Here is a 57,157-nt window from a genome sequence, read left to right on the forward strand (position 1 = left end):
ATTAAGGTTAAGTAGTCGTCAATATACCAAGGGATTGATAGAACACTAGGAGTACATGATGCTGCCAATGGTGAATTATCCTCGATTAAAACCACTGCATTATTGGCCACTGCTGGAATTGTTCCTATTAATGGATCCGATTTAAGCGCTTCTAATAAGTTCCCATCACCATATGTAAATATTAGATCAAGATCATAAAGGATATCTACATTTTCTGAACTTAACTCTATTGCGAAACTACTTATATCTAGTTTTTCAGAGATACTTTCAGGGAAATGTAGTCCTAAATCCTTAAGATATGCTGCCCGTGCATCAACAGGTGTATAAATATAGAATTTACCAAGGTCTGATGGGTTAAAGTAGAAGAATGCCGCACTTTTATCTTTTATTTCAGGATATTTCTTTGTTCTACTTTCTATAAGTTTTTCTACTCTACTAATTAACTCTATTCCCTCTAGTTCTAATCCCATTGCTTTAGAATTCAGTCTCGTTTTTTCTCTCCATAATGTCTGCCATGGGTTCTTTGGGTATGCAATTACCGGTGCAATTTCACTAAGTAAATTGTACTCTTCTTTGGTAATTCCTGAATATGCAGCTAATATTACATCTGGATTTGAGTCACTAATTGCCTCATAGTCTAGACCAGCTATATCGTCATATATCGTAGTGTCTTCTGAGTTCATACTATCTAGAACTTCTTTCGTCCAAGGATGTAATTTCTCTCCTTCTGTCACACCATAATTAGCTGCTGAAATCCCTACTGGAGTTATACCTAAGGCTAGTGGTACATCATGATTACCCCATGAGATGGTTGCAACCCTAACTGGGGTCTTCGAAATTATAGATTCTCCATAGGCATGCTCTATTACAATTTTATCCTCCCTATTAGGCTGAATATCCTCAACTGACTCTGATTGATTTCTCCCAAACATAGATACTGAGATATAAACAGTAAATATCAGTATAACTATCCCTCTTTTTCTAGTTAACATATTTCTATCTCCTTTAAGTTCTGACTGTTAAACTTTATTAGGTATACCTAATTTTAGGGATTATGACAATATATATAGTATACTTTTTTATATTTTATAAATAAGTCCATAGATAATTAAAACCGTGGGATAAAGAAGTTATGAATCCAGAAGGCCTAATGGGAATAAATAGAGGAGTTAAACATCGAGGTTTAAAAAAAATTTACTACCTTCTATCATTTTTTTTAAATAGTATAAATTCCAAAGGTTAGGCCAATATTAGGTATTAAAAAAGCTTAATAACTAATATTTTTAAAATATCATCTCCTACATTTTCCCAGCCGTGGGGAATATCCTTAGGACTTTCCATGTAGGAGCCTTCTTCACATTCTGAGGTCTCACTACCTACTGTTAATTTACCTTTCCCTTTTATTACATAAAAAAGAACATCTACTGGAGTGGTATGTATTGGCAGTACAGCCCCCTTATCAAAGGTTAGTTGAACTGAATTAGTAGTAAAACTGTGGGGTACTTTTTGTATTGTTATCCCCTGTTTCCCCTGGGATTTCTTTAATTCATCTAATATCCATTTTTCCATTTAAAATCTCCTTTATTAAATTAATTATAGGTTGTTAGAACAGTAATAGCTGTATCATTTGATACCGGTTAGAAGTTTTTTTAGCTTTGGCCTATACTATGTAGTATAAAATTTGTTTTAGGAGGTTAAAATGACATTTTATGATTCTAAAGAGGGTGTAAAACAGTATATTAATATGGCTAAAGATTATGATGGTAGAGAGCTTATTAATAATTTTATCCCATACTTAGATAAGGATTCTACAGTTTTAGAGATTGGTATAGGCCCTGGAAAGGAATTAGATATCCTAGCTGAAAGCTTTAAAGTAACAGGTTCTGATAAATCTAAACTATTTTTAGATCTATATATAGAAAAGAACAGTGACGCAGATTTATTAGAACTAGATGCTGTAACCTTGGATACTAACAGGGTATTTGACTCAATCTACTCTAATAAGGTTTTGCACCATATAAAAAAAAGAGAGATGGTTGAATCTATCTATAATCAAGCTCGAATATTAACAGATGGTGGGATAATTTTCATACGTTTTGGGCCGGTGAGGGTAGCGAAGAGTATGAAGGTTTGATATCGAACTACTATGTTGAAGAGGAGTTAGAATCCCTTTTTAAGGATAAATTTGAGATCTTAGAGATTAAAAGATATAAAGAGGAGGAGGAAGATGACTCTATATATATTGTAGGGAGAAAAATATAATAGTTTTTTATACCTTATATAAAACGGGAGCTTAACTAGAGTTTCCTCCTAAGCTTACCGAGTTATAAATTAAAGAAGTTAAAAACATTTTGGATTTGAGTATTGTTTGGTATACTACTTACATGATTAAGGATAGTAAGGGTATTGCCGAGAGGTATGCTGTAATATTAAATGAGCTAAGTAATAAAGAGAAAGTTAATATACACGATCTAGAAGATCTAACAGGATATGGAATTAGAAATTTACAGTTAGATTTAAACCAGAGATTAAAAACACCTTTTAGAATAGAGACAGATAAACGTGGTAACTACTGGATGGATAAAAAGTATAGAGGTCTGTTCTCTGTACAGGATATAGAGAAGTTATCTAAAATAATTGGTATCGAAGAGATATTCCCAGAGTTAGATAGTAGTTTTATTACAGATATTATAGATAGTAAGTCATCAAAACCTTTTATTTTTAAATCACCTTATAAAGAGTCTCTTAAGGGTAATACTCAGTTTGATCTAATTGCTAAGGCTATCTCAAAGAGTGTTAAATTAAAGTTTACCTATTTTAAGGGGGATAAGTGGAAAAGACACCTAGTAGAGCCCTACCGTTTAGTAAATAATTATGGTACATGGTACCTCTTTGCTGTTGAAAAAGATATTTTGAAATCCTTCAAGTTATCAAAAATTGATGGGGCATCCCAGGGGTTTGATAGTTTTTCTATGGATGAAGATATAATTAGAAGTATTGAAGAGAGTGATACTGTATGGATATCAAAAGGGGAGTCTATAGAAGTTAAACTTAGAGTCGTTGCATCATTTACTTCTTATTTTATTGATAACATATCCCTGCCTGGGCAAAAGAGTTGTACTACAGAGGATGATGGTTCACTAATTGTAACAGTTAAGGTTTTTTACTTAGAGGAGATTAAAAATATTATTAAATATTGGATTCCTAGAATTATTGTAATTGCACCTAGTGAACTAAGGGATGAGATTAAAAAAGAGTTAACAACCTATATGAATTTATAACTTTTTTAACTTTCTTAATGTCCAAGCTAGAGTTATAAGTGCAGATGACCAGTTAATAAATATTAACCCTATCCAGACACCTCTCTCTTCCAAAGATAGAGCAAAACAGAGAATATAAAAAATAATAGCTGGGGCTAGAATTTGTCTATATAGACCCATCCACATTATTAATCTTGGTTTTTTAATCCCCTGGAGTAGGGCATTACTTTGAAAAAGTATTATGTAGCTATAAAACGTTATTCCCTGGAGTAGTAGATAGTCATATCCCATTCTAATAACATCTTTATTATTAGTAAAAAGTCCAATAATTTGCTGTCCAAATATAAGAACCGGTGGGAGTATTATTATCATAACTATAAAACCTCCAAGTAGGGAGAGTTTATATGAGATTATTACCCTATCTATCTTTTTTGCACCATTATTTTGACCTACCATTGCCCCTAGTGCAACATTTAAACCTGCAGCAGGTACTAAAGCAATCTGTTCCACCCTAATTGCTGCACCATAGGCTGCAACGGCATTACTTCCAAAGGCTGCAATAAACCAAGTAATTACAAAAGTCCCTAAACTCATCGTTACATAGTTTGCTGTAGCGGGAACTGCTTGTTCTACAATCTCCTTTATATACTCTTTTTCAGGAATATAATCCTCTTTTTTAAGTTCTTTTAATCCATCAATCTTAATAACTTTATATAAAAGATAGAGTAGACTAATAAATTGTATAAGTACTGTAGCCAGTGCAACACCAGCCTCATTCAAAGATAAGGCATACATAAAAAGTGGGTCTAAACCTATATTAAGTAGAAATCCAATAATTAATATATTCCTATAACTTTTTGTATCCCCCCTAGATGAGAGGGCTGAGGACAATACTGGGACTAAATTTATAATTGGCATACCTAAAATAATTACTCTACCGTAGTCTATTGCCCCCTTTAAAACAGGACCTTCGGCTTTTAATAGAATGAATATAGGCTCAAGTATTATTAAAAAAAGAACTGCTATAAAAAGAGAAAATAAAGTTGAACTTATAATTGATTGGCTAAGATATTTTCTAGATTTTAAAACTTCTCTCGCCCCAATAGCATTGGCTATAAGTGCACCAGAAGCAGCTGAAAACCCTACTCCTAGGGAGATAACAAGTAGGTAAAGTGGGAAATTAAGGGCTAGGGATGCTAGGGAGTCTGTTGATAATTTCCCAGCCCAGAAACTATCTACAACATTATACATTGTATTAAATAGTAGACCTATACTAGTAGGGATGGCTAATCTCTTTAAGTGGGAAAGTTTATGATTAAACTCATCGTGGGTATGGGCGTATTCATAAAATGGTTTAAGTAGATAACCATTAAGGGTTTCTAAGTTATAATTATTATCTAAAAAGAAACAAACCTTCTTAAAATCATCTAATAGTTTATATCTACTAAATTTAATATTCATAATTTACTCCATCTATTTTAATAATACCTCCTAGAAAAAGTGAGGAAACAACTTTTGAGAAGAGGTATGGCTTAAGGCTGGATCAGAATTTCTATGTACATATAAGGTTTCCAGATAACAGCTTTTATAATGGATTAAAAGAGGTAGCTATTCCATTAGAAGAGATAAATAAGACTAACATTCATTTTAAAAACATTTATATAGTTGAAAATAGGATGAATTATCTAACTCTACTATTAAATAGTGGTGATATTGTCATCTGGGGAATGGGTAAAGGACTCTCCCTGTTTCGTGATATTAATTTTTTACAAGATGTCAACATATATTATTGGGGGGATATATAGACCCCCAGGGTTTTGAAATATTAAATAATCTTAGAAGTTATTATCCAAATGTTGCATCAATATTAATGGATAATAAAACTTTTGATGACTATAATGAGTATGCTCATGGGATAAGTTTGGTAAAGCAGCTAGATCTTCCCTATCTTACTAAGGAGGAGAGAGAACTTTACAAGAGGCTATTTAATAATAATGAATGTTTACGACTAGAACAGGAGAGGATTAGGTTTAGTATTGGGAGTAATTAGCTCCATTTTCATTTTACATAAGTTTCCTATTATTTTAGTATGATTTTATTCATAAAACACTAACTTTTACCTAATGTTCTTCTAATTTAATTATCTAAAAATATTTCATATCGGAGGATAATAAAAATGAATAACATTAAAAAAATTTTAATGCTTGTTATGGTATCATTATCAGTAGCAGCATTCGCAAACGGAAACAAGGAGAGTAAGGATATTGCTCAAGTAACAGCTGAAGCAAAAAAGGCCAAATATGTATTCCTTTTCATTGGAGATGGAATGGCTATGCCTCAATTAAGTGCTGCTGAAGCTTACCTAAGCGCACTAGAAGGAGAAGAGGCAAGTTTTAAAAAACTTGCAATGAGTAATTTCCCTGCCCAGGGCCTTACCACAACCCAAGCTTCAAACGCATTAATAACAGATTCTGCAGCTGCAGGAACAGCCATTGCAACAGGTTACAAAACAGAGTCTGGTGTAATTTCAATGGATCCATCAAAAACAAAAACATTAAAAACCATTGCGGAGTTAGCTAAAGAATCAGGGAAAAAAGTTGGTATTGTTTCAAGTGTTAACCTTGACCATGCAACACCTGCAACTTTTTATGCACATAATGTAAGTAGAAATAACTATTATGACATAAATATTCAAATGGCTAACAGTAATTTTGACTACTTTGGTGGTGGAATGGTTAGAATAGATAAAACTCCAGAGGGGGAAAAAACTGCTCATGATATTATGACTGAGAAAGGTTGGAATATTGCATCCTCTAGAGATGATTTTGCTAATCTAAAAGCTAATGGGCAGAACTATGCTTACAATACAGGTTTTGCTGGAAATGCCCTTGCTTATTCAATGGATATGAAAAAAGATGATATTACATTAGCTGAGTTTACAAAAAAAGGTATTGAACTTCTTGATAATGATAAGGGATTCTTCATGATGGTTGAAGGTGGAAAAGTAGACTGGGCTTGTCATGCAAATGATGCTGCTGCATCTATCAATAACACTATTGCATTTGATAATTCTTTAAAAGAAGCTATAAAATTCTATAATACTCACCCTAATGAAACACTAATTGTTGTAACTGGAGACCATGAAACAGGAGGACTTACCTTAGGTTTTGCTGGAACAAAATACGGTTCAGATTTTACTCAACTAGCTAAACAAAAACTAAGTACTGAAGGGTTTGAAAATTTTGTATACAAGCCATTTTTAGATGAGAAGGGTTCTGATGCCACATTCTTAGATATATTACCACTAATAGAAGAGAATTATGGTCTTACAAAACTCTCAGAGTATGAGTTAAGTCAACTTGAAAGAGCATTTGCTCAATCACTACTTCCAAAGGAGCAAAGAGATACCACAGATGAGTCATACCTTCTTTATGGAGGCTACGATCCTTTAACTATAACTGTTACCCACTTATTGAATCAGAGAGCCGGTGTTTCATGGACTTCTTATTCCCATACAGGAGTACCTGTACCAACGTTTGCCATGGGTATCCAACAAAATAGTTTTAATGGTTATTATGATAATACAGAAATATTCACAAAACTCTATACTGCAATGGGGATATAGATGATATTTTCTGATACAAAAAAAAGGAGAGATATTCTCTTCTTTTTCCTAGTATTAGTATGCTCGGTGGTTATTTTCATAATCCCCGGGCCTAAAATGGGATCACAGGCAACTAATACTTTACGAGTAAAAGCTAAAGTTATTTCTGTTGATAATAGTGAAGTAAACCAGTTTGGTATTGTAAAAACAGGAGACCAGACTGTAGTGGCCGAGATACTAAATAGTAGATTTAAAGGTAAACATATTAATGCTGTAAATATTCTTATGGGTAAAATGGAGTTTGATAAAATATTTACTGAAGGCGATACTGTTCTTGCAACTTTAAATATAGATGAAAATACAGATGAAGTATTATTTGGAAATATTGTTGACCATTACAGAATAAACCTGGAGTTGGTACTTTTTCTACTATTTGTTGGTTTATTAGTTTTTTATTCAGGATGGACAGGTGTAAGGGCTATAGTTAGTTTTATCTTTACTGGTTTAATGATTTGGAAGGTTTTAATTCCTGGTTTTCTTGCAGGACTTTCTCCAATAATTCTATCTAATAGTGTTGTTGCAATATTTACAGGAGTTATTATATTTCTGATTGCTGGGTTTAATAGAACTGGGGTTAATGCATTTGCATCTGCAATTTCAGGAGTAATAGTTACAACAGTTTTAGCTCTACTATTTGGTGCACTATTTAAAATACACGGGGCTACAAAACCTTTTACAGAGATGCTCTTATATGCTGGATATGCCCATTTAAATATTACAGATATCTTCTTATCTGGTATCTTTTTAGCTTCATCTGGAGCTGTAATGGATATTGCAATGGATGTCTCTGCATCTATGACAGAGGTATTAAATAAAAAACCAGATATTACTAGGAAAGAACTTTTTCTCTCAGGTATTAAAGTAGGTAGAGCGGTTATCGGTACTATGACAACCACACTTTTACTTGCCTACTCTGGGGGGTATACTGGGCTTTTAATGGTTTTTGTTGCCCAAGGTACACCTGGGATTAATATTTTAAATCTAAACTATGTAGCTGCAGAGGTTTTACATACTCTAGTTGGGAGTTTTGGGCTAGTTATTGTTGCCCCTTTAACAGCCTTTTTGGGTAGTTTTATACTTCTGTATGATAGAAAAGAATAATTTGTGCTTTATGGTAATTAGAAGTCTAGAATTATATCCATGGTTCCAATACTTTTGTATATCTCTGTAAAGGATCTACCTATAATTTCTATAACACTATCTAATGTATCTGCCTTTACTATAATAGGCAGATACTTAGTCTTTTGTGATATTTTAATAAAATTAGGGCTTTTTTGTTTTGAAACCAGCACTTCTACATCACCTATCAATCTAATTATAGACCTCATTTTGTCCTCTTTAGAGTGATCCATATCTTTGGAGGAGTTTACAATCTGTTTAACGAACTTAAACTCTTGGTTGTTATATAGCTCGTAAATATTAAAAAAACTAGTATCACCTAGGTGTGTATTAGCTATACTTCTATTATCATTAGTTCCTATGCAAATTTTAAAACTCTCCAAATCTTTACTCCTTATTTAAACTTTTAGAACGAATTGTATTCTCTAATACCTTCATTATTGGTGTTACTGTTGGTCCCGCTGTTAATAGTGGTTGGGTTCCTATCTGATATGAGTATAACTCATAAATGGTTAATCTTGATTGTATAGCTACGGCTAAAACATTTATCATTTCACCTACTGACTGGCCACCGGTAATCTCAGCTCCAACAATAGCACCTGTTTTCCTCATTGATGTTAAATGTATGGTGATCTTTGTTGTCCCTGGCAGTGTTCTTGGGTGTTTATCATAGCCTGTAAATTTTCCTATAGTAACATCCATATTTTCTTCAGTAGCTTCTTTTTCTGTAAGTCCAGCTACTGCGAAAACTTGGCCATTTAACATCGTGGAAAATACCCTAATAGTTCCAATACTATTTTTTGTGCTACAAACTTCAAAAAAGTTCTCTGCAACAAATCTAGATTCAGCACCTGCTACCGACGCTAGCATAGCGTTTGAATCTTTTCTTGTAAAAAAGTCTCTTTTTTTAGCACAGTCTCCAATCGCTAAAATATCTTTATCATCGGTTCTCATAAAATTATCTACATTAATTGCACCAAATTTATTTAGTGTTAATCCTGCTTCCTTGGCAAACTGAGTATTTGGTCTATAACCAAGGGCGAAAATGACAGCATCGACACAAAGAGATTCACCATCAGAAAAATTAAGTTGAATATCATTTATATTTTGTTTCACTTCTAATAATTTAGTATTTGTTAAAATATTAATTGCATTTTTCTCTAAAGACTCTTCTGCCTTTTCACTAAAAAACTTAGAGAATGCTAGGGATAGTACATTTTCCTCCATTTCGATCAATGATATTTCTTTATTCTTATCATGGGCAAGTTCATCAGCTACTTCTAAACCAATAAAACCGCCACCTATAATAGCTATTCTTTTTGATATTTTTAAAATAGGAGAAATGTCTTTCATATAGTTATAACTTTTTTTTATGTAATAGATATTGGGGTTATCGTATCCTTTAATGAATTTAGGTATTAAAGGGTCTGAACCAGTAGCAAGTAGAAGTTTGTCATATTCTATCACCCCACTATTTTTAGTGTTTATCTCTTTTTTCTCCCTAACAAGGGATGTTACGGTATCAATTAACAAAATTCCCCCAGCATCAATAAATGGCTTATGAGGTTTTACATCGGCATCGACATTGTAATTTAATTTTCCAAAGATATATGGCATACCACATGGAACTAAACCAATTTCTTCCTGTTTGATTAATATTAAACTCTTATTTCTGTATTTGGTTTTAAGAGCCATAGCTGCTGATAATCCAGCAGGCCCTCCGCCTACTACTACTATGTCATATTTCATAAGAACTCCTATATATAATAATTTGTGTATATGCACAATATATGATTTAGAAGGTTTTAAGTCAATAGCGTGCATATGCTCTTTATAGGGGATGTTCCTAGGAAAATTCTTACTAGAAAGCTGTTACATGTCTTTGTTCAATATTAAAGGATTGCTTAAGAGCTCTATTATTTAATAGATCTTAAATATTTAGAAACCAGTAAAAAGTAAGTCAATTGCTTCAGTACAATCTTGTCGCAGATAGTTCGCATTTAAAACTTTATCACCAATTATATTTGTTGGAATAGAAGCTAATTCTGACGTGAATATTGTATAATCAATATTATTAATAGTAATTGGAATATGCAACTTAGTTAGAATTTGCTCAGAATATTTTGAAGTTTTCCTAAGTGGTGCTACAACTGTTGTAGCTAAAATATTCATAGGGTCAGATTGTAGGTTTATAAGATAGGGAACATCATTTTTACTACTTTTATTTTTGTTATATAGAATATCAAATTGCTCCATTAAAAACTCCGAATATCATCACTAAAAACTCCTGAGTGTATGACTCTCTCATTGTAGTTTTTTAAGTTTGTACTATTCTCTTTTAACCATAAATCTTTTTCTATTTTTTTTATCTCTTGTTTAATTGCTTCCTCTAAAAGAGCCGAAATAACTATATTATAGGTTCTTGCAGAATCTAGTAGATTTTTATCTATACTTACATTTGTTCTCGTTTTCATGTGTGTATTTTAACACACGTATGGTGTGTAGTCAAATTGAATAATCAGATGATATCCTGTAGATAGTTTTTTAAGGCTTAAACTTAAAGACAGGTTGTATAAAAGATTGCTACCCAAAATCCAGTATTTTCTAAAAGACCAAAAAATGTATACTTGAGAATCTCATAAATTACTCCTCTTAGGAGACCATTTGTATTAATACTATAATGAAAAAGTTTTGCACTTATTATAGAGTCTTTAATTCCTATTAAATAAGAAATAATAATATTAAAAGCGATTACAATGAGTATTATAACAAACAATCTATCCGATTCAAACTTAAAATTAAAAATAGATTTTCTAAATTTTTTATTTAATATTATTGGGAGTATAACAGCTAGACAGCCTAATAATACATATAATGAAACTTCTACTATATGACTTCTCAAGTTTGATAAAATATTTAAGTCATTCCAAAAAAAACAATATAGAATATCCACAGATATACCTCTAGAAAAGGCTAATTCCCTATTTGTCAAATAAACTATTGAAATTGAAAGTAAGATCTTAAATCTAAACTTTTTTTGTTTAGTTATACTATTTCCGTTTAAACAATATATGCTTCCAGAAAATAAAATAATTATACATATATAAGAAATGAATCCAGTATTAAATAGTAATTCCATATTTTTATAGGTATCTATTTACCTCTTAATTTTATGTGATTTTTGTCTTGAATCTACGGCTTCTAATATAGATATCATAGAATTATACTAACCAATATAAAAAGCCGTATCAAGAATTTTTTAATATAAAATAACTTTGAAATGTAAGCTTAGTTAATAGTTTTTTAATGGTTACAGTATATATATTAAAAAATTATATCCTGTAACAAATGTTACTGGTCTTTCCCATATGTGCAATTTACAGTTTTAAAAACTATATAATTCTTTGTTATATAAGTAATTATATGGGTTTGTATAATTAAATTATAATTCAAAACTGCTCCAAAATCAAGCTTAAGTGTTTACAGTATTGTTTACACCTACAGTTATATAAAAATAACTATGAATTAAAAGAGCTTTGTTTGAAAGAGTTAATTATGTTATAGTTCTAATATGATTGCAGACATTGATCTAATAAAAAAAGATATCACAGAAAGACTAAAGGTTTTAAATCCTGAAAAAATTATCTTGTTTGGAAGTTATGCCTACGGTAATCCATCAGAAGATAGTGATCTGGATATTTGTGTTGTTGAAGATAAGGTAGAATCAAAAATTGCAGAAAAAACTAAAATTAGGGCTCTACTAAAAGATATACGAGTTTCTAAAGATATTATTGTTTCATATAAAGAAGAGTATGATTTTTACAAAACTCAGATAAATTCAGTGTTCTATGATATTGAGACTAAAGGTGACTTATTGTGGCAGAGAAATTCTTAAAACAATATGAGCTTTTAATAAATAAAGCAAAAGTAGATTTAAAAGTAGCCAAAAACATCTTAAGAGATTTTAACAATGGTGACGATGAATTGGATCTTGAAGTTGTTATGTTCCACTTACAACAATCAACAGAAAAGATTTTAAAATCAATCTTAGATTTAAACAGTATAAAATTCCCTAGAACCCATGATATTGAAGAGCTAATTAACCTCCTGAAAGAGAGTAAAATAGACCTAAACTATAACACTATAGATAAACTTATTGTCCTCTCTGATTATGCAGTAGAAGGCCGGTATGGTTTGATACATGATGATATGCATGATATTGATCTATTTATTGGTATTATTTCGAACTTATTAGATAATATAGGTTATTAAACAACTCTCTCATATTTTATTGGAATCATTTTTGGTTATTATAATAAGCGATAATCTCAGCTCTTGTTTTACCATGTAGTTTTAACATTGGATTAATACCTTCCAGTCTTAAACTCTCTTTATAGTTATTTAGTCTATTTTTTCTTATAAATTCTACTTTCTCTTCAAAGGATTTTTTAATCATATACTAATTTTATATTCTTAATTTTGGCAGGTCAATGATACTGGCATTTACTGTCAATAGTAGACAGTCTTGCTTTAAGCTGCCTCCTTCTTTTTTATTCTTTTCCCTGCCCAAACAGCAGGAGCAACATTTCCTAAAGAGGAATGTCGCCTAATTCTATTATAAAAAACTTCTATCCACTCCTGAATAGCTGCTTTTGCTTCTAGTCTAGTTTTAAACCTTCTGTGATATACAAACTCCTGTTTTAAAGCACCCCAAAAGCTTTCAGTAGGAGCATTATCAAAACAATTGCCCCGTCGAGACATTGAAACTTTAAAGCCAGCTTTTTTTACTGAGTCTATATATTTTTTAGAGCTATACTCGACTAAGGAAGAGAGATTACTCTCTCCCCCTCGTCTAAGAACCGTACGTGAGAGTTTCCCGCTCATACGGCTCAAGCATTTAACAAAGCAAAAGAAGGTACACTCAATGCAAGTAATACTGTTCATAGTGCTAATCGTTCAGCGAGAGAAAAACTAAGTCTTGTTATAGAATCCAAGTCCTTATCGTAAGAAGATGAAGGTCGTTGGCTTCGTGAAAAAGGATTGCACTCAGAGCATATAACTTTATACGAACAGGAACTGAGAGACATGGTGGAAAATAAAAAAGATTCAGAAAAAGAGATTAACAAGAAGTTGAAAATAGAGAATAAAAGATTGGGGAGAGAGCTTAAAAGAAGCCAGGCTGCACTTGCGGAAATGGCTGCGCTTTATACGCTTAAAAAAAAAGCGGAGGAACTTTGGGGGGCAAAGAGGAAGATTGATCTCTACGGATCTAAGGAGGTCTGCTGTGGAATTAATAACAGTAGCTACTGAAACTGGTGCTCGTTTACGTGAAGCTTGTAAGGCGATGGAAATATCTACAAGTTCCTTCGAACGTTGGCGAGCTGGTAATCTTATTGATTCTAGAAAAGGATCTGTTAAAAACATACCCCAAAAGTTAACTTACGAAGAAGAACAAGAACTAATTAACCTCTGTTGTAATAAGCAGTACAAAGATTTAAATCCTTACAAGATTCATGCTTCTTTGCTAGATAAAGGTGTCTATATAGCCAGTATAAGCTCGTTTTATCGAGTTTTAAGGAAAAATAGTCTAATTACACACCGCGGTAATTCACGCCCATCAAAGAAACGTAATCCTCCACTCGAAAGAAAAGCGACAGGACCTAATCAAGTTTGGACTTGGGATATTACCTTTTTAAAAACAGATATAAGTGGTCTCTTTTATTATGCATATGTAATTATTGATATTTGGAATAGGAGTATCGTGAAATGGGCTATTCATGATAGAGAACATGATACACTTGCTCAAGAACTATTTCAGTGTGCTCTACTTGAGAATCAGCATCCTGATGTTTTTGTACATTCAGACAATGGTAATCCTATGAAAGGAGTTTCTTTTATTAAAGACTGCTCAATATTAGCAATTTCTTCAGGACTTATATCCCTAATAAGTTTATCAAACTTTTTCTTAATTGTTTTTATATCTGAACCTTCGTTGAGATTTTTTACAATCTCCCGTAACTTAGCTTCTTTTTCTCTGTTATTCCCAATTCCTTCACCCATATGTAAACTCCTTTGGATAATTGTTTTCTATTATAAACTAATATCGAATAGCAGAATCACCCGTAACAAATGATACGGAATTATGAATATATTGCTAAATAAAGATTTTATCCAGTTTATCCTCGTTGATAATCCTGATTTCATTATTTTTGTGTGAAATAACACCCTCTGATACTAAGTCGGAAATAGATCTGGATAGAGCCTCTCTGGAGCATCCTAAACTAGATGCCAGATCGGATATAACAACTTCTTTAATTGTTAAATTATTATTTTTAGTTATAAGAAATATCAATTTTTGTTTTAGGGTTTTAAAGGATAATAATTCAATTTTATCTGTAAGACCTAACATTTTATTTGATATTCCATAGAGAAATGATTCAAGATTTTCTCTCATCTTTAGATATTCAAATATTTTAACTTCTGAAATTTCTTTTACAACGGTCTCTTCTTTTGCGATAATCCAGCCGGGATAATTGATATTTAGAAAAACTATAAGTTCAGCATACGTTTCCCCAGCAGTTATTTCTTTTAATACAATCTCTTTTCCCGAAGGGAGAACTCTGCATATTTTTACAGAACCTGATTCAACCCTACCCATGGAATAGCATATATCTTCAGAGGTGTGAATTACATCACATTTTGAATACTTTTTCTCTATCCCATTTTCAAATATAGAGTCATTCCATGTTCGTTTATTCATTATTATTTACCCCTTGTTAGTACTATACACCCTGCTAAAGTTTTTTCACCATCAATAATAGCATTTCTAAAAGCATCACAACTACTAAATCCACAACCTCCACAATTCAGGTTTGGAAGTTCTATCCTCTCTTCTTCTTTATCCTCTTCTTTTATATCACTTCGCTTTACTAGTTTTTCTGTTAGTAAACCAATACCTAAAACAGCAGGAATTGTAAGGAAGAATCTTGTAAGAGAGAACTGTAATCCAAGAAACTGGATTTCAACCATTAGCATAGGTATCTTTATTACAGCCCAGGAACTTAGGATTATAACCATATTTGAAATAGAAGCCCCTTTCTTAAAGAGAACCAGAGCTGCAGGAAATGCTGCATATATAGGACCGGCTGAAACAGACCCTATTAAAATAGAGAGAAAACGACCTTTTATACCTGCTTTCTCACCCAATCCTTTCTGAATAGTTTTAGATGGAACCCATACTGTTATTAATGCCGAGAGAATCATAACAGGAGGAAGAACCTGAATCATCTCTGCAAGGAAACCTTTTGTAATTCCAATAGCATTAAAAAATATTTCTCTGTTAAAAATAAAAAATACTATATATAACAACCCTGCTAATATTAAAAATTTAAACTGTTTAATTTTTCTTATCATAATAATAACCCCATGAAAAACGCAATTATAAGAGCCATGGCAAAGCTTATACTGTTTCGTACAATGGCAAACTTCTTCCCGAAGTGTCTTACTTCGATAGGAAATGTTGCAAAACCAACCATAGTTAATGTTGTTAGAAATGCTGCAAGGGATACAAGATGAGCTCCACTCACATAGAGGGATTTAGTTAGCGGGAATGCAATAAAAGCCGGCATTATTGTTAAGGTTCCAATTAAAGCACCGTAAATTGTGCTTAGTATTGTACTCCCTCCACCTAATATATCCTTAATAATTTCAGGTGGAAGAAGTGCAAGAACCAGACCTACAATTGCCATAACTCCGGCAACCTCTACAATTGTTCCAAGAAACATTTTTTTAGCAATTTGTACTGCCTGCTTACTTCTACTTCTACTTTTAATAATAGAAACAACCAGCAGTATTACCGCCAATACAATCATAATAACTGTTGTCATATAAACTCCTTTTAGTTCTCTATATGCAGTTATTATGACTGCTTAATATTCTTGTGAATGTGATCCTTGTCACGTTTTAGGAGTTTTTACAACAAGAACTCTAAGAATTTCTGTATTGCTGAAATTTTCTATAGCATGGGGTATATCCTTTGGACTCTCAATAAGTGAATCTGATTCTACTGCAATACGTTCATCTCCAACTTCTATCCATGCTTTTCCTTCCAGTACATAGAAAAATACATCAACCGGAGTTGTGTGTGTATCAAGTCTAGCTCCTGGGGTAAGAGTAATATGGTTAGCAATTGTCTCATTATAATCGTAAATTCTTTGACCTTTTACTCCGTTCTTCTGTACAACAACTTCAGCTTTGTTTACTGGTGTTATTTTCATAATTTAAATCTCCTTTATTTTGTAATATTACAAACCTTAACTGGACATGCTTCAATGCACTGGTAGCACATAAGGCACTCCTGCTTAAGATTAAATCGCTTTTTATTTTCCTTTGTTGATATAGATTCAGATGGACAGACTTTTTGGCATTTACCACAACTTATGCAGTTGTTTTCATCTATATTCATTGATATTGTGGACTTTCGTGATGTTAATGATAGAATGGTTCCAAATGGACATACCGCTTTGTGCCAGAAAGACTCTTCTATAAAAAGTGTTATAAAAACTGATAGAATAACAACATAGAGTAGTATATTTATTTTTATATGAATCACTCTTACAGCTACCATTGATACAACAAATAAAATCAGAAAAAGATACCTTAACCAGGTTTTAGATAGTATAACGGGAGGCTTCAACCGTTTTATTTTAAATTTTCTGTAAATAAAATCTATAGGCCTGAATAGAGTATTCATTGGGCAGATCCAACCACAATAATATCTACCTATAATAGTCGAAAGTATTGTCCCAATAAGAAAGATTCCAAACCATAACTGAAGTTTGTTATTTATAGTTAGACCTATAAAAAAAACTAGAAAAAATACTTCAATTACTGTTCGTAATTGATTAATGGCTTTTAATTTCATAGCAATCCTCCAATATAACAATTATATGCGCTATTGAAAGATTACTGTGTGATATATATCACGGTAGGCTAATTAATTTTATCACCCCAATCATCATCAACATTGGTTGTGTAACTAATATTGAACTTATCTACAAGGAAATTAACAATATCATCATTGAAGAATTGTGCCTGCTTAGGACCAATTTTGATATTTTGAATTCCCAGACTAAATAATCCTAATAATATTATAACAGCTTTCTGCTCCATCCACATTAGTTGTATGTTGATTGGTAACTCATTTACAGGAGTTTTAAGTGCATCACTTAAAGCAAGAGCAATCTCAACAGCCCCATAGCTGTCATTACACTGTCCTAAATCAAGGTAACGTGGAATTTCTGTTCCAGGGACATTTCCAAAATCAATATCATTAAACCGGAACTTACCACAACTTGAAGTTAACAATACTGTCGTTTCTGGTAGTCTTGATGCAAGTTCTCTAAAGTATTCTCCATCTTTACCTGGAGCATCACAACCAGCAATAACAAAGAAATTTTTGATCTGGCCTTTGTCTACAGCATCGAGAATTTGAAGAGCCAGAGATAAAATAGTTTTAAAGCTATGGCCTGTCATAACCGTTTCGTCAGAATCAAATCCTTCTGCATCTGGTAGTTCTAAAGTTTGAGCTATAATTTCAGAGAAATCATCATTATTTATATATTTGATACCTTCAATTTAAGAAAGTCACTGACGATGTTTTTCAAATCTTCTGCAATTTCTTTCGTATTTGCAGTAATTATGAAGTCATCAGCATATCTAATAAGATTGACTTTCATCTTTGCTTTAAAGTGGTTCCCTATATTACCTTTTGAGTTTCTGTGATATTTATCCTGAATAATCTTTTCAAGACCATCTAATGCAATATTAGCATATAGGCTTGATATCGATCCACCTTGTGGACCCAGAGATGTATGCTTTTACATGCTGGACATTCTGGAGGTTTTATCCATTTAAATTTTTTTCCTTCTTCTTTAAGAAGTTTTAAATTTACCCGATAATAAAGTATCAAATGGTCATTCATTTGTTTGGAATTTTAAAAGAGCTTCGGTCTTCAAACTTGGAAGCTCTTTTTTATCTAAAGTGGGGAATTCTGGTTTCCATCACCTGAGGAATTTAGATTACCATTTCCAACTTTCTATCATAGCATCGTTAAATGTACTTTTTCAGTATATATCATTAAAACTCTAATTGTTTCTTATGCAAAGTAAAGAAAAATGAACAAAACTTAAACTAACAAATTGCCTAATCAGAATATAAAGATGTATAATAGAATAAGAATGAATAATAAAGAATAAATAGGAGTATTTATATGGCTAAAACAGTAACCATGAGAATTGATGATAACACATATAATTTAATTAAAAATGCAGCAACTGGGGAAAGAAGGTCAATTTCAAACTTTATTGAATACGCAACCATGGCTTATTTAGCAGAAGAAAGCTTTATTTCTGATAAAGAAATGGATGAAATCCTTAACGATAAGGATTTACTTGTAAACCTTAAAAATGGAAATGAAGAAATTGAATCTGGGAAGTATAGAATAATTGAATGATTTTAAAATTGCTGAAACAAATAGTTTCGTTAAAAAAATAAAAAAATCAGAATATAAAAGGTTATACAAAAAGATAGAGACTTATGTTTATCCGATACTTAAACGTAATCCCTATTTTGGTCCCAATATCAAAAGACTAAAGGGAGAATTTTCAGAATTCTATAGATATAGAATTGGGGATTATAGATTGTTCTATAAAATAGAAGAAGATAAAATTCTGATATTTGTTGTCGATATAAAGCATAGAAAAGATGCTTATAATTAATTATTGAATTATAAAATATAAATGGCATAAATAATTATTCTGGATATATTGTAGTCGGATTATTAATAAATGATTTTCCTAATACTAGTAAAACAGAAATAAAGGATTCTAGAAAATATTGAATATGAAAATTATGTAACAGAATTTTATGATGATTTTGATAAAACCTTAAGAATAGATATTATGGTTCCTGACGAATCATGGAGTAATATTGTATAAAGATAGAGGTATAATAAAAACATGGAATTGACAAAATCTTTGTCAGTGTGCCACGAAGGCATACTTTATATATAAGTAGCTATGCTACAAAACAGATGAGGGTAGATCCATCGGAATCGGCTTACAGGAGTAGGTTTCAAACCACCAAAAAATGCTGTGGTAAAGAGCCATGGTGGCGAGCGTTTTGGAAAAGGTTATAGCATGACTATAATCAGGTATGATTTGAAGAGACGAATGATTGAACCATCATAGAGGTGACTATTAAGAATACTAATATTGTAGTTTAGGCGTATGTCTAGGTTCTAATTGTATCCTTTTAATAAAAACAAAAGATAAAGCGAAGCTTTACACATTAGGTTAGTGATTGGTAGGGTTGCTTGCAAAACCCATACCTTGGGTTCGAAGCGATAGCGTAGCCCGTGAATGAACGACCCAGTTTACTGGGTAACCCCCAAATATTTTTAAATAAACTATATAACCTGTATCATTTGTTACTGATACTAATTACTAAATATCCTATACTGTAGGTATGAATAGCGAAATTGAAATTAAACTAACAGATACACTCTTTACAATTACCCAGAGGTATCCTGAAACAATAGATCTTTTTGTTGCAAATGGTTTTCCTCAAATGGAGACAGCTTCAAAAAGAGAAACTATGGGTAGTGTCATAACCTTGGATATGGCAATGAAATCCAAAAATAAAAACTCAAAACTATTTTTACAACTTTTAAAAGAGGTTATAAATCAAAAAAAAGATATGGCAGATGAGGGAGAAGGGATTAATGACTTCTCTAACTCCTGCGATATAGCTGGAGTACTCCCTTGCCCTGTAAAAATACCCCTACTTGATGGCTTTAAAACATTTTCTAAAGAGTACTATAAACAGCATGGAAACGGAATTAATTATAGATTAAAGTCCGCTTCAGGGGGATCTCTTGGCTTGAAGATGAGGTACGGGATGCTAAAGATGAAACAGAAATCCCCGACCTATTTATATCTGCAGGATTTGAACTCTTTTTTGATAAAAAGTTAATTGGAAAGTATAGGGATCAGGGTTTATTCCACGACATGTCATCTCTAGATAGCTTTAATAGCTGTTATAGTGGATTAGACCTAAAGGATCCTAAGGGAAACTACTCCATATTAGCCAGCGTTCCTGCAATCTTTTTAGTTAATACCGAGGAGTTAAATGGTAGAAAAAGACCCGAAACATGGGATCAGTTACTATCAGATGACTTTATTAATTCAATAGCACTACCAGTAGAGGATTTAGACCTATTTAATGCTGTACTTCTAACACTGTATAAAGAGAAGGGGTCAGAAGCAATTAAGTCTTTAGGAAGAAATATGCTTAGCTCAATGCACCCGGCACAGATGGTTAAAAATAGCGGGAAGTCAGAGGATAAGCCAGCTGTTACTGTCCTTCCTTGGTTCTTTACTAAAATGGTATTCCCTGGGACATCCCTAGAAGTTGTCTGGCCAACAGATGGTGCTATTTTAAGTCCAGTATTTATAGCAGCAAAAAAAGATAAAAAAAATGAATTAGAAGATATTGTTCACTACTTTGAGTCTGAGAGTGTGGGGGAAATTCTACGGGATAAGGGATACTTCCCATCAGTTAATCCAAATATAGATAACCGAATACCAAAAGATAATAAATTTAGGTTTTTAGGTTGGGATTTTATATATAACAACGATATTACAGAGATTATAAATATCTGTATGGATCTATTTAACAAGGCGGTTATATGAAATTAGTAACATTTTCAGGTCCTCCATCATCAGGGAAGACCTCGGTTATATTAAAAACAATAGACTCCCTAAGAAAGAGGGATATAACACCGGCAGTAGTAAAATTTGACTGTCTTTATACAGATGATGATGTTCTATATAGAAAAGCTGGAGTTCCTGTAAAAAAAGGGTTATCAGGGAGTCTCTGTCCAGACCACTACTTTGTATCAAATATAGAAGCAGTTGTTGACTGGGGGCTAGAGAATAATTTTGACCTTTTAGTATCAGAATCTGCAGGTCTATGTAATAGATGTTCCCCATATATTAGGGATATAAAAGCGATCTGTGTAATAGATAATCTCTCTGGTATAAATACACCTAAAAAGATCGGCCCAATGTTAAAAACCGCAGATATTGTAGTTATAACAAAGGGAGATATTGTAAGCCAGGCAGAGAGGGAAGTATTTGCTTCTAGAGTTCAGGCAGTAAATCCTAAGGCTATTATATTAAATGTAAATGGTTTAACAGGTCAGGGCTGTTTTGAACTAAGTACACTTCTAACAGAGAGTATGGAGGATGTTGTATCATTAAAAGGGAAAAAACTAAGGTTTAGTATGCCATCAGCTCTATGTTCCTACTGTTTAGGTGAAACCAGGATTGGTGAGAGTTACCAAATGGGTAATGTTAGAAAAATAGACCTAAAAAAGGATGATAACAAAGGGGGAGAACATTGAGTCCAAGTAATAACACAATTAAACAACTGTTAGAGAAATACCCCTTTTTAGTCAGTTTTTTAGAGGATAATAATATTAATTTTCTAGGAAATGAGGATAAAACTTTAAGGGAGATAATTAACCTATTAGATAAGGATGAGCAGGAAGAGCTTGCAATAAATATTGGTCAACTAGAGGAAAATTTAGAAGAGTTTATTGACCAGATGTCTGCATTTTTATCAGATGACGATGAAGAAGTTCACTCTATAACAATTTTTCCAGGGACAGATAAATCTGGAGCTCCAGAAAATTATAAAAGCCTTGAATTAAAAAAAGGGGAGATAGTCTGTATTGTTGGACCAACTGGTTCCGGGAAGAGTAGACTTTTAGGAGATATAGAGTGGGTTGCCCAGTGTGATACCCCGACTAATAGAAGGGTTTTAGTTAATAATGAACAACCAGATAGTAAGTGGAGGTTCTCAATCTCCGACAAGTTAGTAGCCCAGTTAAGTCAGAATATGAATTTTGTAATGGACCTAAGTGTAGAGGAGTTTGTAACTCTTCATGCTGAGAGTAGGATGATAGAAGATATTGAAGAGACTGTTAAAGTAATTATTGAGAATGCCAATGATCTAGCAGGGGAGAGATTCTCTAAGGATACTCCAATAACAAGTTTAAGTGGTGGACAGTCAAGAGCTCTTATGATTGCAGATACTGCCCACTTAAGTAGATCCCCGGTTATTCTAATAGATGAGATTGAGAATGCAGGGATCGATAGAAAGAGGGCGTTAGATCTACTGTTAGCAGAGGATAAAATTGTACTTTTAGCAACCCATGATCCAACTCTAGCACTTTTAGGGAACAGAAGAGTTGTAATAAAAAATGGTGGAATTGATAAAATAATAGAAACATCAGAAAAGGAGAGGGAAATCCTATCCGAACTTGAGGTTTTAGATAAAAGACAAGCCGAGTTACGAAATGCCCTAAGGCATGGAGAAAAACTAAGATAGAGGAGTTTTAATAGATGCACGAAGGATGTTCAGGTTCATTTGCAAATGGACAACAGGTAGTAGATAAGGTAAGAATGATGGGGTTTTCAGGGGAGTCTATGCCAACACCTCTTATTATAGAGTGTAAAGAGTGTGGAGAAGCCTTTGTTATGAAAACATTTGAGTCAAAGTGTGATTGTGGAGTAGTTTACGCTGTAACCCCATGCCATGCATCCTCTGCTGATAATGTATTAGCTGCAGGTAAGGGTTATTGAGTTAGTTAAGTATAAAAGGGGTTAAATCATTTTTAGCCCTTTTTATAGTAGAAATATAAAAAATGAATTAGTATTTAAATGTAATTTAAGGAGATTGTTATGAAAAAAGTATTTACAATAATTATTATGTTAATAGTTACTGCTAACATCTATTCCCAGGACTTTGTAAAACAACAATTAAAAAAAATGGGTGCTGTAAGTGGTGAAGTAGTTACTAAACCAAATAAATCGGTAAAAAGTTTATATAGGTTTAAAAAAGATGGACAAAGTGGCGCTGTTATAGTTTCTTATATTAAAGAGTTAAAAACAGATGTTTGTATAACAGTTATTAAAGTTGGTAAGAGCTATCTAATCGATTCTATATATCTCTTAGATGAGAAATCTTACAATAATAAGAGATTACCAGAGATCCTAAATGCCTTTGGACAATGGGATAAAGCAACTGAAAAAAATATTCCAGATGTAATATCCTCTGCAACAAGACACTCTCAGGGACTGTTTAAGGATATTGATAAAGTTATTAAAAGTGTAATAAAGGATATCTAATAAATATTAAAGGTAGTTATTAAGCATGAACAATACCTGTTTTTTAACTTCCTTCTTTAACTCGTCAATATTTTTTGGATTATCTAATATTATATAAAAATGTAGAGCGGAGTGAAATATTGATGTAAAAATATCCATTAGGGTTACAATATCTTCACTCTCTTTATCCACAAACTCATCACTAGACTTTATTTTATCTAAAATTATCTCGTAAGCAGGATGAATAAAGTGATTATTGTTTTGATCTTCAAAGTAGGTATAATCTATACTTGTGGATAAAAATGGGTAGTATATATTGGTATTTGTTGCATTGAATTCAACCATTAGATCGGAAAAATTACAGCAGATATCCTTTAAGTTATCCCCTTTAAGGTTTTTTGTAATATAATCTGCACACTCATTTGCCATCTCAACCATTGATATACATACTAGCTCATTGAAGTTTTGGAAATAGTTATAGATTGTAGCGTAGGAGTAACCCGCTTTATCTCCAATTTTTTTAGTTGTTAGGTTTTCTAGACCCTCTTCTTTTATTATATCAATAGCTGCATCTAGAAAGTACTTTTTAACTCTGCCTCTCTGAATCTGTTTTTTATCGCTTATCTTACCCATACCACTAGGATAACAAAAGAATTACTATTGGTAAATCTATAAAACTCTAAATATTACTTGACATATTTACAAAGAGGGTGGAATATTAAGTAAATTAATTATATTAATGGCATTAATAATTAAGAAAGGATGTGTTTTTATGAGTGAGAAGTTACCAAAAAGCGGGATTTTTATCTATTCAATAGGTCAACTAGGGTGGTCAATTCTAGTTAATATTGTAAGTCTTCAGTTAGTATATTTTTATATACCACCAATTAGTTCCGGGATTCCACTAAGAATTACCCAGGCAGTATTTCTTGTAGTACTAAATGCACTAACCTTAATTGCAGCAAGTGGTAGAATTTTTGATGCAGTAACTGACCCTATAATTGCTAACTTAAGTGATAAGTGGAAGGGGAAGAGAGGGCGAAGAGTACCATTTATGACATTTGGTGCGATCCCGGCAGCAATTTTTTGTACTCTAATGTTTATTCCTATTGTAAGTGGTGTCAGTAGCCTGAATATTGTCTGGTTATTTTTTATGCAGGTTCTATTCTATCTATTTCTAACTTGTTATGTTACTCCGTTTTTTGCTCTACTACCAGAACTAGGCCACACCACTAATGAAAAACTAAACCTATCAACATGGATATCTGTTACTTATGCAATTGGTATTGTTATAGCATCCTTAGTACAGCCAATTGCAAAGATTTTACCTTTTGACAATCCAATTACAGCAGTTCAGGTATCTATTGGAATGATAGCTTTTGTTGCAATGATATTTATGTTGGTTCCAGCACTATTTTTAAATGAGAGAAAGTATGTCTCTGGGACAGTCTCCAGTGAACCGCTATTTGAGTCATTAAAAAGAACATTTAAAAATAAAAGCTTTAAATACTATGTTGTAGCTGACTTCTCCTACTTTATGGGGCTGACTATTATTATGACTGGTCTCTTATACTATATTACAGTATTATTAGGACTCTCCGATGGGATTATGGGATTTTTAATGCCATTAATGATTGTTGTATCTTTTGTATTCTACCCTTTAGTAAACATCTTGGCTAAAAAGTTTGGTAAAAAAACCCTTATTATTGGATCCTTTTTCTTTATGGGTCTTATTTTCTTCTTTATATATTTTATGGGTAAGGTTGCAATACCAGAGAAGTTACAGGCCTACCTTGTAGTTGTTTTATACTCTATACCCCTATCTTTTTTAGGTGTTTTACCAAATGCTGTATTAGCAGATATAGCTGAACATGACGCTTTAAAAAATGGAATTAATCAGGAGGGTATGTTTTTTGCAGCAAGAACTTTAATGCAAAAATTTGGACAAACCTTTGGTGTTTTGACTTTTGCAGCATTAACATCCCTTGGTAAGGATCCAGGTGATGACTTGGGTATAAGAATAAGTGGTTTAGTTGGTTTTGTTCTATGTTTTGTAGCTGGAACATATTTTGTTAAATATAATGAGAAAAAGATAATTACAGAGAGTAATGTCTTAAGGTTGAAAGTGTAATGCTTATTTTTCTACTTATACTCTCTATTTTAGTTGTTTTAGGTATTTTTTTCTCCGATAAAGTCCTTAAGATAGAGACTCGAACAATACAAGATGTTCTTGATGTTGCTACAGAAAAAAAAGAGTTTAAACAAGCTGATTATGATAAGTATATAAAAGAGGACATTCTTGTAGAGTCCCAATATGGTTATAAAATAGCTGGAGAGAGAATTCTTAGTGGCATGGATAAAAGCGATAAAGTTATGCTTTTTAGTCATGGAGTGGCAACTAATAGAAAATCATCTATAAAGTATGGAATGTTTTTTTTACAACTAGGTTGGGATGTGGTTATTTTCGATCATAGAAGGCACGGTGATACATTAGATGGAAAATTTTCAGGATATGGTTATTATGAAAAAAATGATCTAAACAGTGTTTTTAACTATATAAAGAGAATCTACGGAGCGTCTTGTCGGGTGGGGATCCATGGGGAGTCCATGGGTTCCGCCATAGCTATACAGCAAGCTGGGGAGTATAATAACGCAGACTTCTATATTTTTGACTGTCCCTTTTCAAACCTTGGTAAGCAGTTAAGATATAGGTTAAGGGTAGAGTATCAACTTTTAGGTTTTATAATTATTCCCCTAACCAACCTATTTGTTAAATTAAGGGCAGGCTTCTCTTTTAAAGATGTTTCACCTATAAACTTTGTAGATAAAATAGAAAGGCCGGCACTATTTATTCACTCTAGGAAGGACACCTATATAAAATACAATATGTGTGAAGAGTTATATCATAAGAAAAAGGGAGTAAAGGATCTCTATATTGCTGAATATGGTGACCATGCTGAGTCATATACTCAGAATAGGGATGAGTATATAAAGGTTGTCACTAGCTTTTTAGATCAGGCTTGACTATTATCACTCGAACTACATATCATTAATTATGAATAATAAGATTCCAGAGATTATATTAGGTGAGTTGTTAAGAAAAGCTAACTTAACCCTCTCCACTGCAGAGAGTTGTACCGGGGGAAATATTGCCCACAAGATAACAGAGATACCAGGCTCTTCAAGCTACTTTTATGGTGGGGTGGTCTCCTATGATAATAGTGTTAAAACAGGGGTCCTAGGGGTTAATATAAAAGACATTATCGATTTTGGAGCAGTTAGTAAAGAAGTTGTAGAACAGATGGCCCTAGGAGTAAAGGGGTTAATGAATACCGATTGGGCTGTAGCTACATCTGGGGTAGCCGGGCCTGGTGGTGGCTCTAAGGATAAACCGGTAGGGACTGTATGGATAGCATGGGCTGGACCAAATGGGGTAGAGAGTAAAAAGTTCCTCTTTGGTAATAATAGAAAGGATAATATAAAAATCTCTACCCAGACAGCAATTTATGGTTTAATTAGCCGTCTATCATAGTTATATTTTTATAATATATAGGTAGATAACTATCAAAACGAGGGTATATTTCCCTCATCTTTCTATAGGAGTTTAACTCATCAATACTCTCCTTTATTAAGTAGAATCCTCTCTCCTTCTCACTTTCTAAGAGTCTGTTGTATATTTTATCATCTATATTATAAATATCCTTTAGAGCAATAAGTGTTACAGCTCTAACTAAAAGTTCATTAAAAAATATTGGGGCTTCAGGATATGCCTGTTTTTCCATTAGCTCTTTAACTGGATTAAAAATGTCTAATAACTCCTGATTGTTAAAAATTTCTTTAATTTTTTCATTCGATGGATTTATAAATGAGTGGGATAGTTCATGTATTGTTAAAAAGGATAGGTCTAGACCTGTAGGTAAAATAGGTTCATTTAGACTTGTTCCTCTAGCCCTAAGAACCTGATTAACAATTAGTTTATTATCTAACTCTATACTAGAACCATAACCTCCCCCAGGAAACATAGCCGGGGCAAAAACTAAATGGAACTCACTACCTGACCAACCATAAAAGTTTGATAACCATTTAGTTATTTTTTCAGGTTCCATCCCATTCATAGATCTATTTATGTAGTTACTATAGTTCTCTATATTACTATTATAGAATTTATCAAATTTAGAGACTATTGCAAGATCCCTTAGGGCTAGTCGAAAATCCTCTAAGATTCCTTCGTTCCACGCCCTATCTATAAGATACTCCGAATATCCATTAATATTTTCTAACTCCGGTAAAGGGCCTAGCCTAAGAGCGAGATTTGGTGGTGCATCATATGTAAACCCCCGTCTTGTTAACTTTTCAGCTATTTTAAAAGCATCATGTTTTTTATATGGATCAAGGTACTCTTTTAAATCTCTAAAGTACTTATTTCCACCGGTTTCCGGGCCTCTAATTTTTATCCAACTTGTATAGGCTAATACTCCAGAGAGTAGTTCTATATTTGGATTTATCTCCCCGTAAATAGAATCAGAAAAGTTTATAATAGTACTTTTGGTAATATATTCCGCATCCGTCTCTTTTTTATCATTAGATTTACAACTTATAATTAGAACTAAAATAACAATAACTCTTAACTTCTTTAACTTCATATAACCAATTATTTTAAAGAAGAAGCAAATAGTCAAGAATATTATTTTTTGAACTTGATATTGCGATATGGTAGTCAATTATGTAGTATAGTATTAGAGGTGCTTAATGAATATATCTACAAAAACACGATATGGGTTTAGACTGATGGTCTATTTAGGTTTAAATGAAACTTCTGGTGAGCCCACTCAATTAGGAGAAATTGCAGAGAAAGAGGGACTCTCCTTAAAATATTTAGAGAAAATAGTACAAATGCTTAAAAGAAATGGGTTAGTAACTGTAAAACGTGGACCTAAAGGTGGTTATAGCCTCGCATCAGAGAGTGGTAAAATATCCCTATTAAGTATATATGAAGCCCTAGAGGGAAGTTGTGCTGTTGTAGAGTGTACCGACGGAAATATATGTGATAGGCAGAACCTCTGCTCTACAGCAAATATATGGTGTGATTTATCAAATGTTATTAGTAATTTCTTCTCTGAGAGAACCTTAAGGGATATTATTAATGAACAGGATAAAAAGAGCAATATGTTCTATATATAATGAAATTATTACTTCTTCTGTTTACACTTCCTATAGCACTTTTCCCTGATTCATTTTTTCAGTATGAAGTAAAAAGATATGATAATGTAAGGGATCTTGCTGTTAGGTTTAAGGTTCAAGAAGATATTTTAGTTAAAGATAATAAGTTAGAGAATGTCCCCCATCTTTTTGTTGGGCAGATATTAAAAGTACCAGTAACATATAAATATAGTGAACCAAAACTAGCTAGTTTAACCAGGGTTATGAATAATTCTACCACAAACTGGTCAAATCCAACCTTCGAAATATACAAATGGGATAAGGTACCCACTGTTTTAATTTTTGATACTATAAATTACTCCCTTCAATCCTTATTTTTTAAACGATTAGCCTTTTTTATAGAGAAAAAAGACTATATAGGAAATATCTACTCCCTAGATGAATTACAGGGAGAGCGTGGGTGGAACGGCCATGATTATAGGGCAAAGGATTTAGCACGTTTTTTCAATAAGATAAGTGATGAGGGTTTAGATTTAACCAGGGGTGAGGATATTTTGTTGGATATCCTCCTTAAAAATAGGATTTTAAGCAGATCAGAAAATAGATTCATTCCTCTCTCAGGAGCAATTATCTCATGTTCTAGAGGGAGTTTATACAACCATAGAAAGACAATTTTAAGGCATGAGGCCTTTCATGGTCTATTTTTTACATCCCCTGAATTTAGAGAGTATACAAAGGGTGTTTGGAATAGTTTATCTAAGGATGCAAAGACAATTTGGATTTTATATCTGGAGTTTTTGAATTATGAAACATCGGATATCGAATTAGTATATAACGAATTTATGGCCTATTTACTCCAGATCTCTGTTGATGAAACCTACATCTATTTTAATAATGTTGTATTTTATAGACTCTATTATGAATACCCTTCAAAAAGAGTGTTAATAAATAGATTTTTTAGTAATAATAGAACACCGTATAAAGAATCTATAGAAAAATTTAGAGCCTTTACGGAAAAAATGTTAATTGAGTAGATATTTTTATAAAATAGGGTATCTTTTCCTTTACTTATGATTAAGTTTGGTTTACCATACTAACATAAAATAACTAGGAGAACCACTTTGATAGATCCAAAAAAAATTATTTCAGAGATGACTTTAAGAGAGAAAATTGCTCAAACTTTTTTACAATATTACCAGGGGTATGATGACCTTCCAGAGAATCTATTAGAATTAAACAGAAAGAATGAGTTAGGTAATTTACTCTTTTTCTCAGGTGCAAACGTAAGGGACTTAGATCAACTACATAAGATGAGTATTAATATACAATCCCATGCTAAAGAGAATAGGTTTAATCTTCCTTTTTTATTAACAATAGACCAAGAGGGTGGTCAGCTAACAGCAATTCATAGGGGAACAACAATGTTCCCGGGAAATATGGCTCTAGGTTTTGCAAACGATGAGTCTTTAACATCTAAACAGGGAAGTCACTGTGGGAAGGAGTTAAAATATGCAGGTATAAATATCTGTTATGCTCCAGTTCTAGATGTTAGTTATGATAGAAAAGATACTCCTATAGTTGATAATAGAATGTACTCTAGTAATCCGCAAGTTGTAGCCGATATGGGTTCTGCATATATTAAGGGCCTTCAGGATGAGGGGGTTGCGGCCTGTGGTAAACACTTCCCAGGAATGAGATTAACCCAAGAAGATACACATTTTAAATGTGATACCCACCCAGGTGATATGAATAGACTAGTAGAAGTTGAACTAGCACCGTATAAAAAAGCTATAGAGAGCGGTTTAGAGGTTGTAATGACCCATCATGGAGTTTTCTCTGCCCTTGATACAGAGTACCCTGCTTCAATGTCTAAAAAGTGGTATGACTACCTAAGAAAAGATATGGGCTTTAAGGGTTTAACAGTAACTGATGACTTAATAATGGGTGCTGTTCGTAGCCAATATGGAGATGAGGATGCTGTAATTATAGCTTTAGCAGCTGGAGCTGACTTATTAATGCATACTGCACTATCATCTAACTATGTAGATGTTATAGAGCAAGCAGTTAAAGATGGTCGGGTTACAGAGGAAAGAATTACAGAGGCAGCAACAAGAGTTTTAGAGTATAAGGCTAAATTTTGTACAACAACTCCAGAGAATAAAACTTTTAGTAAAACAGATGGTGATGCCTTAGCCTATGAAATAGCAAAGAAGTCACTAATTAAATATAAGGGGGATGACTCTCTATTTCCAATTAAGTTAGAGGAGAAGGATCAAGTTGGTGTAATTTTTGCTAATCCTGCAAGACTTGTTATGAGTGATGCAATAAATTTATACGATCCTCTATCAATTAGAGAAACTATAAAGAATAGAACTAAACACTCCCTGGTAAAAGAGGCGTTTATGCCTTGGAGACCAACTCATATGGAGCAGGTTTCTGTTGGAGATATTGCATTTATCACTGATGTATGTATTTTTACAACAGTTAATGCTTATTGTAATCCAGAACAGATTGAAACTCTAAAGTATACTAGGGAGATCTGTCCAAATAAAACAATAATCGGTGTTGCTACAAGGGGTCCAAAGGACGCTGAACTTTTAGCTCCATATTGTGATGCAGTTATTGTAACTGGTGGTTTATCCCAAGTTAGTATTGATGCATTAGTTGATGGTATCTTCGAGCATGGAGAGTTTGACTCTAATCCAGCAAAAGAGATCTAATTTTTAAAGTTCTATAGCAATTAATAGACCTATATTTAGTAGGATATTGTTATAGAACTCTATATTATTTAAGGAGTCTCTAAACACTATATTTCCATCTACTCCATACTGGATATTGTCCTGATTAAAAAACTGGGGTAGCTGGATACTAAAACCTAACTTCCATTCATAAATAGGTATAATGTGGGTTGTTGTAATGTAGTTATAATTCTCAATTCCCAGCCCAAAACCTAAGTATGGGAAAAACCAACCAACTAGATAGTTCTCAAACAGGGTTCCATTTATTCCTAAAATTAATTTGTTATAGTAGGTTTTATTATAAAAAATCTCTTTAAGGTCACTGTTTTTAAAACCGGGTTCATTCCATCCGTAGGTGGATTTTAAGAATACCTCAAGTCTACTATACTCCCAATTAAATGGAATAATATTCATTTGAAGAGTGTTTAAATAGCTTTCTGACCCTAAATCAAATTCACTCCCTGGAATGATTTTCATATCCATGGAAAGGAGCTGGGAACCTGTTGGAATTGTATTGAAATTTATGGAGTATTTACCCCTAGAAAAACTTCCGTTTAAAAACAGGTCAAGATCGTATCTAAAGTGTCCTGCACCTATTGATAGGTTTAAAACACCCTCCTGAAAAATATCATTAAAATCATTGATTATTTTATAACTTGAGAAGTCATAGATGTATCCATATTTATAAGCTAAACCTATCTCTACATTGTTGGCTTCAAACATAAGGGCGTATCCCACATTTACAGAGAAAATATAGTTTAAAATTATTTCCAGTTCAGATATAACATTTGAATAAAAAAAACCACTATTTATTCCAGAATCGTATAAAACTGATTTTTTTGAAAAAAGTAAACTGGAGTAGATATACTTTTTGAAATTAAAATCCATAAGTTTATCCCTACTTAGATCCCCAGATATTGTTATTCCTAAAGCGGGTGTTATATCAATTAGTTCAACCCCTGTTATAGGGTAGGAGAGTATTAGCGATGTCTCATCAACCCTAACCTTTGTTGTCTCATTGGTATATAGGGTGTAGTCTAAATCCATCTTTATTCCGAATAGAAGGGGTGTTGTAGAATAAATATTAACTGTTTTTGCATTCTCTATAGGTGTAAATAGATTAATACCAAATAGATCATCCCCTAGGGTAAGTTCATAGGCAATTAATGGGTTAGAAAAGATAATAAATAGTAGTATAACATATATATTTTTTTTCATCTTTTATATAAATATGTTATCATTAAACTAATGTTAAAACAAATTTTATCCCTACTATTTATACTTTTAACTCTTACTATTCAAGGCGAAACTGTTTATGAAATTTTAACTAATGATAATAGGAGTATAATTGGTCAGATAGTTGAGGATGTTCCAGGGGATTATATTACAATCCAGGAGGAGAGCTCTTTAGACATATTGGTTTTACCCTATAGTCAAATCTTAATAATTAAGGCTAAGGATAAGATAGAAGATGAGAGTCTACTTAAACCGGTAGAAGTTATACCAAATGACCAAACCCTTCCCCAAATTACTCCCCCAAAAACAATTCTCCCTAATTTAGATATCCCTGATGTCCCTCAACCTAAAGTTGATATACCCTTTGAAGAGAGTGAGGATATAGAGGATGATACGCTAAAGTATACTCTTTTAAATATTATTCCTGGTCTTGGAAGCTTTATGCAAAAAGATTACTCGGCAGGGTTTTATACTATATCATCAATTTTATTTGCAGTAGCCTATAATCTTACCTACGATACGTTGGGTAACGACTTATACTTTATTGTTAATTTAAATGGAGTTATCGCCTATGTCTCAAGTTTTCTATCACCACTAAGGTACAATCAAAAAAAATATTCCATTAAAGATAAACCATCATTATAGCTTTTAAAAATAACCATTCTTATATAGAATAATACCAAATGACTTTTAAGGGTAGGATATGAATTTTAAAGAGATACTGGAAAGTTTAAAGCCAGTGGATAACGTTGAAAAAATAGATATAGTAGTAGATGGAAAAGTTATTAATACTATTCCAAACATTGAGGGTAAAAGTGGATCATTAAAAGTTTATGCCAATCTTGTAGATTTTGATAACGGTAATATCGATTATAAACTTGCAGCTAAGGGTTTAGATCACTTTGCAGAACATGTTGAAGATGCCAAAAATAACCCTGGAGCCCACCCAAATATAGATCTTTTATTAAATATAAAAGAGGATGAATATGTAAAAGCTGTTGTTCATTATAAGGTTCCAAAAGATTTAAAAGAGAGGGTTGAAAAATATACAGCTCTAAAAAAAGAGGGAAAGTTAAATGATGATAGAGAGGGAGCTTTAGCAACCTTTAATCAGGTGATGGATCTACTAGAAGCTGGTTTTTTAAGAACCGCTCAGATAATTGATGGAAAATGGCAGGCAAACCAGTGGGTTAAAAACGGTATAATGCTAGGTTTCCCCCTTGGAAATATTGTAGTATATAACGGCTCTTCTGATATAGGTTTTACCGATAAGGATACATTCCCTGTAAGAAAATTAGATGGAAATGAGGGATTTAGAGTTGTTCCTCCTGCTGCAGGTCTAAGACGTGGAGCATATGCTGGTCCAGGTTGTGTATTTATGCCTCCTGGTTATGCAAATGTTGGTGCCCATGTTGGTGCTGGTACAATGGTTGAAAATCTAGCAGGCAGTTGTGCACAAATAGGAAGAGATAGCCATATAAGTGCAGGGGCTATCATTGGTGGAGTTCTAGATCCAATTGAGGCTACACCTGTTATATTAGGTGATCATGTTCTACTTGGTGAGGGTTCCGGGGTTACCCAGGGTGCTCGACTAGGGGATTTAGTAACCCTAGCACCGGGAGTTCATATCTCTAAGGCAACTCCAATTTTAGACCCAATAAATAATGTTGCATATACATCTAAGGGTAAGTGCGAATTAATTCGACATGACCTTGTAAATGGAATTAAAACATTTAGTGTTGGAGAAGTTGTAGAGGCTAAGGATCCAAGTTATGGTCCTGAAATACCAGATGGAGCATTAGTTATACCTTCTATGTCCGTATCAAGTAGTGGTACATTAAAATTAACTCCAATTATTGCTAAGTATATAAGTTCTGCATCCCAGAGAGCCTATGCTCTAGAGGAAGCACTTAGGGGTTAATATGGAGCTAAAAGCCAAGAGTAGTTTTGATGGTATAGATATCTCAGAGATTAGAAAGATGAATGCACTAGCTGGGGATGAAACTATCAACCTAGGTATTGGCCAACTTCCCAATGATGTTCCTGAAGCAGTATCTCTTCAGGGACAAAAAGCCTTTACAGAGGGGAGAACAAGATACACTTCAAACCAGGGTATGTTAGAGCTACGGGAGTTAGTAGCAAAATACCACTCTAGGAAAACAGGTAAAAGTATCTCTCCTAATCAGATAGTTATTACCAATGGGGCAGAAGGGGCAATTTGGAATATTTTTTATGCCTATCTTGAAGTAGGGGATGAGGTATTAATTCCTGAGATTAGTTTTACAGTATATGACACTATTACAACAATGCAGGGTGCTAAGGCTATCTGTTTTGGCCTAACTAAGGATCTAAGATTGGATTTTAACAGTATTGAGGCCTTAATTAGTGATAAAACCAAGTTTTTAGTAATTAATAGTCCAACAAATCCTACAGGTTTAATTGTTAATCAAGAAGATATAAAAAAACTATCAGTTCTAGCTGAAAAGAGGGGCTTTTATATAATTTCCGATGAGATCTATAGCGAACTCTATTTAGATAGGGTAAAGCCTACATCCCCATATAGTTATAGTAATAGGGTTATTGTTGTTGATGGTATATCAAAGAGAGCTGCGGCTACTGGGTTAAGAATAGGGTGGACTCTCTGTGATGAGAGTTTAGTAAAACCTATGGTAATTGCAAATCAATATATTGCAACCTGTGCTTCATCTATTTCCCAATATACAGCTATAAAGTCCTTAGACGGAAGTTGTGATAGTTTTTTAGAAGATATAAAAAGGGACTTAAAAGAGAAGCGTGATTATGCATATAAGACCCTCTCTTCTATAAAGGGAGTTACTGTTGTTAAACCAGAGGGTGCATTTTATATATTTCCAAACATTAGTTCCTTTGGTAGATCTAAAGATGTGGCATTACGAATATTAGAAGAGGTTGACGTTTTAACTATTCCAGGTGTAGCCTTCGGAAAAAAGGGTGATAGTTATATAAGAGTATCCTTTGCAGTGGAATTCGACGATTTAAAATTGGCTTTAAGCCGTATAAAAGAACTTTTTAATAACTGGAGTTAATATGAAAATAAGTGAAATAAGTAGCCGTTTTACTACAGACCAGGATAGGTTGAACTTTAGTGGTGTTGATCTAGATCCTATTGTTACTGAGTTAGGAACACCTCTATTTATATATGATGCTGAGACAATTAAAGATAAGTATAACTATTTAAGGGATAATCTCCCAAGCCAGGTAGATATATTTTACGCTATGAAGGCAAACTCTAATATAGCTATTATCAAGCTATTAACATCCCTAGGGGCAGGTATTGAGGTTGCATCTGAAGGGGAGTTATACGCCTGTAAAAAAGCTGGAGTTAATCCTAGAAATATAGTATTTGGTGGTCCTTCTAAAACAGATTCAGATATAGAAACAGCAATAGACATGGGAATTTACGCACTAAATGCTGAGAGCCTTGGTGAGATAAGGAGAATAAACCGTATAGCAACAACAAAAGGTGTTGTTATGGATGTTGAACTTAGAATAAATCCAGAGTTTGAAATTGCAGGAGTAGCAGTCAGCCTTGGTGGTGGTTCTAAAAAGTTTGGTATGGATACGGAACAGTTAGATACTATTATTAAAGAGGTCTTAACATTTAAAGGTGTAAGACTTCAAGGAATACATATATTTGCAGGGACAGGTATAAACAATAGTGAAGGGTTTTTAAGTAATCTAGAGAACTGTTTTAGAATAGCTAAAGAGCTAAATGATAATTTTTTTAAAGTTGAATCCATCGATGTTGGTGGAGGAATAGGAATCCCATATAACAATAGTGATCCAGAGTTTATAATAGATGGTTTAAAGGGTAAAATATCGAATCTAATAAAACAATATCCTTTTATTAAAGAGAATGGGACACGGATTATAACTGAGCCTGGTAGATATTTGGTTGGTCAAAGTGGGGTATATATAACCCAGGTTGTTGATAGAAAGATATCCAGGGGAAGGGAGTATCTTCTTGTTGATGGTGGTGCTCAACACCTTTTAAGACCAGCACTTATAGGGGTATCCCAACCTACTTATAACATGTCAAAATTATCATCATCAGATAGTAAAAAGTATGATGTAGGTGGATCTCTATGTACTTCCATTGATTTTTTAGGTAAGGACATAGATTTACCAGTTGATAGTGATATTGATGATAATATTGCGGTTTTCTGCTCCGGAGCCTACGGGTATAACGAGAGTATGCCGTTTTTTCTAAGCCACGATATAGCCCCAGAGGTTTTGATATATAACGGGAAGTATCATATAATTAGACCAAGAATAAAAATACGGGATATGGTTGATATTCAATCTATTCCAAAGGATTTATAGTGTTTGAGTTAGGTTGCGATATAGTTACTATTCTATCAGATTTAATTAGTATAGAGAGCGAGACAGGAAATGAGAAAGCTCTTTGTGATAAGCTATTTGATACTCTAAAGAGTTATGATGGAGAGTTGATTAGGGTTAAAAACTCCCTTCTATTTAATTTGGACCTTAAAAAGGACAAAAGAGTTGCTCTTATAGGGCATATCGATACAGTTCCTGTTGCAAATAGCTCTACAACACCAGAGATTAAGGATGATGAGCTTTGGGGCAGGGGATCCTGCGATATGAAAAGTGGTTTAGCTGTAATGTTAAAGGTTATAGATGATATTTCAATTGGCAAAATTAAACCTAAACAGAACCTAAGCTTTGTTTTCTACGAAAATGAAGAGGGTGCCCTTCCTAATGGTATCAACTTTTTATTAGATAATAACTACCTTATGGATATTGATTTTGCATTTGTTTTAGAACCTACACAGAGTAAGTATTCTGTTGGGTGTCTTGGATCATTAGCTGTTAAAAAAGATGTATACGGTATATCTGCCCATAGTGCCAACCCTAAAAAAGGGAAAAACGCACTAATTGAGGCTACAGAAATAGTAATGTCAGTAGAAAAAATGAATAAGTTGATTAACAAAGATAGTAGTATTGATGGTTTAGACTACTATGAGACAGTTAATATTACCCAGCTTGGAACAACTACAGAGACATTTAATGTGATCCCTGACCATGTAGAGATAGTTGCTAACTTTAGGTTTAGCCCCAAAAGAAGTAGTAATGAAGCTTTAGAGTATCTTTTAGAGTTTCTAGGTCAGGATAATATAACTATTTTGGACAAGGCTGACTCATGTTATATTGGGGATAGTGGGAATGACTTTTTACTTCCAAATATAGATAGGGAGATTATGCAAGCCTGGACCGATATCGCCCAGCTAAATAAGGCTGGTATACCATCTATAAATTATGGGGCAGGTTCAATTAAATACGCCCATAAACCAGATGAGCGTATATCAATTGATGAGTTAACTGAGTTTTATAAAAGCCTTGTTACCCACTTATAAGTTTAGAGTAGCTTAGAACTCTAGCTTCTCCCCTTAAAACTCTTAAGCCATTAAGGGCGAGGGCTTCAAGTTCATTCTCTCCAGGATATATGTTTACTGGGGCTAAAAAACTGACTCTTTTTTTAATTAAATCAGTTACTAAACTACTGTATGCTATTCCCCCAGTTAAAATTATTGAATCTACTTCACCACCTAATACTACGGCCATAGCGCCAACCTCTTTTGCTACCTGGTAACACATAGCCTCAAGAACTTCTAGGGCTTTATTATCCCCACTGTTTATTCTCTCTTCAATCTCTATTACGCTATTGGTTCCAAGGTAGGCAATTAATCCTCCGCTTCCAACTATCATCTGCTTAATTTCGTTAAAACTGTAGTTACCACTAAAACAGAGTTTAGAGATATCTAGTGTAGTAAGTCCTCCACTTCTCTCCGGGGAGAATGGGCCCTCTCCATTTAGTCCGTTATTAACATCGATAACTCTGCCCTCTTTATGGGCTGCGACACTAATACCTCCTCCTAGGTGTACAATAATAAGGTTTAACTGGTTATAATCTTTTCCCAGGGAGTTAGCATATGCCCTAGCTACTGCCTTGTGATTTAAAGCGTGAAAAATCGAAACTCTAGGTATTTTAGGGTGTCCTGATATCCTTGCTATATCCCATAGCTCATCTACTACTACAGGGTCTGCAATATAAGCCTTTCTAATAGGTATACTCTTTGCCAAATCATAGGCTATAAGACCTCCTAGGTTACTTGCATGTTCCCCTAAATAGTTAGCATTTAAATCCTCTAGCATTAGGTTATCAATCTCGTAAATTCCAGAGGGTATAGGTCTTAATAGGCCGCCTCTAGCCACTATACAGTCTAATGTCTCTATATCAAATCCGCAACGTTTTATCTGTTCTAAAATTAGTTCTTTTCTAAAATTAAACTGATCAGTGACTCTCTTAAAACCTAGTAATTCCTTCATAGTATGTTTAATAGTCTCTACAATTATAGGTTTTTCGTTTTTGTATATAGCTATTTTTGTGGAAGTCGAACCAGGATTAATTACTAATATTAAATAATCATTCATATATTAATAATAGGTTCACTTTAAAGCTAAGTCAATTTTTATAAAAAAAGCAGCTTCTAGAGCTGCTTATTTACCAGTGACCGGACTCGAACCGGTACACCCGAAGGCGGTAGATTTTGAATCTACTGTGTCTACCAATTTCACCACACTGGCAATTTAAGTAAAGGTTATCCTTTGTAATATTTTTTGTCAATCAATACTGGTAATATTATGAATCCCCTCGCTAAACTCAAACCCTACTAAATTATCCTTAGGTATTTTTGTAGCGCATTTTTTTGACTTATCTAATAAGTCAGATATGTTTAAACTGTTATCCGGATATATAGTAATTCCTATTTTAACCCTAGGTTGAATCTTCTGATTCTCGGTAAAAATTGGTTTTTTCAACTCAGATACAATTTTTTTAGCAACAATACGGCAACCTCTTATACTCTCCATTTTTATAGATAGTAAATAGGTGTCATCACTCTCTCGTCCTAAAATATCCTCGCTTCTTAAAATACTCTTTAACCGTTCCTGAATAGTATGTTCTCCAATAATTAAATCTTCGGATAAGAAAGTTCCCTGATTATCAAATTCTAAATCTATAATTATTGTTAAAAGTGCTATTTTCCCCTTGTCCCTTTTTGTTCCTTTAATTGCTTGGGACAATAGTTCTATAAATAGAGGCTTGTAGGGTAGTCCTGACTCCCTATCCTTGTGGAGTTTCTGCTTCTCTATATCCCTTGATTCAATAATTATAGTATCGTGATCTAGTAGCTCATTAAAGGAGTCAACTTCTTCTTTAATCCTCATATTTTCAATGGTAAGTGATATGTAGGCACTAATTGTCTTTAAAGAGTTCAAGTCAAACTGAGTATATTTATTTTTATCTTCATCCTCTATTGATACAGCACCTACTATAAGTTTACCTCTTTTAATAGGAATAATAATAAATGAGTTCATCCCCCGTGTAAGCCTGTTTTTAGTAACTTTAAAATCTTCATTTGCTGTATCTCTATCATATAGAATAATCTCCCTATCTTCATCTATTACCACAGATGCTAGGGTCCCTAATGCCTCTATCTCCTTTTGTGTATAGTTCCCATCCTTCATTATAGTTGTTTGTAATAGGATCTTTCTATTATCTTTATATGTATAAAGTGAGAGGTTTGAAAAGTTTAATATGTTTTTTATCCCTGTATAAATTGCTGCTGTAAGCTCCTTTAGGTTATTCTCCTTATAAATTGATTGTTTAGTATTTAGTTCATTGTTATAAATATTTGTAATAATAAATGATTCTGGTTTTATACTAAATTTTAAATCAATTTGAAGAAGCTCATACTGTAGCTTATTTACCCTCTCTATCTCTTCCTCTTTTAAAATAATTGACTTTTGAAGATACTTTATAGACTCCTCAACCTCTCCTAGGAACTTATATGCCATATATATGTAGTGATAACCCTTAAGAACCTTACTATATTTTTGCTCTATCTGATCAATCTCTTCCAATGCTGAGTTAACAAACTGTAGACATTTTTCGTAATTTCCTAAATGGAGCATTAAGCCACCTAGGTTTAATAGAATATCAATGTGTGCAGAGTAGTCTCTACTGCTTTTAGCATATTGAAGGGCTCTTATGTGAAAACTCTCGGACCTTGGATAGTTTTTAGTCTTCCTAAAAATGTTCCCAAGCTCGGTTAGTGTTTCACTAATCTTGTAATTAATTCCATTTGCATCACAGAGGGTAAGGGTCATAAAAAGAGATTCCTGGGCGGTATTAAATTTCTCAAGTTTTTTATAGGTTCTTCCTAGATTGTAGTGAATATAAATCTTTCGATATACCATCTCCTCATTTTTAATTATTTCCAATGCTATCTTTAAGTATTTTATTGTCTCATTGTATGCACCCCAACTGTAATAGGTATTTGCTATATCCTTTAAAGTTATAAACCTTAATTCGCTATCCTTACTCTGGAGTTTAGCAAGTATTTTAAAATAAATTTCTAAGGCTTTATTAAATTGTTTACACTCTTTGTAAATAGAGGCTATCCCGTGGCAACTTAAAAGGTATCCATCTAAGTCCTCTTTTTTTAAGAATATCTTTAGTGCCCTATTAAAACTTTTAAGTGCCTTACTATAAAGAAGGGTTTCAAGGTCTACCCACCCCTTCTTAATAAAATTATATGCAATTTTCTCTTTTATAAATGTGCTATGGGTCAGCTTTATTGCATCCTCTATAAAGCCTAGTGTAATAGTTTCCACTGGTGTATTTATAACTTTGTTAACTGTCTTTTTATTTTCCATCTACTTTCCTATAATATATATAGTTTAACTTATTAGTTTAATGAAAACAAATATTAAATTAGGTGGTTTAAGAATCATGATCTTTATAATATTAACAATTGCTTTATTGGCTCTACTTTTTAATAATAAGGGGTTATTTTACAGAGAGAGTAGGGACTTCTCTTCTCTAAATAGTAGTAATATTTTAGAAGGAGCAGAGCCCTTTGAGTATTTAGGTGGTAATAAAAAAGCTATACTATTTATCCATGGATTTCCAGGTTCACCTAGAATGTATTACATGGTTAAGGAGTTGGCTATTAGGGATGGTTATGATGTTTTTATACCAAAATTACCTGGATTTGGAACAACCCACAGTGATTTTATTAAATCAAACTTCTCTATGTGGTATTCATATCTCTCTAATTATTATAATGGAATAAGAGGTGGATATGATAAGTTTTATATTGCTGGAAACTCAATGGGTGGAGCTTTAACCTTAAAATTGGCACAAAATGTAGATCTGAAACCTACTGCAATTGCTTCAATTGCTGCCCCAGTTTTTTTAAACTCATTGAAAAGAGGGGTATTAAAATCTACGACTCTATATTTTATTAGGTATTTGTCCAAGTTTGTAAAGTACATCCCTCCAAAGAATCCTCCAAAAGATCCATCGGAAGACCAGGATGGGGATACTAGGTGGGTAGGGTATAGGGGGAAATTTCCTAGACAAATTTATAGCCTCTATATTGGTTTAAAAAGTGTTAAAAAGGACCTTGGTAAAATAGAGATACCCTGTTATCTATGTCATGCAAAACATGATAAAACAGTTTCATATAAAAACCTAAACCTAATTAAAGATAGAGTTAGTAGTAAGAGTATACTTATTAGAGTTTTAGACCTAAGTGAATGGAGTCATACTAATCACTCCATGTTTATCTACAAGAGTATTGTAGATGATCTCTGGAGTGATATAGACTATTTTTTTAATAATTTATGATATTGTAGTTCCAAAAAAATCTTTGCCATCAAATATCTTTTTTAGATTGTAAAGATCTTTACCAGCAGCAGCTTTAACTGTTAAGCCTAACTCTGCAGCTAATTTTGTTGCAACAGGATCAAAGGGGATGTTTTTCCCTGGAGTCCACTCATTTCCACATAGTTTTTTATATTCGTCCCATGTCATATTATCAACAGGCTCTGCATTTGGATTTGTTTTAGGGTCATCTGTATATATTTTTGCAATGTTAGATAGACTTAATACTGTTTTAGCTCCAAATCTCTTAGCTAATACCACTGAGTCATAGTCAGTTGAAAATCCTGGTTTCCACCCTGCAGCAACCATTACTCGACCTTTAAAGCTACCTTCAGTTTCTGGGTTAATAATTACATCATCAAAACAGTAATCTTTAAAAACACCCTTAAGAAGTTGACCGTTAAGCCTTGTTGCTGCTATTCCTATCCAATCCTGCTCCTCATCTGTTGGGTTATTATCTATATCTCTATATGCTGTTTGATACTTTCTAGCAGCTCCGCCACCGCCAATAATTAAAATTGCCTTTCTTGACTCATCCTCATCTAACCAGTTTACTAAAAAAGTTTTAAACTCCTTAATAAATTCTGTATCTACCTGATCCGGTGCAACTATTGATCCGCCTAGATCGAGTATTTGTATGTTTTCCATCTTAACTCCCCTAAAAAATAAACTCTTACATTTTATGTTATTTCTTCATCTAAGTCAAAGCAATAGCACTTTACAAAACTCTCTTTGCTTGACAACTGAGTATAATTAAAGTTTAATATTACAGTTAAATACATTAAACGGAGCTAAGTTATTTTGAAAAAAAAATCTCTATTATTAATATTATTAATTATAACCCCATTTTTTATGTCTGCTCAGCAAACAGCTGGGGACTTTTTTGAAACAATATCAAATAAATATGCCGAAATTGAAGCCTATACGGCATCATTTAAATTCACAACAGGAATAAGGGGTAATATTATTCAGGAAGGGACTATTTATTATAAGAGTCCTAATCTGTTAAGAATGGATTACACTAATCCTGAAAACCAAGTTTTTTGTGTTAACTCTAGAAAATTATCAATCTATGTTCCTGCCCATGGGACACTTTTTGAGCAGACAATAAATAGCGAAGAGGATGCGTTAACCCTAGAGACATCTGGTTTTACATCCCAGGGATTAGCACTATTTAACTCTAACTACAGTATTAGTTATGTAAATGGACCAAATTTAGAGGTATTAGATGATGATAATCCAGAAGAAGTCTATAAGTTACGACTTGTTCCTAGGAAATTTAGTGAGCCTTTCTCTAGGATTATTATGTCTATAACCAGTGATGGTTTTATTAGAAGATTAGTTTCAACTACAAGAACAGATGAAGAGATAATTTTAGATATTGTTGATATTGATGTAAATGCTAATATTGATAGTAAGTATTTTGACTATGATGCACCACCAACAGCAACAACTTTAACTGATTTCCTTTTTACAAACGAAGAAGTAAAAGAGGGAGATGAATAGGTATGCGGTCACTAAGAGATCTATTACTTAATAAGCGGGAAGAGAAGGGCTTTACAATAAACCAAGTTGCTTATGAAACAAATATTTCAAAGAAGTATATAGAGGCCTTAGAGGAGGAGGACTTCTCTGTATTCCCGGCGGAGGCATATCTACTAGGATTTCTTAGAAATTATGCTGAATTCTTAGGGTTAGATTACGATTTAGTATATGGAGAGTACCAAAACTGTCTATTAAGGGATGAACCTACTCCCCTATCTGAATTAATGGGTGTTAATAAAAAGATTGAGATTAAACCATGGATGATCTATATCCCTGTAATTATTTTGACTTTAATATTTGCCTTACCCCCAGTTGTAAGGAAGGTAAATAATTTTATTGATGATAGAAAAGAAGCGTTAAGAATTGCAGGTGAAAAGCAGAGTAAAAATTACATTATAACCACAGATTATAGTGACCAAAAGGTAAGGGTTGATGACTCCTTTACCCTAGATATTGGGGATGAAAAGGTAACATATTTAATTAGAGAGATTGATTCTAATCTAATACTTACAGAGAGCTATAAGGGTGACGAGAGGGTTATTACCTTAAAATTAGGTAGTGAAGTTGAGTCTGACTTTGTCTATAAAAATGAGAAGTATATCGTATCCCTGTTTTTAAAGGATATTGGTGGTTTTTCTGACAACAGTGCTATTATGAAGGTTAAGTATGACATAAAAGAGGTAGCTGTTTTTAGTAGTAGCGACCTTAGTTTAGATAGTGAAGATTCAACATTAAAGGATAGCAAAGTTATACTAGTTAAAAAGTATACTCCTGAACCATACTCCCTCTCAATTAAGTTTGAAGGGGACATACTTTTTAGATATCAGGCTAAGGGTGAAGAGTTAAAAGAGTTCTTCTACCAAAAAAACAGTGTATTATCCATGGATGTTACTAAAAGTATACAGATTTGGACTAGTAATGCAGGTTTAACAAAGCTTAAGATTAACGGAGAGACCTTAGTTTTAGGTAGAACTGGAGAAGTCCATGTTTTTTCACTAAGGTGGTTATATATTAAAGATAAGGATGAATATAGGCTTGAGTACGCAACAGCATATTAAATTTTATATAGAGACATTAGGATGCTCTAAAAACCAGGTTGACTCAGAGTCAATGTTAGCTTCTGTAGAACAGTATGAGTATAGTTTTACTAAAGAGTCCGCAGAGGCGGACTTTATTATAATTAATACATGTGGTTTTATTAAGTCTGCAAAGGAGCAGTCCATACAGACCTTCTTAGATTTTAGAGAGGCATACCCAGATAAAAAAATAATAATTGCAGGCTGTTTTGCTCAAAGATATTTTGAAACCATAAGAGAGTTATTTCCAGAAGCCGATGGTTATTATGGAAGTCAGGCACCCTCGCAAATAGGTAGTATTGTTGCTGAGGTATTAAGTGGTGATAAACCAGCATTAAAAAAAGATGATGTGATTACTCAGTTAGAGAGAAAGACTACTTTCAATTTTAAGGGCTCTGTATATGTAAAGGTTGCTGAGGGGTGTAACAATAACTGTAATTTTTGTGCTATTCCTATTATTAGAGGCCAGATTAAAAGCAGAACTTTAGACGATGTATATAATGAAATTGTCTCTTTAATTGATAAAGGTTATTTTGAAATAAATTTAATAGCCCAGGATTTAGCAGCTTGGGGTGAGGACTTAGGGGAGAAAACTCTAATTACCCTTCTTAATAAATTATCACTTTTAAGTGGTAAGTTTTGGATAAGACTTCTATATATACATCCTGATAAATTCCCAATGCAACTGTTAGATGTTTGTAAAAGGGATTCTAGGATACTTCCATATTTTGATATCCCATTTCAACATGCAAGTGAAACAGTTCTAAAAAAAATGGGGCGGAAGGGTTCTTATAAGAAGCACCTGGATCTAGTAAAAAAAATAAGACATGAGTTGCCAGACTCTATTATTCGTTCCACAATTATGTTAGGACATCCTGGTGAGGGGAGAAAAGAGTTTATTGAAGTAGTCTCCTTTTTAGAAGAGGCTCAGTTAGATTGGGTTGGTTTTTTTGTATACTCTAGGGAGGAGGATACAAAGAGTTTTAATATGCGAGGCTCTCTACTTGATAAACTTAGCAAAAGAGTTGCAGAGAAAAGAAAGAGAGTTCTAGAGGATATTCAGTCTCAGATTACCCCTAAAAAACTGCTTCAGTGGATTGGACAGACTGTTGATGTTCTAATTGAAGAGGATGTAAAAGAAGAGAATCTTTTTATTGGAAGAAGTTCTATAGATGCCCCAGAAGTTGATGGACTTGTTGTTATTAAGGGTTCAGGATTAAAAGAGGGTGATGTTATTAAGGCAAAAATACTTAGTGTTGCATCTGTGGATTTAATAGCTGAAGTTGTTGAATAATGGACTATTTAAGTGGTTTAAATGACCAACAACATAAGGCTGTAACATTTCAAGGTGGGCCTCTACTTCTATTAGCAGGGGCTGGCTCAGGTAAAACCAGGGTAATAACTACTAGAATTGCCTACTTAATTGATCAACTTGGGTTTAGTCCATACTCTATTTTAGCTGTTACCTTTACTAATAAGGCTGCAGGAGAGATGAGGGAGAGGGTCAACTCCATGGTTCCTGGAGCAGAAAATGTAATGATAAAAACATTTCACTCCTTTGGTGCATGGATGTTACGTAGAAATGGAGACTCTCTTGGGCTTAAGTCATCCTTTACAATATACGATGACGATGATGTTAATGCTCTAATTAAGAGTTTAGTACCTACAGCCTCTAGAAGTGAGATAAAACAGTTTGCTAGGGATATCTCCAGGTGTAAAGATGACAACCTATCTCCAGATGATAACTTAACCCATATAAACTCTCACCCTAATTTTAATAATATCTACTTAAGATATGAGGCTAGATTAAAAGAGATAGGAAATGTTGATTTTGGGGACCTTATATCCCTACCTAAAAAGTTGTTATCAACCAATAAAGAGATTAGTTCTAGGTTTCAATCCAGATTTAAAGTTATATTAGTAGATGAGTATCAGGATACAAATAGAGCACAATTTGAGCTTCTACAAAATTTAACTGGAGAGGATACATGGGTCTGTGTTGTAGGTGACGATGATCAATCTATATATAAGTTTAGGGGAGCTGAAGTCCGAAATATTTTGGATTTTGATAAGATGTTCCCAGGAACCCAGGTTATTAAACTAGAAGAGAACTACAGAAGTACAGGACATATCTTATCAATAGCCTCTGCGGTTGTAAAAAACAACCTAAATAGGTTGGGTAAAACCCTCTGGACTAGTAAGGGTGATGGTTTAAAACCTACAATTAAATACCTAGAAAATGGAGAGGCCGAGGCGGAGTTTATAGCTAGCAAACTAGTTGATGGGGATCTTAATGAAACCGCAATACTTTACAGAACAAACGCCCAGTCTAGACAGTTAGAATCAACCTTTATTCGAAGTGGAATACCCTATAAAATAATTGGAACCCTACGGTTTTATGAGAGAGAAGAGATAAAAGATACTCTAGCTCTACTATCTTTTATCCTAAACTCTAAGGATGAGATAGCCTTTAGAAGGGTTATAAACAAACCTGTAAGGGGAATAGGAAAGACATCTTTAGATAAAATTATCTTAGATAGTAGAAACTATGATAATGACTACCTAGAAACCATATTAAAAACAACTCTATTAAAGGGTAAGGCAAAAAAAGGTTGCACAGAGTTCTACGACTTTATATCGGAACTTAAAGAGCTAGATTTCACCCAGGATTTAGGACACTTTATTCGAAGGGTTATAGAGGATAGTGGTCTTCTTGATTATCACCGAAGCCAGGATGAAGCTATCGGTTCTGGTAAGGTCGACAACCTAGAGGAGTTAATTAACTCATCAAGTAAGTATAGTGGTGATTCTGCATTATCAGATTTTTTAGAAGCAGTAGAGCTTGATCAGTCTTCATTTAATCGAGATGATGAAGAGGATGATACTCCTAAGGTAACCCTAATAACTATGCATAATACTAAGGGTTTAGAGTTTGATAGGGTATTTATTACTGGGATGGAAAATGGTCTATTCCCTAGAAGTGAAAAGCTAGAGGACGATGATGAACTAGAAGAGGAGCGTCGACTATTTTATGTAAGTATTACAAGGGCAAGAAAAGAGCTTTGTTTTACAAGTTGTAAAAGTAGAATACTCCACGGTAAGTTTATAGATAGCTCTCCATCTATCTTTCTTGGGGAGATCCCCGAGGATTTTGTTATAGGGGATACCCCATCAAATAGTAACTCCTTTACAAACTCAACATTTAAAAGAGGTGATAATGTCTACCATGATGATTATGGTTCAGGCTATATAATAAAGGTTACCGATAATGGTAAACATGAACTTGTCTTAGTGAAATTTGAAACAGGACAGGTAAAACAATTTATACCAGAGTTCTCTCCTTTAGAGAAAATAGCAAGGTATTAAAGGATTATTATGATTATAAAAAGAGCCCGTGGATATAGACTATATAGTGACAAGGGACAGAAAATATTAGACCTCTCAATGGATAGGGGTAGGGCAGTTTTAGGCCATAGACCTAACGGGTTATCCCTTACAATAAAAAATGTAATAGAGCGTGGTCTATATGCTAGATACAACAATATCTATATAAAGAGGTTAGAGAAAGAGTTACTTTCTAGGTTTAATGAGTATAGTTTTGTAACCCTTTTAGAGTATGAGGAAAAGTTAAAGGATTATACAGAGGCACAGATAGTTGACCCCTTATTTGAAACAGTTGAGAGCTGTTATATCTCCTATTGGAGACCATTTTTAGAGTATCCTAAGTGCGAGGTCTTGGTTCTTCTATATCCCCTTCCCGGTTTAAATAGTACAACTGTTATCCTAAGCAAAAAAGAGCTAACAGTAAAAAATGACTTAATATCTCCGGTAATTATTTCAGGTATTTTAAGATCTATGTATGATTATGATATTGAGTTAAAGAAGTTTAAAGCTGATTTTTATAATGATTATAGAACCATCCCCAATACCGAGTTAAAACCTCCATATATAGTTTTTAATCTAGAAGATGAGGATTATTATAATTTAATTAAAAAGTGTGAAAATAGTGGTATACTTTTAAACGATAGGGATAAGATAGGTGTCTTAAGCAATGATTACTCCAGTGGAGAGATAGCTAAAATAGTTAAAACATTAAGTTAAAGAGGATATAAATGACAAATCAGATGGTAGTTGCAATTATTATAAAACTTTTTTTTGGATTTTTAGCAGCCTTAACATCTCTACTTCTCTGGTCTAAAACAAGGGATGGAGCCTGGCTTTTAATGGTCTTAGGAGTTGTTTTCCTCTATTTAGAGACTCTTTTGCAAATTTTAGACTCCTTTGGCTTTATTTTATATAAAAAAATTGAATTTTCAAGCATACCTATACTTCCGCTTATCTTTGAGGTTGTACCATTTTTTTTCTTTGCCCTTGGTATGTTTGTATTTCTATTAAGAATTAGGCGTTTTAAATAATTTGCCCGTTTTAAGACTTATTATATAACTAAACATAAAATAAATTGTTATCTATTAATTCACCTGTTAGTCTATGTGTAGGAGATTAATAAATGAAAAAATTAGTAGTTATTATAATTAGTTTTACTTTTTTGTTATCCTCATGTAAAACAAATGAAGTTGTAAAACAGAGTAATGAAGAGAAGTGGTTTGATTCCTCAGTTATTTACGAAGTAAATATAAGGCAGTATACTAAGTCAGGTACATTTAATGCCTTTAGGGAGCACCTTCCTAGACTTAAGGAGCTAGGAGTTGACATCTTATGGCTAATGCCAATAAACCCAATTTCAGAAAAAAATAGAAAAGGGACATTAGGATCCTACTACTCTATTTCTGATTATAAAAAAGTAAATCCTGAATTTGGAACTATTGATGATTTTAATCTATTAGTCACACAGGCTCATAATTTAGGAATGAAAATTATTTTGGATTGGGTTCCTAATCATACAGGCTGGGATAACAATTGGATAAATGAACATCCAGAATGGTATACAAGAGAAGGTGGAAAAATAATACACCCTGCTGGTACTGATTGGACTGATGTAGCCGACCTTAACTATGATAACTTTGAGATGAGAGATGCAATGATTGATTCCATGGCATTTTGGGTTACAAATAGTGATGTAGATGGATTTAGATGTGATGTAGCAGGTAGTGTTCCCTCTGATTTTTGGAATAAAGCCTCAATGGAATTAAACAGTATTAAACCTCTATTTATGTTAGCGGAGGACTCTTCTAACTACGCCCTATTACAGACAGCATTTAATAGTAACTATAATTGGCCTATGCTTCACGCTATGGAGAAGGCTGCAACTGGAAGTGGTCAAAAAGCCGCAATAAAAGATATAATTAGACAGGTAGAAAGCCGTTATCCTAGTGGAACATTTCCTATGAACTTTATTACTAACCACGATGAAAATTCTTGGAATGGAACAGCTTATAATAGATTTGGTAATAGTAAGGATTTAATGACAGCTCTTACTTTTTTAATTCCTGGAATACCTCTAATCTACTCAGGACAGGAGGCTGGTTTAGATAGATCCCTAAAGTTTTTTGAGAAGGACGAAATTTCTTGGGCTGATTTATCAGAGAGTGAGTTACTTAAAAAACTAATTAGTATTAAAAAAGAGAATACGTCGTTATATAATGGTGCTGCTGGAGGGACCATTAAATTTATAAATTGTACAGAAAGGTCTATATTAGCGTTTATTCGAGAACGAGAAGATAGTCGTGTACTGTTTATTGGTAACTTTAATAAGGAGAAAAAAGAGTTTAATTTAAGAGAGTTTTCTCAGCCTTCTGAGTACAGAAATGGTTTTACCGATGAAGTTGTAGATATTGCAACAAATCAAGGTTTTTCTCTTGAAGGTTTTGAGTTTAAAATCTATGTAAAATAGTTTTTATGATGTTGACATTATTATCGATTCATGGGATTATTTCACACCCGTTACAAGATTAGATTGAATATTAAGGTAGAGAAAATGAAAACTATATTCGTAAAACCTGCTGAAGTAGAGAGAAATTGGTATATTATTGATGCCAAGGACGTTACTTTAGGTAAGGTAGCAGTAAAAGCTGCTATGTTATTAAAAGGAAAGCATAAAGCTTGTTATACTCCACACCAAGAAGTTGGAGATTATGTAATTATAATTAATGCTGAGAAAGCAGCTCTTTCTGCTAATAAGAAGAAAGATAAGATGTACTATGAACACTCTGGATTCATGGGTGGTATGAAGGCTTATAACTACGAAACATTAATGAGTAAAAGACCAACAGCTCCAATGGAAAAAGCTGTTAAAGGTATGTTATCAAGTGGACCACTTGCTAACCAGCTTTTTAGAAACTTAAAAGTATATGCAGGTGAGACTCACCCACATGTAGCACAACAGCCAATAGCTGTTGAAGTGTAATTGGGAGTATATTGTGATTAAGAACTTAGCACACGGAACAGGAAGAAGAAAAACTTCAGTTGCCAGAGTATACCTTAGAGAAGGTAACGGAACTATAATAGTAAATGGAAAGGAAATCAAAGAGTTCTTTCCAGTTGATGAGCATGTTATCCAAGTTGAACTACCATTAAACGTTACGGATAGCTTAGGAAAATACAATGTCGTTGTGACAGTAAAAGGTGGAGGAATCTCTGGTCAAGCTGGTGCAATTAGACATGGTTTATCTAGAGCTTTAGTTCAGTTAGATGAAACTAACAGAGCATCTTTAAAGGCTAATGGATTCTTAACAAGAGATTCTAGAATGGTTGAGAGAAAGAAGTTTGGACAAAAAGGTGCCAGAAGAAAATTCCAATTCTCAAAACGTTAATTATACTATTACGTCTTGTCAAAGAGGGACATCCCAGGGTTCGTATCGAATCTTTCTAGAGGATGGTTCCTCTTTTTTTTTATCCGTCGATTTCTTTTTAGAAAATAAAATCCGAAAGGGTAGAGTTGTTGATGAAACGTTACTATTAAAAATCAAAGATGAGTCCCTCTTTGTTCAAGCTTATAGTAAAGCTATATCACTACTCTCTAGGCAATTATACAGTAAATTTAACTTAAAAGAAAACTACTCTCCAAGGATCTAGACTCATCTAGTATAGATAGAGCTATTGAGTACCTAGAGAAACAGGGTTATATTAACGATACAAATTTTGCAGTAAAATGGGTTGAGAGTAGGCTTAGGTCAAAATTAGATAGCTATAACTCACTTCTTGCTGGACTAATTAAAAAGGGAATTAGTAGTTCTATATCTAAAGAAGTTTTAGATGAACTATATACCCAAGAAGTCAACGATGAAATTATTAGAAAGAGTGTTAATAAGTATTTAAACCAGAATAAAGAACCTAAGGCTATAATTTCAAAACTAGTTAGAAAAGGGTTTGATATAAGAAGAATTAGAAGGTATCTTAATTATACAGATATTTAAAAATTTGGAGGAATAATGAAGGCAATAAAAGGAAATATAACTGGTAAAGTCCAAGGTGTTGGCTTTAGAATGTATATATATAGACAAGCTGATAGATTAGGTCTATCTGGCTGGGTAAGTAATAATCCTAATGGCACTGTAGACTTTCATGCAGAGGGAAGTGACGTAGAGCTTAGTTATTTTACTGACTTAGTTAGAAGGGGTAACGATTTTTGTGATGTCGAAAGCCTAGAGTATACAGAGTGTGAAACTGAAAATTTAACAACTTTTAAGGTTATAGATTAAAAATGAAGAGTATAGGGTTTATCGGCTTAGGAGAGATGGGTTACGCATTATTAAGTAATTTAATGTCTACAAATAGTTTAGATAGTTATAATGTTTTAATATACAATAGATCTATTAATAAAGCTAAAAGTATAAAAACAGTTACCCTTCTCTAATTATAGAAGAGTCTGTGGAGCTTCTAATTGAAAAGTCGGATATAATTATATCCTCTGTGACTGCAGAGGCTCAGAAGTCTATTTTAGAGGTTATTAAGGGGGATAAACACTTTATCTCTGTTTCAAATGCATTATTAATTAAAGAGATGTCTAAGGTCTACCCAGGAAGAGTCTCTAGGGTTATGCCTACTGTAGCATTAGGAGGGTATACCTTAATTACAAAGGGTGCCGAGGATATTAAAGATATCTTTAGTAAAATATCTACTCCAATAGTAGTTGAAGAGAAGGATTTTGACCTATTTACCCTAATAACCAGTAGTGGGCCTGGACTGTTTACAACCATTTTAGAGGTTCTAGTAGATAGATTCTCTGAAAATACAAATTACGACAAAAATATTATTAAGGATATGATAAATAGTACTTTCTCTTCTACTTTAAAAACTCTAATAGAGCAGAATATTGAGTATAAAACATTAATAAACCGTGTTGCAACAAAGGGTGGATTAACCGAAGTTGGTGTTAATGTTATTAGGCAGAATATGCCAAAGGTCGTATCTAATGTGATAGAGAGTTCTCTTAAATATAATAACAAAAAAACCAAAGAGAATATATTTTAATATTTAATTACTTTCATATCTTAAAAACCTCCCGAAGGAGGTTTTTCTTTTATTTAGATGAGTATAGATATTGGAAATATTCCATATCTGTAGAGAATGTCTTTTTAAATTTTGGTAGTGTATCTTTATAGGACTCTAGAGCTCTCCAGAAGGCGTAGAATTCAGCTGATTCTCCCTTATATGCTTCTGAATAAATTCTAGCAGCCTCTGCATCAGCTTCACCCTTCTTAACCTGGGCGTAGGCATTTGCTTCTGACCTAATTCTTAAAATATCCTTATCTGTTTCACCAATTATTTTTTGCTTTTCTCCCTCTCCACTTGATCGGTACTCTTCAGCAATAACATTTCTAGACTTAATCATTCTCTCGTATACAGATTGAGTTAACTTATCACTAAATCTTACTTTTTTGAAAATAATATCAATTATCTCAATACCCATCTCTTTAAAGTAGGGGTTAACTCCCTCTTTGATCTGGTTAGAAATTTCTTCTCTTCCTGTTGATATCTCTTTAGATTCAGAAGTTTTATAACCATCATTTAACATCTCGTTTGTACTTCTTACAACTTCAACCCTATTATTAGTTGCAATAACTGTCTTAATTTGTGGGTCTAGAGTATTATCTAGTTTAGAGTATGAACCCTGGATACTTCCATTTGTTTCGTAAAACTTTACTGGGTCAATAATCTTCCATCTAGCTGTTACATTTACCTGTAAATACTCTTTATCATTGGTAATTATATCCTCTGGCTTATTATTCCAAGAGAGTGTCTTTTTAGGAAAAACCTCAGCGTTATCAACAAAAGGTGCTTTAAAGTTAACCCCTGCATTTGTATAGGTATTTACAATTTTACCAAATCTTACAGTTATAGCTTGGTAACCCTCTTCTACAATAAACATGGAGTTTAACCCTATTATTACAACTACTGCTAATATGATAAGTGTTCTAATTGTTGATTTTTTAGGCATTATTAGTTACCTCCCTGGGTATTAAGACTTTTAAACGGTATAAAATTGGTTAAGTCTTTATCTATAAGTTCTATGTCAGATGAAGTTTTAGATAACTCTTCCATCATCTCATAATACATACGTTTTCTAGTTATCTCTGGGTTCTTTTTATACTCAGCATAAATTGATATAAACTTGGCAACATCACCCTTTGCAAGATTAACTCTCTCAATTGCATAACCATCAGCTAGCTCTTTAACCCGTTGTGCTTCACCCTTAATTTTGGGGATCTGTTGACTTCTGTAAACATTACCCTCGTCAATAAATCTATTTCTTTCAACTGTAGCAGCTGTAACATCGTTAAAAGCTTCCTGAACTGCACCAGAAGGAGCTGCAACTGTCTCAAATTGAACCTTTAAAATAGTTACTCCTAGACCAATATTAGTAAGTCTTTCATTCATCTCGTTAAGTGCATCGATATTTAGCTTGGTTCTATCCCCTTCAAATATTCTATTTAAAGATGAGTTACCAATAGATTGGTTAATTACAGAGAGACTTATATCCCTAATAGTCTTCTCCCTATTATCTATTTTTTGGCCTCTATCATCCCTTACATAGTTACTATCTACATTGAATAACCAATCCCTAGGAACTGTTATTTGATACTGAATACTCCACCTAATATCTAGGATATTAGAGTCCCCAGTTAATAGTAGTGATTCTGCAGAGTCTGTTTGATAAGTTGAATCTAAACCTGATTGTTGAATAAATCCAAATGTCATTGTTTTTACTTCTTTTGTATTAACTTTATAAACTTTTTGTATAAACGGAATCTTAAAATGCGCCCCTGAGAACTCTATGGATTGAAATTTACCAAAATTTAAAACCACTGCTTGTTCCTGAGGGGATACAATATAAAAGCTGTTTACTATTACTAATAGAGCTAATACTATAACCATTATAATAGTTATAAATCGTCCGTTAGGCATTTTAATGCTATTTGTTACATCTTGTTCTGACATAAATTCTCCTTGCTTACCTTTAAAGTAATGCTCTAGAGACCTATAGTCAAGGATATTAAAATTTGCTATTATTTACCCATGAAGAAGAGACTAGTAACATCAGCGTTACCATACGTTAATAATGTTCCCCATTTAGGGAATTTAATCCAAGTTTTATCCGCCGACGTTTACGCACGGTATTGTAGATCCTATGGCTATGAGACCCTATATGTTTGTGGTACAGATGAGCATGGAACAGCTACAGAGACAAAGGCACTTCAAGAGGGTGTTACATCTAGAGAACTTTGTGATAAGTTCCACGATATACATGTTGATATATACAATTGGTTCAATATTAATTTTGATCATTTTGGTAGGACATCAAAGCCTATTCACCATGAGATTGTTCAGGATCTATTTAAAAAAGTAGATGCTGCAGGATATATAACTGAGAAGACTACAACCCAACTTTTTTGTACTAAGTGTGATAAGTTTTTAGCAGATAGATTTGTAAAAGGAACCTGTCCCCACTGTGATTCTACAAGTGCTACAGGGGATCAGTGCGAGGATTGTGGAAAACTGTTAGATCCTACGGATCTAATTGATCCTAAATGCGGGACATGTGGCTCAACTCCAGAATCAAGGGATACAACCCATCTCTATTTAAATTTGCCAGGAATTCTTCCTAAACTTGAAGAGTGGATGGAGAAGGCTTCTATTAAAGGACAGTGGGCTAAAAATGCAGTTGCCATGACTAAGAGTTGGATTAGGGATGGTTTAAGAGAGAGATGTATTACAAGGGATCTTAAATGGGGTATACAGGTACCTAAAGAGGGCTTTGAAGATAAGGTTTTTTATGTCTGGTTTGATGCACCAATAGGTTATGTTTCTATAACAGCAGATAAGTATGATAACTGGCAAGAGTGGTGGATGAACCCTGATAATGTTGAATTGTTTCAATTTATTGGTAAGGATAATATTCCTTTCCACACAGTTATATTTCCATCAACTCAACTTGAAAGTGGTGAAAACTGGACAATGTTGCACCATATGTCATCCTCTGAGTATCTAAACTATGAAAATGGGAAATTCTCTAAAAGTAAGGGTGTTGGAGTTTTTGGTAATGATTGTAAGGATACAGGAATCCCAGCAGATGTATGGAGATTCTACATATTTTATAATAGACCCGAAAAGACTGATACCCAATTTACCTGGGCCGATTTCCAGGAAAAGGTAAATAGTGAGCTTATTGGTAACTTAAGTAACCTAGTAAATCGAACTTTAACTTTTGCTGATAAGTTTTTTGATGGAAAAGTTCCTGATGCTCCTGTAGATGAAGAGTTTTGGGCTACAGTTAAGAGTAGGGAAGAAGAGATCACTTCTAAGTTTGAAATGGCTAATTTACGAGAGACATTTAAGGATATATTCCATCTATCATCAATTGGGAATAAGGCTTTCCAGGATGGGGAACCTTGGAGAACTAAAACAGAGGATCCTGCAGCAGCTGCTAAGTTATTAAAAAACCTTATATATTTAGTAAAGGACTTAGCAATATTAATAGAGCCATTTATTCCAGAAACATCGGCTAAAATTTTATCCTTTTTAGGCCAAGAGAAATTAACCTGGAAGGATTTAGGATCACTTAGTGGTATAACAGAGATTAATAAACCAACTATACTTTTTACAAAATTAGAAGACAAGGTTATAGAAGGTTTTAGAGAGAAGTATGCAGGTTCCCAAGCCGATAGAGCAAAAAAAGAGTTAACACTAGAAGAGCAGTTTAGAGATAAAATAGACTTAAGAGCTGTTAAAATTGTAGATGTTCAGGATCACCCAGAAGCAGATAAGCTATATGTGGAGACTGTTGAAGTAAGGGAAGGGGATCATAGAACAATTGTCTCTGGAATTAAATCCTATTATACAAAGGAAGAGCTAATTGGAAAAACTGTTATATTA

At 33.3% G+C, this 57,157-nt stretch carries 69 protein-coding genes, 1 tRNA gene and 1 pseudogene (2 of these 71 cut by a window edge); 45 read left to right on the plus strand and 26 right to left on the minus strand.

Annotation, left to right across the window (positions count from 1 at the left end):
- Both EW093_RS11590 and EW093_RS11595 read right to left on the minus strand, forming a co-directional pair.
- On the minus strand, positions 1-992 hold the 5' portion of the coding sequence (locus EW093_RS11590) for an iron-siderophore ABC transporter substrate-binding protein (RefSeq protein WP_149568565.1). 31 nt of this gene lie to the left of the window's left edge; only the first 992 of its 1,023 coding nucleotides appear in the window; it begins with the start codon at positions 990-992; its stop codon lies off the left edge, out of view.
- 265 nt (positions 993-1,257) lie between these two features.
- Positions 1,258-1,569, minus strand: coding sequence for a cupin domain-containing protein (locus EW093_RS11595; RefSeq protein ID WP_149568566.1), 312 nt, complete (start codon positions 1,567-1,569; stop codon positions 1,258-1,260).
- 130 nt (positions 1,570-1,699) lie between these two features.
- On the opposite strand from EW093_RS11595, the gene EW093_RS11600 reads away from it, so the two are divergent.
- The 3 genes from EW093_RS11600 to EW093_RS11605 all read left to right on the plus strand — a co-directional run bounded on the left by EW093_RS11600 (position 1,700) and on the right by EW093_RS11605 (position 3,281).
- Positions 1,700-2,134: a class I SAM-dependent methyltransferase gene (locus EW093_RS11600; protein ID WP_149568567.1), complete on the plus strand. Its 435-nt coding sequence runs from the start codon at positions 1,700-1,702 to the stop codon at positions 2,132-2,134.
- Complete coding sequence (locus EW093_RS17845) at positions 2,131-2,262, plus strand: hypothetical protein (RefSeq protein WP_281283429.1); 132 nt, start codon at positions 2,131-2,133, stop codon at positions 2,260-2,262. The genes EW093_RS11600 and EW093_RS17845 overlap by 4 nt, the downstream gene beginning before the upstream one ends.
- A gap of 122 nt (positions 2,263-2,384) precedes the next feature.
- Positions 2,385-3,281 carry a WYL domain-containing protein gene (locus EW093_RS11605; protein WP_149568568.1) on the plus strand — a complete coding sequence of 299 codons (897 nt, stop codon included), beginning with the start codon at positions 2,385-2,387 and terminating at the stop codon, positions 3,279-3,281.
- Here the strand turns inward: EW093_RS11605 and EW093_RS11610 are convergent.
- A complete protein-coding gene (locus EW093_RS11610) occupies positions 3,276-4,721 on the minus strand; it encodes an MATE family efflux transporter (RefSeq protein ID WP_149568569.1) in 1,446 nt (481 codons plus the stop codon). The genes EW093_RS11605 and EW093_RS11610 overlap by 6 nt on opposite strands.
- A 77-nt stretch (positions 4,722-4,798) precedes the next feature.
- On the opposite strand from EW093_RS11610, the gene EW093_RS18110 reads away from it, so the two are divergent.
- The 4 genes from EW093_RS18110 (at position 4,799) to EW093_RS11630 (ending at position 8,025) form a co-directional block, all read left to right on the plus strand.
- The gene (locus EW093_RS18110; protein WP_425473403.1) at positions 4,799-5,065 is read left to right on the plus strand and encodes a Wadjet anti-phage system protein JetD domain-containing protein; all 267 of its coding nucleotides are present in this window, start codon (positions 4,799-4,801) and stop codon (positions 5,063-5,065) included.
- Positions 5,050-5,310, plus strand: a complete 261-nt coding sequence (locus tag EW093_RS11620) for a Wadjet anti-phage system protein JetD domain-containing protein (protein ID WP_187759690.1) — start codon at positions 5,050-5,052, stop codon at positions 5,308-5,310. Before EW093_RS18110 ends, EW093_RS11620 begins: the two co-directional genes overlap by 16 nt.
- Positions 5,311-5,436: 126 nt before the next feature.
- Positions 5,437-6,885, plus strand: a complete 1,449-nt coding sequence (locus EW093_RS11625; RefSeq protein ID WP_149568571.1) for an alkaline phosphatase — start codon at positions 5,437-5,439, stop codon at positions 6,883-6,885.
- A 96-nt stretch (positions 6,886-6,981) separates the two neighbouring features.
- A complete protein-coding gene (locus EW093_RS11630) occupies positions 6,982-8,025 on the plus strand; it encodes a YibE/F family protein (RefSeq protein ID WP_246745031.1) in 1,044 nt (347 codons plus the stop codon).
- 17 nt (positions 8,026-8,042) lie between these two features.
- On the opposite strand, the gene EW093_RS11635 is transcribed toward EW093_RS11630, so the two are convergent.
- The 5 genes from EW093_RS11635 to EW093_RS11655 all read right to left on the minus strand — a co-directional run bounded on the left by EW093_RS11635 (position 8,043) and on the right by EW093_RS11655 (position 10,996).
- Entirely contained in the window at positions 8,043-8,426 is a 384-nt protein-coding gene (locus EW093_RS11635) for a NifB/NifX family molybdenum-iron cluster-binding protein (RefSeq protein ID WP_187759691.1), read from the minus strand.
- Between the two features lie 4 nt (positions 8,427-8,430).
- Positions 8,431-9,792 (minus strand): FAD-dependent oxidoreductase, encoded by a 1,362-nt coding sequence (locus EW093_RS11640; RefSeq protein ID WP_187759692.1) that lies wholly within the window; start codon positions 9,790-9,792, stop codon positions 8,431-8,433.
- A gap of 189 nt (positions 9,793-9,981) precedes the next feature.
- Entirely contained in the window at positions 9,982-10,299 is a 318-nt protein-coding gene (locus tag EW093_RS11645) for a CcdB family protein (protein ID WP_149568575.1), read from the minus strand.
- On the minus strand, positions 10,299-10,517 hold the full coding sequence (locus tag EW093_RS11650) for a type II toxin-antitoxin system CcdA family antitoxin (protein ID WP_149568576.1): 219 nt from the start codon (positions 10,515-10,517) through the stop codon (positions 10,299-10,301). Before EW093_RS11650 ends, EW093_RS11645 begins: the two co-directional genes overlap by 1 nt.
- Before the next feature lie 83 nt (positions 10,518-10,600).
- Positions 10,601-10,996, minus strand: a complete 396-nt coding sequence (locus EW093_RS11655; RefSeq protein ID WP_149568577.1) for a hypothetical protein — start codon at positions 10,994-10,996, stop codon at positions 10,601-10,603.
- A 618-nt stretch (positions 10,997-11,614) separates the two neighbouring features.
- Here EW093_RS11655 and EW093_RS11660 point away from each other — a divergent pair.
- The gene (locus EW093_RS11660; protein ID WP_149568578.1) at positions 11,615-11,938 is read left to right on the plus strand and encodes a nucleotidyltransferase domain-containing protein; all 324 of its coding nucleotides are present in this window, start codon (positions 11,615-11,617) and stop codon (positions 11,936-11,938) included.
- Positions 11,920-12,315 carry a HEPN domain-containing protein gene (locus tag EW093_RS11665; protein ID WP_187759693.1) on the plus strand — a complete coding sequence of 132 codons (396 nt, stop codon included), beginning with the start codon at positions 11,920-11,922 and terminating at the stop codon, positions 12,313-12,315. Before EW093_RS11660 ends, EW093_RS11665 begins: the two co-directional genes overlap by 19 nt.
- 25 nt (positions 12,316-12,340) lie before the next feature.
- On the opposite strand, the gene EW093_RS11670 is transcribed toward EW093_RS11665, so the two are convergent.
- Both EW093_RS11670 and EW093_RS11675 read right to left on the minus strand, forming a co-directional pair.
- The gene (locus EW093_RS11670) at positions 12,341-12,499 is read right to left on the minus strand and encodes a YhfG family protein (RefSeq protein ID WP_149568580.1); all 159 of its coding nucleotides are present in this window, start codon (positions 12,497-12,499) and stop codon (positions 12,341-12,343) included.
- Between the two features lie 74 nt (positions 12,500-12,573).
- Positions 12,574-12,864, minus strand: a pseudogene (locus tag EW093_RS11675) (integrase core domain-containing protein); the annotation flags it as partial.
- A gap of 267 nt (positions 12,865-13,131) precedes the next feature.
- Here EW093_RS11675 and EW093_RS11680 point away from each other — a divergent pair.
- Positions 13,132-13,353 (plus strand): hypothetical protein, encoded by a 222-nt coding sequence (locus tag EW093_RS11680; RefSeq protein WP_187759694.1) that lies wholly within the window; start codon positions 13,132-13,134, stop codon positions 13,351-13,353.
- On the plus strand, positions 13,328-14,176 hold the full coding sequence (locus EW093_RS11685) for a DDE-type integrase/transposase/recombinase (RefSeq protein WP_149568582.1): 849 nt from the start codon (positions 13,328-13,330) through the stop codon (positions 14,174-14,176). The genes EW093_RS11680 and EW093_RS11685 overlap by 26 nt, the downstream gene beginning before the upstream one ends.
- Before the next feature lie 21 nt (positions 14,177-14,197).
- Here EW093_RS11685 and EW093_RS11690 read toward each other — a convergent pair whose 3' ends face one another.
- The 7 genes from EW093_RS11690 to EW093_RS18115 all read right to left on the minus strand — a co-directional run bounded on the left by EW093_RS11690 (position 14,198) and on the right by EW093_RS18115 (position 17,909).
- Positions 14,198-14,803, minus strand: coding sequence for a Crp/Fnr family transcriptional regulator (locus EW093_RS11690; RefSeq protein ID WP_149568583.1), 606 nt, complete (start codon positions 14,801-14,803; stop codon positions 14,198-14,200).
- A 2-nt stretch (positions 14,804-14,805) separates the two neighbouring features.
- Positions 14,806-15,456, minus strand: coding sequence for a permease (locus EW093_RS11695; RefSeq protein ID WP_149568584.1), 651 nt, complete (start codon positions 15,454-15,456; stop codon positions 14,806-14,808).
- Positions 15,453-15,929, minus strand: coding sequence for a permease (locus EW093_RS11700; RefSeq protein ID WP_149568585.1), 477 nt, complete (start codon positions 15,927-15,929; stop codon positions 15,453-15,455). Before EW093_RS11700 ends, EW093_RS11695 begins: the two co-directional genes overlap by 4 nt.
- A 69-nt stretch (positions 15,930-15,998) precedes the next feature.
- Positions 15,999-16,319, minus strand: a complete 321-nt coding sequence (locus tag EW093_RS11705) for a cupin domain-containing protein (protein ID WP_149568586.1) — start codon at positions 16,317-16,319, stop codon at positions 15,999-16,001.
- A 14-nt stretch (positions 16,320-16,333) separates the two neighbouring features.
- Positions 16,334-16,966 (minus strand): 4Fe-4S binding protein, encoded by a 633-nt coding sequence (locus EW093_RS11710; RefSeq protein ID WP_149568587.1) that lies wholly within the window; start codon positions 16,964-16,966, stop codon positions 16,334-16,336.
- A gap of 68 nt (positions 16,967-17,034) precedes the next feature.
- On the minus strand, positions 17,035-17,679 hold the full coding sequence (locus EW093_RS11715) for an anaerobic carbon-monoxide dehydrogenase catalytic subunit (protein ID WP_149568588.1): 645 nt from the start codon (positions 17,677-17,679) through the stop codon (positions 17,035-17,037).
- Positions 17,658-17,909, minus strand: a complete 252-nt coding sequence (locus tag EW093_RS18115; protein ID WP_223111687.1) for a reverse transcriptase domain-containing protein — start codon at positions 17,907-17,909, stop codon at positions 17,658-17,660. Before EW093_RS18115 ends, EW093_RS11715 begins: the two co-directional genes overlap by 22 nt.
- 404 nt (positions 17,910-18,313) lie before the next feature.
- Here EW093_RS18115 and EW093_RS11725 point away from each other — a divergent pair, with 404 nt between their 5' ends.
- From EW093_RS11725 to EW093_RS11760, 8 genes are all read left to right on the plus strand, one after another.
- Positions 18,314-18,556, plus strand: coding sequence for a CopG family transcriptional regulator (locus EW093_RS11725; protein ID WP_149568589.1), 243 nt, complete (start codon positions 18,314-18,316; stop codon positions 18,554-18,556).
- The gene (locus tag EW093_RS11730) at positions 18,549-18,821 is read left to right on the plus strand and encodes a type II toxin-antitoxin system RelE family toxin (RefSeq protein WP_149568590.1); all 273 of its coding nucleotides are present in this window, start codon (positions 18,549-18,551) and stop codon (positions 18,819-18,821) included. Before EW093_RS11725 ends, EW093_RS11730 begins: the two co-directional genes overlap by 8 nt.
- 748 nt (positions 18,822-19,569) lie before the next feature.
- Positions 19,570-20,076 (plus strand): DUF1858 domain-containing protein, encoded by a 507-nt coding sequence (locus EW093_RS11735; protein ID WP_149568591.1) that lies wholly within the window; start codon positions 19,570-19,572, stop codon positions 20,074-20,076.
- Positions 20,076-20,795 carry an ABC transporter substrate-binding protein gene (locus EW093_RS11740; RefSeq protein WP_246745108.1) on the plus strand — a complete coding sequence of 240 codons (720 nt, stop codon included), beginning with the start codon at positions 20,076-20,078 and terminating at the stop codon, positions 20,793-20,795. Before EW093_RS11735 ends, EW093_RS11740 begins: the two co-directional genes overlap by 1 nt.
- Entirely contained in the window at positions 20,792-21,508 is a 717-nt protein-coding gene (locus EW093_RS11745; protein ID WP_149568593.1) for a GTP-binding protein, read from the plus strand. The genes EW093_RS11740 and EW093_RS11745 overlap by 4 nt, the downstream gene beginning before the upstream one ends.
- On the plus strand, positions 21,505-22,497 hold the full coding sequence (locus EW093_RS11750; protein ID WP_149568594.1) for an ATP-binding cassette domain-containing protein: 993 nt from the start codon (positions 21,505-21,507) through the stop codon (positions 22,495-22,497). Before EW093_RS11745 ends, EW093_RS11750 begins: the two co-directional genes overlap by 4 nt.
- A 14-nt stretch (positions 22,498-22,511) precedes the next feature.
- Positions 22,512-22,751, plus strand: coding sequence for a hypothetical protein (locus tag EW093_RS11755; RefSeq protein ID WP_149568595.1), 240 nt, complete (start codon positions 22,512-22,514; stop codon positions 22,749-22,751).
- Between the two features lie 99 nt (positions 22,752-22,850).
- Positions 22,851-23,297 (plus strand): hypothetical protein, encoded by a 447-nt coding sequence (locus EW093_RS11760; RefSeq protein ID WP_149568596.1) that lies wholly within the window; start codon positions 22,851-22,853, stop codon positions 23,295-23,297.
- 6 nt (positions 23,298-23,303) lie between these two features.
- Here EW093_RS11760 and EW093_RS11765 read toward each other — a convergent pair whose 3' ends face one another.
- Entirely contained in the window at positions 23,304-23,909 is a 606-nt protein-coding gene (locus EW093_RS11765) for a TetR/AcrR family transcriptional regulator (RefSeq protein WP_149568597.1), read from the minus strand.
- A gap of 139 nt (positions 23,910-24,048) precedes the next feature.
- Here EW093_RS11765 and EW093_RS11770 point away from each other — a divergent pair, with 139 nt between their 5' ends.
- The 3 genes from EW093_RS11770 to EW093_RS11780 are packed head-to-tail and all read left to right on the plus strand — an operon-like array spanning position 24,049 to position 26,808.
- Entirely contained in the window at positions 24,049-25,407 is a 1,359-nt protein-coding gene (locus EW093_RS11770; protein WP_149568598.1) for an MFS transporter, read from the plus strand.
- A complete protein-coding gene (locus EW093_RS11775; RefSeq protein ID WP_149568599.1) occupies positions 25,407-26,300 on the plus strand; it encodes an alpha/beta hydrolase in 894 nt (297 codons plus the stop codon). The genes EW093_RS11770 and EW093_RS11775 overlap by 1 nt, the downstream gene beginning before the upstream one ends.
- A 31-nt stretch (positions 26,301-26,331) precedes the next feature.
- Positions 26,332-26,808, plus strand: a complete 477-nt coding sequence (locus tag EW093_RS11780; protein ID WP_149568600.1) for a CinA family protein — start codon at positions 26,332-26,334, stop codon at positions 26,806-26,808.
- Here EW093_RS11780 and EW093_RS11785 read toward each other — a convergent pair.
- The gene (locus EW093_RS11785) at positions 26,792-27,919 is read right to left on the minus strand and encodes a DUF4932 domain-containing protein (RefSeq protein WP_149568601.1); all 1,128 of its coding nucleotides are present in this window, start codon (positions 27,917-27,919) and stop codon (positions 26,792-26,794) included. The genes EW093_RS11780 and EW093_RS11785 overlap by 17 nt on opposite strands.
- A 106-nt stretch (positions 27,920-28,025) precedes the next feature.
- Between EW093_RS11785 and EW093_RS11790 the strand changes: the two genes are divergently transcribed.
- From EW093_RS11790 to EW093_RS11800, 3 genes are all read left to right on the plus strand, one after another.
- Entirely contained in the window at positions 28,026-28,457 is a 432-nt protein-coding gene (locus tag EW093_RS11790) for an RrF2 family transcriptional regulator (protein ID WP_149568602.1), read from the plus strand.
- Positions 28,457-29,470 (plus strand): LysM peptidoglycan-binding domain-containing protein, encoded by a 1,014-nt coding sequence (locus tag EW093_RS11795; protein WP_149568603.1) that lies wholly within the window; start codon positions 28,457-28,459, stop codon positions 29,468-29,470. Before EW093_RS11790 ends, EW093_RS11795 begins: the two co-directional genes overlap by 1 nt.
- Positions 29,471-29,557: 87 nt before the next feature.
- Complete coding sequence (locus tag EW093_RS11800) at positions 29,558-31,156, plus strand: glycoside hydrolase family 3 protein (protein WP_149568604.1); 1,599 nt, start codon at positions 29,558-29,560, stop codon at positions 31,154-31,156.
- 3 nt (positions 31,157-31,159) lie between these two features.
- On the opposite strand, the gene EW093_RS11805 is transcribed toward EW093_RS11800, so the two are convergent.
- Positions 31,160-32,392, minus strand: coding sequence for a hypothetical protein (locus EW093_RS11805; protein ID WP_149568605.1), 1,233 nt, complete (start codon positions 32,390-32,392; stop codon positions 31,160-31,162).
- A 30-nt stretch (positions 32,393-32,422) separates the two neighbouring features.
- Here EW093_RS11805 and EW093_RS11810 point away from each other — a divergent pair, with 30 nt between their 5' ends.
- The 5 genes from EW093_RS11810 to EW093_RS11830 are packed head-to-tail and all read left to right on the plus strand — an operon-like array spanning position 32,423 to position 37,827.
- The gene (locus EW093_RS11810; protein ID WP_149568606.1) at positions 32,423-33,055 is read left to right on the plus strand and encodes a hypothetical protein; all 633 of its coding nucleotides are present in this window, start codon (positions 32,423-32,425) and stop codon (positions 33,053-33,055) included.
- Between the two features lie 58 nt (positions 33,056-33,113).
- Entirely contained in the window at positions 33,114-34,331 is a 1,218-nt protein-coding gene (locus EW093_RS11815; protein WP_149568607.1) for a DUF2322 family protein, read from the plus strand.
- 1 nt (position 34,332) lies between these two features.
- Positions 34,333-35,475: a pyridoxal phosphate-dependent aminotransferase gene (locus EW093_RS11820; RefSeq protein ID WP_149568608.1), complete on the plus strand. Its 1,143-nt coding sequence runs from the start codon at positions 34,333-34,335 to the stop codon at positions 35,473-35,475.
- A 1-nt stretch (position 35,476) separates the two neighbouring features.
- A complete protein-coding gene (gene lysA / locus EW093_RS11825; RefSeq protein ID WP_149568609.1) occupies positions 35,477-36,772 on the plus strand; it encodes a diaminopimelate decarboxylase in 1,296 nt (431 codons plus the stop codon).
- The gene (locus EW093_RS11830; RefSeq protein ID WP_187759696.1) at positions 36,772-37,827 is read left to right on the plus strand and encodes a M20/M25/M40 family metallo-hydrolase; all 1,056 of its coding nucleotides are present in this window, start codon (positions 36,772-36,774) and stop codon (positions 37,825-37,827) included. The genes lysA and EW093_RS11830 overlap by 1 nt, the downstream gene beginning before the upstream one ends.
- Here EW093_RS11830 and buk read toward each other — a convergent pair.
- The 3 genes from buk to EW093_RS11845 form a co-directional block, all read right to left on the minus strand.
- Positions 37,814-38,905 (minus strand): butyrate kinase, encoded by a 1,092-nt coding sequence (gene buk, locus EW093_RS11835; protein WP_149568611.1) that lies wholly within the window; start codon positions 38,903-38,905, stop codon positions 37,814-37,816. The genes EW093_RS11830 and buk overlap by 14 nt on opposite strands.
- A 71-nt stretch (positions 38,906-38,976) precedes the next feature.
- Positions 38,977-39,058 (minus strand) — tRNA-Leu (locus EW093_RS11840).
- Positions 39,059-39,094: 36 nt separating this feature from the next.
- Complete coding sequence (locus tag EW093_RS11845) at positions 39,095-41,191, minus strand: diguanylate cyclase domain-containing protein (protein ID WP_149568612.1); 2,097 nt, start codon at positions 41,189-41,191, stop codon at positions 39,095-39,097.
- A gap of 40 nt (positions 41,192-41,231) precedes the next feature.
- Between EW093_RS11845 and EW093_RS11850 the strand changes: the two genes are divergently transcribed.
- Positions 41,232-42,167: an alpha/beta hydrolase gene (locus EW093_RS11850; protein ID WP_149568613.1), complete on the plus strand. Its 936-nt coding sequence runs from the start codon at positions 41,232-41,234 to the stop codon at positions 42,165-42,167.
- On the opposite strand, the gene pyrH is transcribed toward EW093_RS11850, so the two are convergent.
- Positions 42,162-42,851: a UMP kinase gene (gene pyrH, locus EW093_RS11855; protein WP_149568614.1), complete on the minus strand. Its 690-nt coding sequence runs from the start codon at positions 42,849-42,851 to the stop codon at positions 42,162-42,164. The genes EW093_RS11850 and pyrH overlap by 6 nt on opposite strands.
- A gap of 153 nt (positions 42,852-43,004) precedes the next feature.
- Here pyrH and EW093_RS11860 point away from each other — a divergent pair, with 153 nt between their 5' ends.
- From EW093_RS11860 to EW093_RS11925, 13 genes are all read left to right on the plus strand, one after another.
- Positions 43,005-43,709: a LolA family protein gene (locus EW093_RS11860; protein ID WP_149568615.1), complete on the plus strand. Its 705-nt coding sequence runs from the start codon at positions 43,005-43,007 to the stop codon at positions 43,707-43,709.
- 2 nt (positions 43,710-43,711) lie between these two features.
- Positions 43,712-44,806 carry a helix-turn-helix domain-containing protein gene (locus EW093_RS11865; protein WP_149568616.1) on the plus strand — a complete coding sequence of 365 codons (1,095 nt, stop codon included), beginning with the start codon at positions 43,712-43,714 and terminating at the stop codon, positions 44,804-44,806.
- Entirely contained in the window at positions 44,784-46,118 is a 1,335-nt protein-coding gene (gene rimO / locus EW093_RS11870; protein ID WP_187759697.1) for a 30S ribosomal protein S12 methylthiotransferase RimO, read from the plus strand. Before EW093_RS11865 ends, rimO begins: the two co-directional genes overlap by 23 nt.
- Positions 46,118-48,190, plus strand: a complete 2,073-nt coding sequence (locus EW093_RS11875) for an ATP-dependent helicase (RefSeq protein WP_149568618.1) — start codon at positions 46,118-46,120, stop codon at positions 48,188-48,190. The genes rimO and EW093_RS11875 overlap by 1 nt, the downstream gene beginning before the upstream one ends.
- A 9-nt stretch (positions 48,191-48,199) precedes the next feature.
- A complete protein-coding gene (locus EW093_RS11880) occupies positions 48,200-48,925 on the plus strand; it encodes a hypothetical protein (protein WP_149568619.1) in 726 nt (241 codons plus the stop codon).
- A gap of 11 nt (positions 48,926-48,936) precedes the next feature.
- Entirely contained in the window at positions 48,937-49,239 is a 303-nt protein-coding gene (locus tag EW093_RS11885) for a hypothetical protein (protein WP_149568620.1), read from the plus strand.
- Positions 49,240-49,331: 92 nt separating this feature from the next.
- Entirely contained in the window at positions 49,332-50,675 is a 1,344-nt protein-coding gene (locus EW093_RS11890; RefSeq protein ID WP_149568621.1) for an alpha-amylase family glycosyl hydrolase, read from the plus strand.
- Between the two features lie 84 nt (positions 50,676-50,759).
- Positions 50,760-51,188 carry a 50S ribosomal protein L13 gene (gene rplM / locus EW093_RS11895; protein WP_149568622.1) on the plus strand — a complete coding sequence of 143 codons (429 nt, stop codon included), beginning with the start codon at positions 50,760-50,762 and terminating at the stop codon, positions 51,186-51,188.
- Positions 51,189-51,204: 16 nt separating this feature from the next.
- Positions 51,205-51,594 carry a 30S ribosomal protein S9 gene (gene rpsI, locus EW093_RS11900; protein WP_187759899.1) on the plus strand — a complete coding sequence of 130 codons (390 nt, stop codon included), beginning with the start codon at positions 51,205-51,207 and terminating at the stop codon, positions 51,592-51,594.
- On the plus strand, positions 51,560-51,856 hold the full coding sequence (locus tag EW093_RS11905; protein ID WP_149568624.1) for a regulatory protein RecX: 297 nt from the start codon (positions 51,560-51,562) through the stop codon (positions 51,854-51,856). The genes rpsI and EW093_RS11905 overlap by 35 nt, the downstream gene beginning before the upstream one ends.
- A gap of 356 nt (positions 51,857-52,212) precedes the next feature.
- Positions 52,213-52,482, plus strand: a complete 270-nt coding sequence (locus tag EW093_RS11915; protein WP_149568625.1) for an acylphosphatase — start codon at positions 52,213-52,215, stop codon at positions 52,480-52,482.
- A gap of 2 nt (positions 52,483-52,484) precedes the next feature.
- Positions 52,485-52,637 carry an NAD(P)-binding domain-containing protein gene (locus EW093_RS11920; RefSeq protein WP_149568626.1) on the plus strand — a complete coding sequence of 51 codons (153 nt, stop codon included), beginning with the start codon at positions 52,485-52,487 and terminating at the stop codon, positions 52,635-52,637.
- A gap of 14 nt (positions 52,638-52,651) precedes the next feature.
- Positions 52,652-53,254: a pyrroline-5-carboxylate reductase family protein gene (locus EW093_RS11925; protein WP_149568627.1), complete on the plus strand. Its 603-nt coding sequence runs from the start codon at positions 52,652-52,654 to the stop codon at positions 53,252-53,254.
- A 49-nt stretch (positions 53,255-53,303) separates the two neighbouring features.
- On the opposite strand, the gene hflC is transcribed toward EW093_RS11925, so the two are convergent.
- Positions 53,304-54,221 carry a protease modulator HflC gene (gene hflC / locus EW093_RS11930; protein ID WP_149568628.1) on the minus strand — a complete coding sequence of 306 codons (918 nt, stop codon included), beginning with the start codon at positions 54,219-54,221 and terminating at the stop codon, positions 53,304-53,306.
- A 2-nt stretch (positions 54,222-54,223) separates the two neighbouring features.
- Positions 54,224-55,222, minus strand: a complete 999-nt coding sequence (gene hflK, locus EW093_RS11935; protein ID WP_149568629.1) for an FtsH protease activity modulator HflK — start codon at positions 55,220-55,222, stop codon at positions 54,224-54,226.
- A 78-nt stretch (positions 55,223-55,300) separates the two neighbouring features.
- Here hflK and metG point away from each other — a divergent pair, with 78 nt between their 5' ends.
- Positions 55,301-57,157, plus strand: partial view of a methionine--tRNA ligase gene (gene metG, locus EW093_RS11940; protein WP_149568630.1) — the 5' portion only. 303 nt of this gene lie beyond the right edge of the window; 1,857 of the gene's 2,160 nt are visible here — the first part of the coding sequence; its start codon is at positions 55,301-55,303; its stop codon lies off the right edge, out of view.

This window comes from Thiospirochaeta perfilievii, from assembly GCF_008329945.1.
GTDB lineage: Bacteria > Spirochaetota > Spirochaetia > DSM-2461 > DSM-2461 > Thiospirochaeta > Thiospirochaeta perfilievii.

Excerpts from the sequence above, each read along its gene's own strand:
- EW093_RS11595 (WP_149568566.1), bottom strand. The coding sequence starts at position 1,569 with ATGGAAAAATGGATATTAGATGAATTAAAGAAATCCCAGGGGAAACAG.
- EW093_RS11600 (WP_149568567.1), top strand. The coding sequence starts at position 1,700 with ATGACATTTTATGATTCTAAAGAGGGTGTAAAACAGTATATTAATATG.
- EW093_RS11605 (WP_149568568.1), top strand. The coding sequence starts at position 2,385 with ATGATTAAGGATAGTAAGGGTATTGCCGAGAGGTATGCTGTAATATTA.
- EW093_RS11610 (WP_149568569.1), bottom strand. The coding sequence starts at position 4,721 with ATGAATATTAAATTTAGTAGATATAAACTATTAGATGATTTTAAGAAG.
- EW093_RS11625 (WP_149568571.1), top strand. The coding sequence starts at position 5,437 with ATGAATAACATTAAAAAAATTTTAATGCTTGTTATGGTATCATTATCA.
- EW093_RS11630 (WP_246745031.1), top strand. The coding sequence starts at position 6,982 with ATGGGATCACAGGCAACTAATACTTTACGAGTAAAAGCTAAAGTTATT.
- EW093_RS11640 (WP_187759692.1), bottom strand. The coding sequence starts at position 9,792 with ATGAAATATGACATAGTAGTAGTAGGCGGAGGGCCTGCTGGATTATCA.
- EW093_RS11645 (WP_149568575.1), bottom strand. The coding sequence starts at position 10,299 with ATGGAGCAATTTGATATTCTATATAACAAAAATAAAAGTAGTAAAAAT.
- EW093_RS11650 (WP_149568576.1), bottom strand. The coding sequence starts at position 10,517 with ATGAAAACGAGAACAAATGTAAGTATAGATAAAAATCTACTAGATTCT.
- EW093_RS11660 (WP_149568578.1), top strand. The coding sequence starts at position 11,615 with ATGATTGCAGACATTGATCTAATAAAAAAAGATATCACAGAAAGACTA.
- EW093_RS11670 (WP_149568580.1), bottom strand. The coding sequence starts at position 12,499 with ATGATTAAAAAATCCTTTGAAGAGAAAGTAGAATTTATAAGAAAAAAT.
- EW093_RS11690 (WP_149568583.1), bottom strand. The coding sequence starts at position 14,803 with ATGAATAAACGAACATGGAATGACTCTATATTTGAAAATGGGATAGAG.
- EW093_RS11695 (WP_149568584.1), bottom strand. The coding sequence starts at position 15,456 with ATGATAAGAAAAATTAAACAGTTTAAATTTTTAATATTAGCAGGGTTG.
- EW093_RS11700 (WP_149568585.1), bottom strand. The coding sequence starts at position 15,929 with ATGACAACAGTTATTATGATTGTATTGGCGGTAATACTGCTGGTTGTT.
- EW093_RS11705 (WP_149568586.1), bottom strand. The coding sequence starts at position 16,319 with ATGAAAATAACACCAGTAAACAAAGCTGAAGTTGTTGTACAGAAGAAC.
- EW093_RS11710 (WP_149568587.1), bottom strand. The coding sequence starts at position 16,966 with ATGAAATTAAAAGCCATTAATCAATTACGAACAGTAATTGAAGTATTT.
- EW093_RS11725 (WP_149568589.1), top strand. The coding sequence starts at position 18,314 with ATGGCTAAAACAGTAACCATGAGAATTGATGATAACACATATAATTTA.
- EW093_RS11735 (WP_149568591.1), top strand. The coding sequence starts at position 19,570 with ATGAATAGCGAAATTGAAATTAAACTAACAGATACACTCTTTACAATT.
- EW093_RS11745 (WP_149568593.1), top strand. The coding sequence starts at position 20,792 with ATGAAATTAGTAACATTTTCAGGTCCTCCATCATCAGGGAAGACCTCG.
- EW093_RS11755 (WP_149568595.1), top strand. The coding sequence starts at position 22,512 with ATGCACGAAGGATGTTCAGGTTCATTTGCAAATGGACAACAGGTAGTA.
- EW093_RS11760 (WP_149568596.1), top strand. The coding sequence starts at position 22,851 with ATGAAAAAAGTATTTACAATAATTATTATGTTAATAGTTACTGCTAAC.
- EW093_RS11765 (WP_149568597.1), bottom strand. The coding sequence starts at position 23,909 with ATGGGTAAGATAAGCGATAAAAAACAGATTCAGAGAGGCAGAGTTAAA.
- EW093_RS11770 (WP_149568598.1), top strand. The coding sequence starts at position 24,049 with ATGAGTGAGAAGTTACCAAAAAGCGGGATTTTTATCTATTCAATAGGT.
- EW093_RS11775 (WP_149568599.1), top strand. The coding sequence starts at position 25,407 with ATGCTTATTTTTCTACTTATACTCTCTATTTTAGTTGTTTTAGGTATT.
- EW093_RS11780 (WP_149568600.1), top strand. The coding sequence starts at position 26,332 with ATGAATAATAAGATTCCAGAGATTATATTAGGTGAGTTGTTAAGAAAA.
- EW093_RS11785 (WP_149568601.1), bottom strand. The coding sequence starts at position 27,919 with ATGAAGTTAAAGAAGTTAAGAGTTATTGTTATTTTAGTTCTAATTATA.
- EW093_RS11790 (WP_149568602.1), top strand. The coding sequence starts at position 28,026 with ATGAATATATCTACAAAAACACGATATGGGTTTAGACTGATGGTCTAT.
- EW093_RS11795 (WP_149568603.1), top strand. The coding sequence starts at position 28,457 with ATGAAATTATTACTTCTTCTGTTTACACTTCCTATAGCACTTTTCCCT.
- EW093_RS11805 (WP_149568605.1), bottom strand. The coding sequence starts at position 32,392 with ATGAAAAAAAATATATATGTTATACTACTATTTATTATCTTTTCTAAC.
- EW093_RS11810 (WP_149568606.1), top strand. The coding sequence starts at position 32,423 with ATGTTAAAACAAATTTTATCCCTACTATTTATACTTTTAACTCTTACT.
- EW093_RS11815 (WP_149568607.1), top strand. The coding sequence starts at position 33,114 with ATGAATTTTAAAGAGATACTGGAAAGTTTAAAGCCAGTGGATAACGTT.
- EW093_RS11820 (WP_149568608.1), top strand. The coding sequence starts at position 34,333 with ATGGAGCTAAAAGCCAAGAGTAGTTTTGATGGTATAGATATCTCAGAG.
- lysA (WP_149568609.1), top strand. The coding sequence starts at position 35,477 with ATGAAAATAAGTGAAATAAGTAGCCGTTTTACTACAGACCAGGATAGG.
- buk (WP_149568611.1), bottom strand. The coding sequence starts at position 38,905 with ATGAATGATTATTTAATATTAGTAATTAATCCTGGTTCGACTTCCACA.
- EW093_RS11845 (WP_149568612.1), bottom strand. The coding sequence starts at position 41,191 with ATGGAAAATAAAAAGACAGTTAACAAAGTTATAAATACACCAGTGGAA.
- EW093_RS11850 (WP_149568613.1), top strand. The coding sequence starts at position 41,232 with ATGAAAACAAATATTAAATTAGGTGGTTTAAGAATCATGATCTTTATA.
- pyrH (WP_149568614.1), bottom strand. The coding sequence starts at position 42,851 with ATGGAAAACATACAAATACTCGATCTAGGCGGATCAATAGTTGCACCG.
- EW093_RS11865 (WP_149568616.1), top strand. The coding sequence starts at position 43,712 with ATGCGGTCACTAAGAGATCTATTACTTAATAAGCGGGAAGAGAAGGGC.
- EW093_RS11875 (WP_149568618.1), top strand. The coding sequence starts at position 46,118 with ATGGACTATTTAAGTGGTTTAAATGACCAACAACATAAGGCTGTAACA.
- EW093_RS11880 (WP_149568619.1), top strand. The coding sequence starts at position 48,200 with ATGATTATAAAAAGAGCCCGTGGATATAGACTATATAGTGACAAGGGA.
- EW093_RS11885 (WP_149568620.1), top strand. The coding sequence starts at position 48,937 with ATGACAAATCAGATGGTAGTTGCAATTATTATAAAACTTTTTTTTGGA.
- EW093_RS11890 (WP_149568621.1), top strand. The coding sequence starts at position 49,332 with ATGAAAAAATTAGTAGTTATTATAATTAGTTTTACTTTTTTGTTATCC.
- rplM (WP_149568622.1), top strand. The coding sequence starts at position 50,760 with ATGAAAACTATATTCGTAAAACCTGCTGAAGTAGAGAGAAATTGGTAT.
- EW093_RS11915 (WP_149568625.1), top strand. The coding sequence starts at position 52,213 with ATGAAGGCAATAAAAGGAAATATAACTGGTAAAGTCCAAGGTGTTGGC.
- EW093_RS11920 (WP_149568626.1), top strand. The coding sequence starts at position 52,485 with ATGAAGAGTATAGGGTTTATCGGCTTAGGAGAGATGGGTTACGCATTA.
- hflC (WP_149568628.1), bottom strand. The coding sequence starts at position 54,221 with ATGCCTAAAAAATCAACAATTAGAACACTTATCATATTAGCAGTAGTT.
- hflK (WP_149568629.1), bottom strand. The coding sequence starts at position 55,222 with ATGTCAGAACAAGATGTAACAAATAGCATTAAAATGCCTAACGGACGA.